General features: G+C 70.6%; 66 protein-coding genes and 4 pseudogenes (1 of these 70 running past the window's edge). 23 read left to right on the plus strand and 47 right to left on the minus strand.

The window, feature by feature from the left end; all coding sequences use genetic code 11:
- Positions 1-84: 84 nt before the first annotated feature.
- A pseudogene (locus tag ACFYXH_RS39555) lies at positions 85-433 on the minus strand (transposase); the annotation flags it as partial.
- Positions 434-627: 194 nt separating this feature from the next.
- Positions 628-888 (minus strand): hypothetical protein, encoded by a 261-nt coding sequence (locus ACFYXH_RS39560; protein ID WP_389573873.1) that lies wholly within the window; start codon positions 886-888, stop codon positions 628-630.
- A 1,010-nt stretch (positions 889-1,898) separates the two neighbouring features.
- On the opposite strand from ACFYXH_RS39560, the gene ACFYXH_RS39565 reads away from it, so the two are divergent.
- Together ACFYXH_RS39565 and ACFYXH_RS39570 are read left to right on the plus strand one after the other, a co-directional pair.
- Positions 1,899-3,305, plus strand: coding sequence for a DDE-type integrase/transposase/recombinase (locus tag ACFYXH_RS39565; RefSeq protein ID WP_389573875.1), 1,407 nt, complete (start codon positions 1,899-1,901; stop codon positions 3,303-3,305).
- A complete protein-coding gene (locus ACFYXH_RS39570; protein ID WP_389573878.1) occupies positions 3,298-4,107 on the plus strand; it encodes an ExeA family protein in 810 nt (269 codons plus the stop codon). The genes ACFYXH_RS39565 and ACFYXH_RS39570 overlap by 8 nt, the downstream gene beginning before the upstream one ends.
- On the opposite strand, the gene ACFYXH_RS39575 is transcribed toward ACFYXH_RS39570, so the two are convergent.
- The 44 genes from ACFYXH_RS39575 to ACFYXH_RS39790 form a co-directional block, all read right to left on the minus strand.
- On the minus strand, positions 4,088-4,897 hold the full coding sequence (locus tag ACFYXH_RS39575; protein WP_389573881.1) for a hypothetical protein: 810 nt from the start codon (positions 4,895-4,897) through the stop codon (positions 4,088-4,090). The two genes, ACFYXH_RS39570 and ACFYXH_RS39575, sit on opposite strands and share 20 nt — an antisense overlap.
- Positions 4,894-5,505, minus strand: coding sequence for a hypothetical protein (locus tag ACFYXH_RS39580; protein ID WP_389573884.1), 612 nt, complete (start codon positions 5,503-5,505; stop codon positions 4,894-4,896). The genes ACFYXH_RS39575 and ACFYXH_RS39580 overlap by 4 nt, the downstream gene beginning before the upstream one ends.
- A gap of 55 nt (positions 5,506-5,560) precedes the next feature.
- Entirely contained in the window at positions 5,561-6,679 is a 1,119-nt protein-coding gene (locus ACFYXH_RS39585) for a DnaB-like helicase N-terminal domain-containing protein (protein WP_389573887.1), read from the minus strand.
- Complete coding sequence (locus tag ACFYXH_RS39590; RefSeq protein ID WP_389573890.1) at positions 6,679-7,950, minus strand: DNA cytosine methyltransferase; 1,272 nt, start codon at positions 7,948-7,950, stop codon at positions 6,679-6,681. The genes ACFYXH_RS39585 and ACFYXH_RS39590 overlap by 1 nt, the downstream gene beginning before the upstream one ends.
- Positions 7,947-8,819 carry a hypothetical protein gene (locus ACFYXH_RS39595; protein ID WP_389573892.1) on the minus strand — a complete coding sequence of 291 codons (873 nt, stop codon included), beginning with the start codon at positions 8,817-8,819 and terminating at the stop codon, positions 7,947-7,949. Before ACFYXH_RS39595 ends, ACFYXH_RS39590 begins: the two co-directional genes overlap by 4 nt.
- A gap of 105 nt (positions 8,820-8,924) precedes the next feature.
- Entirely contained in the window at positions 8,925-9,242 is a 318-nt protein-coding gene (locus tag ACFYXH_RS39600; RefSeq protein WP_389573895.1) for a hypothetical protein, read from the minus strand.
- A gap of 841 nt (positions 9,243-10,083) precedes the next feature.
- A complete protein-coding gene (locus ACFYXH_RS39605; RefSeq protein ID WP_389573897.1) occupies positions 10,084-10,854 on the minus strand; it encodes a hypothetical protein in 771 nt (256 codons plus the stop codon).
- Between the two features lie 104 nt (positions 10,855-10,958).
- Positions 10,959-11,246 carry a hypothetical protein gene (locus ACFYXH_RS39610; protein ID WP_389573900.1) on the minus strand — a complete coding sequence of 96 codons (288 nt, stop codon included), beginning with the start codon at positions 11,244-11,246 and terminating at the stop codon, positions 10,959-10,961.
- Between the two features lie 18 nt (positions 11,247-11,264).
- Positions 11,265-11,723, minus strand: a complete 459-nt coding sequence (locus ACFYXH_RS39615) for a hypothetical protein (RefSeq protein ID WP_389573902.1) — start codon at positions 11,721-11,723, stop codon at positions 11,265-11,267.
- 81 nt (positions 11,724-11,804) lie between these two features.
- A complete protein-coding gene (locus tag ACFYXH_RS39620) occupies positions 11,805-13,595 on the minus strand; it encodes a type IV secretory system conjugative DNA transfer family protein (protein ID WP_389573905.1) in 1,791 nt (596 codons plus the stop codon).
- Between the two features lie 71 nt (positions 13,596-13,666).
- Entirely contained in the window at positions 13,667-14,428 is a 762-nt protein-coding gene (locus ACFYXH_RS39625) for a DUF317 domain-containing protein (RefSeq protein ID WP_389573908.1), read from the minus strand.
- Between the two features lie 5 nt (positions 14,429-14,433).
- Positions 14,434-15,033: a hypothetical protein gene (locus ACFYXH_RS39630; protein ID WP_389573911.1), complete on the minus strand. Its 600-nt coding sequence runs from the start codon at positions 15,031-15,033 to the stop codon at positions 14,434-14,436.
- Positions 15,034-15,100: 67 nt separating this feature from the next.
- The gene (locus ACFYXH_RS39635) at positions 15,101-15,922 is read right to left on the minus strand and encodes a DUF317 domain-containing protein (RefSeq protein WP_389573913.1); all 822 of its coding nucleotides are present in this window, start codon (positions 15,920-15,922) and stop codon (positions 15,101-15,103) included.
- Positions 15,919-16,269 (minus strand): hypothetical protein, encoded by a 351-nt coding sequence (locus ACFYXH_RS39640; RefSeq protein ID WP_389573916.1) that lies wholly within the window; start codon positions 16,267-16,269, stop codon positions 15,919-15,921. Before ACFYXH_RS39640 ends, ACFYXH_RS39635 begins: the two co-directional genes overlap by 4 nt.
- A 49-nt stretch (positions 16,270-16,318) precedes the next feature.
- Positions 16,319-17,128 carry a DUF317 domain-containing protein gene (locus ACFYXH_RS39645; protein ID WP_389573919.1) on the minus strand — a complete coding sequence of 270 codons (810 nt, stop codon included), beginning with the start codon at positions 17,126-17,128 and terminating at the stop codon, positions 16,319-16,321.
- Positions 17,125-17,931, minus strand: coding sequence for a DUF317 domain-containing protein (locus ACFYXH_RS39650; protein ID WP_389573922.1), 807 nt, complete (start codon positions 17,929-17,931; stop codon positions 17,125-17,127). The genes ACFYXH_RS39645 and ACFYXH_RS39650 overlap by 4 nt, the downstream gene beginning before the upstream one ends.
- Positions 17,928-18,329: a hypothetical protein gene (locus tag ACFYXH_RS39655; protein ID WP_389573925.1), complete on the minus strand. Its 402-nt coding sequence runs from the start codon at positions 18,327-18,329 to the stop codon at positions 17,928-17,930. Before ACFYXH_RS39655 ends, ACFYXH_RS39650 begins: the two co-directional genes overlap by 4 nt.
- A gap of 315 nt (positions 18,330-18,644) precedes the next feature.
- Positions 18,645-19,007, minus strand: a complete 363-nt coding sequence (locus ACFYXH_RS39660) for a hypothetical protein (protein ID WP_389573927.1) — start codon at positions 19,005-19,007, stop codon at positions 18,645-18,647.
- On the minus strand, positions 19,004-19,411 hold the full coding sequence (locus ACFYXH_RS39665; RefSeq protein WP_385309948.1) for a hypothetical protein: 408 nt from the start codon (positions 19,409-19,411) through the stop codon (positions 19,004-19,006). The genes ACFYXH_RS39660 and ACFYXH_RS39665 overlap by 4 nt, the downstream gene beginning before the upstream one ends.
- Positions 19,412-19,618: 207 nt before the next feature.
- Entirely contained in the window at positions 19,619-19,978 is a 360-nt protein-coding gene (locus tag ACFYXH_RS39670; RefSeq protein WP_389573930.1) for a hypothetical protein, read from the minus strand.
- A 57-nt stretch (positions 19,979-20,035) separates the two neighbouring features.
- Positions 20,036-20,794 (minus strand): hypothetical protein, encoded by a 759-nt coding sequence (locus ACFYXH_RS39675; RefSeq protein WP_389573933.1) that lies wholly within the window; start codon positions 20,792-20,794, stop codon positions 20,036-20,038.
- A gap of 29 nt (positions 20,795-20,823) precedes the next feature.
- Positions 20,824-21,534, minus strand: a complete 711-nt coding sequence (locus ACFYXH_RS39680; protein ID WP_389573935.1) for a hypothetical protein — start codon at positions 21,532-21,534, stop codon at positions 20,824-20,826.
- 342 nt (positions 21,535-21,876) lie between these two features.
- Positions 21,877-22,470 carry a hypothetical protein gene (locus ACFYXH_RS39685; protein ID WP_389573938.1) on the minus strand — a complete coding sequence of 198 codons (594 nt, stop codon included), beginning with the start codon at positions 22,468-22,470 and terminating at the stop codon, positions 21,877-21,879.
- The gene (locus ACFYXH_RS39690) at positions 22,467-23,243 is read right to left on the minus strand and encodes a hypothetical protein (protein WP_389573941.1); all 777 of its coding nucleotides are present in this window, start codon (positions 23,241-23,243) and stop codon (positions 22,467-22,469) included. Before ACFYXH_RS39690 ends, ACFYXH_RS39685 begins: the two co-directional genes overlap by 4 nt.
- On the minus strand, positions 23,240-23,656 hold the full coding sequence (locus tag ACFYXH_RS39695) for a hypothetical protein (RefSeq protein WP_389573946.1): 417 nt from the start codon (positions 23,654-23,656) through the stop codon (positions 23,240-23,242). The genes ACFYXH_RS39690 and ACFYXH_RS39695 overlap by 4 nt, the downstream gene beginning before the upstream one ends.
- Positions 23,657-23,764: 108 nt before the next feature.
- Entirely contained in the window at positions 23,765-24,262 is a 498-nt protein-coding gene (locus ACFYXH_RS39700; protein ID WP_389573949.1) for a hypothetical protein, read from the minus strand.
- A 56-nt stretch (positions 24,263-24,318) separates the two neighbouring features.
- Positions 24,319-25,575, minus strand: a complete 1,257-nt coding sequence (locus ACFYXH_RS39705; protein ID WP_389573952.1) for an MFS transporter — start codon at positions 25,573-25,575, stop codon at positions 24,319-24,321.
- 23 nt (positions 25,576-25,598) lie between these two features.
- Positions 25,599-26,702, minus strand: a complete 1,104-nt coding sequence (locus ACFYXH_RS39710) for a hypothetical protein (RefSeq protein WP_389573955.1) — start codon at positions 26,700-26,702, stop codon at positions 25,599-25,601.
- A gap of 81 nt (positions 26,703-26,783) precedes the next feature.
- Positions 26,784-27,128, minus strand: coding sequence for a hypothetical protein (locus tag ACFYXH_RS39715; RefSeq protein WP_389573958.1), 345 nt, complete (start codon positions 27,126-27,128; stop codon positions 26,784-26,786).
- Positions 27,125-27,583, minus strand: a complete 459-nt coding sequence (locus tag ACFYXH_RS39720) for a hypothetical protein (RefSeq protein ID WP_389573960.1) — start codon at positions 27,581-27,583, stop codon at positions 27,125-27,127. The genes ACFYXH_RS39715 and ACFYXH_RS39720 overlap by 4 nt, the downstream gene beginning before the upstream one ends.
- 321 nt (positions 27,584-27,904) lie before the next feature.
- Positions 27,905-28,435 carry a hypothetical protein gene (locus tag ACFYXH_RS39725; RefSeq protein WP_389573963.1) on the minus strand — a complete coding sequence of 177 codons (531 nt, stop codon included), beginning with the start codon at positions 28,433-28,435 and terminating at the stop codon, positions 27,905-27,907.
- A gap of 74 nt (positions 28,436-28,509) precedes the next feature.
- Positions 28,510-29,055 carry a hypothetical protein gene (locus tag ACFYXH_RS39730; protein WP_389573966.1) on the minus strand — a complete coding sequence of 182 codons (546 nt, stop codon included), beginning with the start codon at positions 29,053-29,055 and terminating at the stop codon, positions 28,510-28,512.
- Positions 29,056-29,094: 39 nt separating this feature from the next.
- Positions 29,095-30,123 (minus strand): hypothetical protein, encoded by a 1,029-nt coding sequence (locus ACFYXH_RS39735; protein ID WP_389573969.1) that lies wholly within the window; start codon positions 30,121-30,123, stop codon positions 29,095-29,097.
- A 62-nt stretch (positions 30,124-30,185) separates the two neighbouring features.
- The gene (locus ACFYXH_RS39740) at positions 30,186-30,752 is read right to left on the minus strand and encodes a hypothetical protein (protein ID WP_389573972.1); all 567 of its coding nucleotides are present in this window, start codon (positions 30,750-30,752) and stop codon (positions 30,186-30,188) included.
- A gap of 23 nt (positions 30,753-30,775) precedes the next feature.
- Positions 30,776-31,543: a hypothetical protein gene (locus tag ACFYXH_RS39745; RefSeq protein ID WP_389573974.1), complete on the minus strand. Its 768-nt coding sequence runs from the start codon at positions 31,541-31,543 to the stop codon at positions 30,776-30,778.
- Between the two features lie 64 nt (positions 31,544-31,607).
- Complete coding sequence (locus ACFYXH_RS39750; protein ID WP_389573976.1) at positions 31,608-33,125, minus strand: VirB4 family type IV secretion system protein; 1,518 nt, start codon at positions 33,123-33,125, stop codon at positions 31,608-31,610.
- A 46-nt stretch (positions 33,126-33,171) separates the two neighbouring features.
- A complete protein-coding gene (locus ACFYXH_RS39755) occupies positions 33,172-33,711 on the minus strand; it encodes a hypothetical protein (protein WP_389573979.1) in 540 nt (179 codons plus the stop codon).
- A gap of 23 nt (positions 33,712-33,734) precedes the next feature.
- Positions 33,735-34,205 (minus strand): DUF6238 family protein, encoded by a 471-nt coding sequence (locus ACFYXH_RS39760; RefSeq protein WP_389573982.1) that lies wholly within the window; start codon positions 34,203-34,205, stop codon positions 33,735-33,737.
- A 95-nt stretch (positions 34,206-34,300) separates the two neighbouring features.
- Positions 34,301-34,864: a hypothetical protein gene (locus ACFYXH_RS39765; RefSeq protein ID WP_389573984.1), complete on the minus strand. Its 564-nt coding sequence runs from the start codon at positions 34,862-34,864 to the stop codon at positions 34,301-34,303.
- A complete protein-coding gene (locus ACFYXH_RS39770; RefSeq protein WP_389573987.1) occupies positions 34,861-36,333 on the minus strand; it encodes an SCO6880 family protein in 1,473 nt (490 codons plus the stop codon). The genes ACFYXH_RS39765 and ACFYXH_RS39770 overlap by 4 nt, the downstream gene beginning before the upstream one ends.
- An 87-nt stretch (positions 36,334-36,420) precedes the next feature.
- The gene (locus ACFYXH_RS39775) at positions 36,421-37,788 is read right to left on the minus strand and encodes an ATP-binding protein (RefSeq protein ID WP_389573989.1); all 1,368 of its coding nucleotides are present in this window, start codon (positions 37,786-37,788) and stop codon (positions 36,421-36,423) included.
- 33 nt (positions 37,789-37,821) lie between these two features.
- The gene (locus ACFYXH_RS39780; protein WP_389574094.1) at positions 37,822-38,502 is read right to left on the minus strand and encodes a hypothetical protein; all 681 of its coding nucleotides are present in this window, start codon (positions 38,500-38,502) and stop codon (positions 37,822-37,824) included.
- A complete protein-coding gene (locus ACFYXH_RS39785; RefSeq protein WP_385310025.1) occupies positions 38,502-38,816 on the minus strand; it encodes a hypothetical protein in 315 nt (104 codons plus the stop codon). Before ACFYXH_RS39785 ends, ACFYXH_RS39780 begins: the two co-directional genes overlap by 1 nt.
- Before the next feature lie 500 nt (positions 38,817-39,316).
- Positions 39,317-40,435: a C40 family peptidase gene (locus tag ACFYXH_RS39790; RefSeq protein ID WP_389573992.1), complete on the minus strand. Its 1,119-nt coding sequence runs from the start codon at positions 40,433-40,435 to the stop codon at positions 39,317-39,319.
- A 522-nt stretch (positions 40,436-40,957) separates the two neighbouring features.
- On the opposite strand from ACFYXH_RS39790, the gene ACFYXH_RS39795 reads away from it, so the two are divergent.
- The 19 genes and pseudogenes from ACFYXH_RS39795 (at position 40,958) to ACFYXH_RS39885 (ending at position 54,734) form a co-directional block, all read left to right on the plus strand.
- Positions 40,958-41,713, plus strand: a complete 756-nt coding sequence (locus ACFYXH_RS39795; RefSeq protein WP_389573995.1) for a DNA-methyltransferase — start codon at positions 40,958-40,960, stop codon at positions 41,711-41,713.
- 319 nt (positions 41,714-42,032) lie between these two features.
- On the plus strand, positions 42,033-42,593 hold the full coding sequence (locus ACFYXH_RS39800; protein ID WP_389574096.1) for a DUF4913 domain-containing protein: 561 nt from the start codon (positions 42,033-42,035) through the stop codon (positions 42,591-42,593).
- Positions 42,590-43,078, plus strand: a complete 489-nt coding sequence (locus ACFYXH_RS39805) for a hypothetical protein (RefSeq protein WP_389573997.1) — start codon at positions 42,590-42,592, stop codon at positions 43,076-43,078. The genes ACFYXH_RS39800 and ACFYXH_RS39805 overlap by 4 nt, the downstream gene beginning before the upstream one ends.
- Entirely contained in the window at positions 43,075-43,785 is a 711-nt protein-coding gene (locus ACFYXH_RS39810; RefSeq protein ID WP_389574000.1) for a DUF3631 domain-containing protein, read from the plus strand. Before ACFYXH_RS39805 ends, ACFYXH_RS39810 begins: the two co-directional genes overlap by 4 nt.
- Positions 43,786-43,814: 29 nt before the next feature.
- Positions 43,815-44,276: a GNAT family N-acetyltransferase gene (locus tag ACFYXH_RS39815; RefSeq protein WP_385309992.1), complete on the plus strand. Its 462-nt coding sequence runs from the start codon at positions 43,815-43,817 to the stop codon at positions 44,274-44,276.
- Entirely contained in the window at positions 44,273-45,712 is a 1,440-nt protein-coding gene (locus tag ACFYXH_RS39820) for a hypothetical protein (RefSeq protein ID WP_389574004.1), read from the plus strand. The genes ACFYXH_RS39815 and ACFYXH_RS39820 overlap by 4 nt, the downstream gene beginning before the upstream one ends.
- Positions 45,713-45,908: 196 nt before the next feature.
- Positions 45,909-46,256, plus strand: coding sequence for an SH3 domain-containing protein (locus ACFYXH_RS39825; protein ID WP_389574007.1), 348 nt, complete (start codon positions 45,909-45,911; stop codon positions 46,254-46,256).
- Between the two features lie 61 nt (positions 46,257-46,317).
- Positions 46,318-46,776 (plus strand): hypothetical protein, encoded by a 459-nt coding sequence (locus ACFYXH_RS39830; protein WP_389574010.1) that lies wholly within the window; start codon positions 46,318-46,320, stop codon positions 46,774-46,776.
- A 441-nt stretch (positions 46,777-47,217) separates the two neighbouring features.
- On the plus strand, positions 47,218-47,640 hold the full coding sequence (locus tag ACFYXH_RS39835; protein WP_389574013.1) for a hypothetical protein: 423 nt from the start codon (positions 47,218-47,220) through the stop codon (positions 47,638-47,640).
- Positions 47,641-47,670: 30 nt separating this feature from the next.
- Positions 47,671-48,564 carry a winged helix-turn-helix transcriptional regulator gene (locus tag ACFYXH_RS39840; RefSeq protein ID WP_389574016.1) on the plus strand — a complete coding sequence of 298 codons (894 nt, stop codon included), beginning with the start codon at positions 47,671-47,673 and terminating at the stop codon, positions 48,562-48,564.
- The gene (locus ACFYXH_RS39845) at positions 48,561-49,076 is read left to right on the plus strand and encodes a hypothetical protein (RefSeq protein ID WP_389574019.1); all 516 of its coding nucleotides are present in this window, start codon (positions 48,561-48,563) and stop codon (positions 49,074-49,076) included. Before ACFYXH_RS39840 ends, ACFYXH_RS39845 begins: the two co-directional genes overlap by 4 nt.
- Positions 49,073-50,246: pseudogene (locus tag ACFYXH_RS39850) on the plus strand (MFS transporter); the annotation flags it as partial. The gene ACFYXH_RS39845 and the pseudogene ACFYXH_RS39850, both read left to right, overlap by 4 nt.
- A 91-nt stretch (positions 50,247-50,337) precedes the next feature.
- Positions 50,338-50,641, plus strand: a pseudogene (locus ACFYXH_RS39855) (hypothetical protein).
- Between the two features lie 93 nt (positions 50,642-50,734).
- Entirely contained in the window at positions 50,735-51,928 is a 1,194-nt protein-coding gene (locus ACFYXH_RS39860; protein ID WP_389574099.1) for an ATP-grasp domain-containing protein, read from the plus strand.
- 45 nt (positions 51,929-51,973) lie between these two features.
- Positions 51,974-52,852 (plus strand): DUF317 domain-containing protein, encoded by an 879-nt coding sequence (locus ACFYXH_RS39865; RefSeq protein WP_389574022.1) that lies wholly within the window; start codon positions 51,974-51,976, stop codon positions 52,850-52,852.
- A gap of 35 nt (positions 52,853-52,887) precedes the next feature.
- Entirely contained in the window at positions 52,888-53,367 is a 480-nt protein-coding gene (locus tag ACFYXH_RS39870) for a hypothetical protein (RefSeq protein ID WP_389574025.1), read from the plus strand.
- Positions 53,368-53,393: 26 nt separating this feature from the next.
- Positions 53,394-53,606 (plus strand): hypothetical protein, encoded by a 213-nt coding sequence (locus tag ACFYXH_RS39875; protein ID WP_389574028.1) that lies wholly within the window; start codon positions 53,394-53,396, stop codon positions 53,604-53,606.
- A 43-nt stretch (positions 53,607-53,649) separates the two neighbouring features.
- A complete protein-coding gene (locus tag ACFYXH_RS39880; protein ID WP_389574031.1) occupies positions 53,650-54,189 on the plus strand; it encodes a winged helix-turn-helix domain-containing protein in 540 nt (179 codons plus the stop codon).
- Positions 54,186-54,734 (plus strand): annotated as a pseudogene (locus ACFYXH_RS39885) (transposase). The gene ACFYXH_RS39880 and the pseudogene ACFYXH_RS39885 overlap by 4 nt, the downstream one beginning before the upstream one ends.
- Here the strand turns inward: ACFYXH_RS39885 and ACFYXH_RS39890 are convergent.
- Positions 54,728-54,883, minus strand: coding sequence for a hypothetical protein (locus ACFYXH_RS39890; protein ID WP_389574034.1), 156 nt, complete (start codon positions 54,881-54,883; stop codon positions 54,728-54,730). The pseudogene ACFYXH_RS39885 and the gene ACFYXH_RS39890 sit on opposite strands and share 7 nt — an antisense overlap.
- Positions 54,884-54,893: 10 nt before the next feature.
- Between ACFYXH_RS39890 and ACFYXH_RS39895 the strand changes: the two genes are divergently transcribed.
- The gene (locus tag ACFYXH_RS39895) at positions 54,894-55,214 is read left to right on the plus strand and encodes a hypothetical protein (protein WP_389574037.1); all 321 of its coding nucleotides are present in this window, start codon (positions 54,894-54,896) and stop codon (positions 55,212-55,214) included.
- Positions 55,215-55,260: 46 nt separating this feature from the next.
- A protein-coding gene (locus tag ACFYXH_RS39900) for a hypothetical protein (protein ID WP_389574039.1) crosses the window boundary here: on the plus strand, positions 55,261-55,805 show its 5' portion. 139 nt of this gene lie beyond the right edge of the window; only the first 545 of its 684 coding nucleotides appear in the window; the start codon lies at positions 55,261-55,263; its stop codon lies beyond the right edge, outside the window.

Here is a 55,805-nt window from a genome sequence, read left to right on the forward strand (position 1 = left end):
GATGTCCTCTTCGCCATGCTCCGGGACGGCACCTTCTACGAACCGCCCAAGATCGCTACCGCTTGACGAAAGCCATAGGGGCACTTTTTCAGCGCGGACATGAGCAGAGTCGAGGACTGCGCGGGAGAGGTCGACCAGGTCCCGTTCGTCCAGGAGCTGGAGAACCTTCTGATGCAGCCGGCCCCAGACCCCCGCACGGGACCAGATGACAAACCGGCGATGCACGGTCGACTTCGACGCCCCGAAGCACGGAGGTAAGGCCCGCCAGGCGCAGCCGCTGACCAGTACGTAGATGATCGCGGCGAAGACCGCCTCGTCATCGATGTTCGCGACCCCCCCCGCCTTGCGGTCACACGCGAGCCGGCGGCAACAACGGCCTGGCTATCTCCCACAGGCCCTCCGGAACGATCCATCCCCACCGTCCACTCCCCATGCCCAGAACAACTGCCAACTCGCCATGTAGGACACGGTCTTAGTTGTTGCTGGGCTTCCGCGAGCGCACCCTCTGCGTTGGTGAATTCACGGACTGACTGTTCCACCTGGGCCAGGGGCGCGTGCTGGTTGTCCGTATCCATGCCAGTGACTATGCAGCGGGTCGCCGGACGCAGCCCGCGCGCACGGGTGCGCCTACCGGTCGAAGCTCAGGCGTACGAACAGGATGCCGATTAGCACGAAAACCCCGGTGATGAGGATGCCGAAGAGGCTCCGCCGGAGCCCATGATGGTGGCGGTGCGGGCTGGGTTGCTGGGCCGGTATCGCACGGTCACGACGTCGCTGGGCCGGCAGCATGGCGTCCTCTTCGAACTCGATGTACTGCCCGTCGAGCGTGGTGAAGCCGTGAACGTGGTGCCAGTAGGTGTTGCCCTCGCTGCCCTCGGACATCGTCACCTCTTCAGGGTAGGGAGTCACCGGCGCCGTCCGGGATGGAGGGGGGCCGGTGGCGACACCGTCGTACCGGCCTGGGCGGTAGGCAGCGCCGGACCTCCCGAAGGTATCGGCTGGATGGACCGTACGCCTTGTCCTTCGGCGAGTGTTAGACGTCATTGAAAATGCCTACGAGTGCGGCAGTCTGGGCAGCTTCGTGCCGACGTGATCGGTAAGCGTGCCTGCCGACGAAGAGGTGCAGATTTGGGGCGGCACCTTGCCGACGAAGGGCATGTGAAAGGCCCTCCCGGTATCTCTTGGCCGAGCGCCGGGAGGGCCGTGTAGCGCGCGGAGGCGCTGTGCTCACGGTAGAGGCTGACCCGGTGAGGGTTGAAGTTCGTCTGGTGCGGGGCGAGTTGGTATGCCCGGATTGTTCTGGCTCGTTGCGGCCGTGGGGGTGGGCACGTTCGCGCGTACTGCGGGATGCGGCCGGTAGGCGGGTCGGGGTCCGTCCCCGGCGGGCGAGATGTCTGGGCTGTGGCATGTCACATGTGCTCCTACCGGTGTTCGCGCTGGTCAGGCGGGCGGATCTGGCTGAGGTGATCGGGTCGGCCCTTGCTGCGAAGGCAGCGGGGGCGGGGGCTCGGGTGATCGCTGAGAGGCTGGGCCGTCCGGTTGAGACGGTTCGCGGGTGGCTGCGAAGGTTCGCCTCCCGGGCGGAGCGGGTCAGGCGGTTCTTCACGGTGGTGCTGGTGGATGCCGGGGTTGACCCGGCTCCTCCAGAGCCGGCCCGCACGGTCTTCGCGGACGCCGTCAGTGCGGTGGTCGGGGCCTGGTGGTCGGTCATGTCGCGGTGGCCGAGTGTCGGCAAGGTGTCGCCCTGGCTGGTGGCCTGTGCTGTCTCCCGCGGGATACTGCTGGCGCCGTCCTGGCCCTCGGAAACGATCAACACCAGTCGACTCTGACGCCACGCCGACACTGGCAGTCACCGTCACGCGTGTGTGTTCACGCTGCGTGAGAGGGCTGGTGGTCAGATGGCAGGTCAGGAAGACCAGACACGGCTGGAGCGGGCTCAGGCGATCGGCCTGTTCCGCTACATGCTGATCAGAGAAGCGGCAGATCCGACGCTGTCGCGTCGTCAACGCGGAGCGTTGGTACGGGAACTGGCGTCGATGACGCATGTCGACCCGGATGGTCGGGCCGTGCGGATCACGCGGTGGACCCTGGACCGCTGGATCTACGAATGGAAGCGGGCGGGATTCGAGGCCCTGGTCCCCTCACCCCGTCAGTCCCGGCCCCGCACACCGCAGGAGATCCTCGACCTGGCGGCCGCTCTGAAGAAGGAGAATCCGTCACGGTCGGCGGCACAGATCCGCCGGATCATCGGAGCTCAGCGGGGCTGGGCGCCTGACGAGCGCACGATTCAGCGGATGATCGTCCGCGAGGGCCTGGACGCGTTGAAGGCTCCCGCCGCGTCCGCGGTGTTCGCGCGGTTCGAGGCGGACGGCCCGAACGAGTTGTGGACCGGGGACGCCCTGCACGGGCCCATGGTCGCCGGCCGCAAGACGTATCTGTTCGCGTTCGTGGACGATCACTCGAGGGCGGTGATGGGGCATCGGTGGGGGTGCGCGGAGGACACCGTCCGTCTCGCCGCGGCCCTGCGGCCGGCCCTGGCCGCGCGGGGTGTCCCGCGATACATCTACGTTGACAACGGCTCCGCCTTCGTGGACTCCTGGCTGCTCAGGGCTTGCGCGAAGCTTGGGATCAAGCTCGTGCACTCCACTCCCGGACGGCCACAGGGCCGGGGCAAGATCGAGCGGTTCTTCCGCACCGTGAACAGCGAGTTCGTCGTCGAAATCGCCTCCGGCGACGGCAAGGCGGGACGGCAGATCGACAGCCTCCTGGAGATGAACCGGCTGTTCACGGCCTGGACCGAGAACGTCTACCACCGCCGCGTGCACTCCGAGACTGGAGCCGCACCGCTGGCCCGCTGGATGGGCGACCGCCCGCTCCAGGTCCCCAACCCCGCCGACCTCGCGGAAGCTTTCCGCTGGTCAGAACACCGCACCGTGTCCAAGACCGCGCTGGTGTCCCTGCACGGCAACCGCTACCAGGTCGACCCTCTGCTGGTCGGCCAGCGAGTCGAGCTGGTCTTCGACCCCTTCGACCTGTCCTTCCTGCGGGTGAGAGCGAACGGCCAGGACGCCGGGACCGCGCTGCCCTACCAGGTCAGCCGCCACTCCCACCCCAAGGCCCGGCCAGAGACCCCCGCCGAGGAACCCCGGGCGACCACCGGCATCGACTACCTCGGCCTGATCGACACCGCCCACAAGGCCGAGCTCGCCGACAAGGTCAACTACGCGGCCCTGGGCGAGCCGATGCCGCCCACTGTCGACCTCACCGACCTGGTCGCCAACCCCTCGGAGGACCACCGTGATTGAGAAACTCCAGGCTCACTACGGCTTCAACCGCATGCCCTTCGGCCGCGATCTCGCCCCCGGCATGCTGCACCGCCACGCGTCCCACAACGAAGCCGTCGCCCGCATCACCTGGTGCATCTCCGAACGCTCCATCGGAGTGGTTACCGGCGAGGTCGGCGCGGGCAAGACCGTCTCCGTCCGCACCGTCCTGCACGGCATCGACCCGTCGAAACACACCGTGATCTACCTGCCCAACCCCATGATCGGAGTACGTGGCATCCACGAGGCGATCGTCACCGCCTTCGGCCAGCAGCCCTCCCACCTCGGCTCCCGCCTCACCGCCCAGACCGGCCTGGCCCTGGCGGCCGAACGCGAAGAACGCGGCCGCACCCCGGTGCTGGTCCTGGACGAAGCCCATCTGCTGTCCTACGAACAGCTCGAAGCCATCCGGATGCTGACGAACACGGCCATGGACCAGGACTCACCGCTGTCCTGCCTGCTGGTCGGCCAGCCGACCCTGCGGCGAACCATGAAACTTGCCGTCCTTGCCGCCCTCGAACAGCGGACCGCCCTTCGCTACACGATGCCCGGCATGACCTCCGCCGAGACCGCCAGCTACATCAAGCACCACCTCGGCCTCGCCGGCCGCAGCGATCAGTTGTTCACCGACGACGCGGTCACCCTCATCCACACCACATCCCGCGGCTTCCCCCGCGCGGTCAACAACCTCTGCCTGCAGTCCCTCGTCGCCACGTTCGCCGCCGGCAAATCACTCGTCGACGAGAAAGCCGCCCAGTCCGCCGTCACCGAAGTCCTCGACTGAACCAACCGGCACCTTGCCGACCACCGCGACACCTCGCCGACGATCGCCCCGCTGAGACCCCCTCAGCGGGGCGACCCCGTTCACGCTCGTCGGCACCCTCGGTGACGCGGGCATCGGCATTTTCAGCGTCGCCCAACACGGCGAGTTCGAAGGTGATGTCCTGTAGAAGGGGTGTTGGGAAGTGCGCGGAGAGCTCCAGGGCCCAGGTGGGCTGGTGGATGGCGTTGCCGCCCCATACGGTCCAGGTCGGCAGAAGACTGCCGGGCTTCTGGCCGGCGGCGAAGGCGTGGAACTGGATGCCTGCGGCTTCCTCGCCGGGTATATCCCATCGGATGTAGCGGCCTTCGATGGTCTGCTTCCAGCCCGCGTCGGCGAGCGGGCGCGTCGCCTGGGTGATGGTGGTCTCCGTGAGGGCGGCTGGGCCCCATGCTGACTCGCTGGCGGCGGAGTTGAGCATGGTGCGCACGATCTCGGCGGGGGTGGTGGCGGCGGTTGCGTACCAGAGGCGCTCGCTGACCGGCGTCTCGTATGCGGCGAGCGTCCATTTGGTATCGCGCCCCTGGGCCTCGTGGTCGAAGAGCGCCCGCAGGGTGAGCGATTCGTGGTTGGCGACGGTGCTGTCTTCGTCCCAGGTTCTATAGCGCTCCCAGTCACCGTGCGATTCAAGGAAGTTGTCGAGGAGCGCCTCGTGGTCTCCTGGATCGGCGGCGTGGACCGCAACGGTCTCCGTCTTCGGGACGGGCGGCTCGCGTGGGGCTTCCGAGGCGATGACGGGGGCTCCTGTGATCACGGTGGCGGTGGCCTGGGCGGTCTGCGCTCGGTGTCCGTGGCGGGTGCGGGGCCGGTGCGGACGGCCTCGCCGTAGAGGCGCTCGAACTCGGTGATGGCTTCGTTGGGGGTGTCGTAGGAGCCGGAAACGACGCGCAGGTGGTCTTCGCCGTGGAGGTGCACGCTAACGGCGTGCTGGTAGGTGCCGGCGGCGACGATGGTGTGGCCGTCGTCGGCGTGGAGGTGGATCACGAGGCGGCCCGACTGGATCTCGTCGTGGATCTGCTGGGCCTCGGCGGATGCCAGGCGGATCTCGTCGCGGTTGAGCCAGGGCATGGGGTGGCCGGCCCAGGTCCATTCGGTGTCGATTTCCTTTTGCAGTTCGGGCGTGATGTGCACCGTGGCTTGCTCCTGGCGCAGGAGGCTGGCGGCCAGGTTGGCGTAGTACGGCTCCTCGTGGTCGATGCGGGCGAGCAGCATCGTGTGCTCGTCGACCGGGCGGAAGGCGAGCATGCTCAGGAGCGCGCGGGCCGTGTTCGTGCGGGGGCCGGAGACGGTGGCGATGACGGCGCTGGGGTGCTCGGGATGCAGCGCGAGGTGGACGCTCGTGCCGGTCGGGGCGTCGGACAAGGGAACTCGATTCACCGGTCCGGCCAGCGTGGGGCGCTGGCCGGACCGGGGTGTTCTAGCGGGCGGCTCGTGCGGCGGGAGCGGTGACGCGAGGAGGCGGGCCAGCCCGAGGGGCGGATGGGTTGCGTGCGGTGCGCGGTGAGGCCGGCGTGGCGGGCGCGGTGGTGTGCTGCCAACGGGTGCGCAGGGCCGTGAGGTCGGCCAGCGCGCGACGGCTTCCGGTGACCAGTTGGTGGGGCGAGTTGGCCGGGTCGTCGGTGTAGGCGGTGATGCGGGCGGCGACGGCCTGGGCGCGGGCGAGCAGGGCGCGCTGCACGACCTTCTCGCCCCAGTGCTCCGGCGAGCCGACCGGCGTCTCGACCAGGGCGAGCAGACTCGCGGGGGTGACGTCGTGGGCGAGCAGGCCGCGGTGCTGGGCCTCCCAGAGCACGGTGACCGGGTCGATGGGATCGCCTCGGTGCGTGAGCGCGGTCAGGCACTGCCACACGGCGGCGTGCAGGGGAACGGCGAAGTCCTCGGCGACGAGCCAGCGCATGTTCTTGGCCTCGGCGGGGTGCGCGGTCGCGGAGGCGAGCAGGAACCGCTCGTCGTCGAGAGCGTCCTCGCCGACGTCGCGCGGAGGTGCCGGCTGCAGCGGGGTGCGCGGCAGCGAGCCGGGGTGCGGGGCGAACCGTCCGGACAGGTCGTCCAGAAAGCGGGCGAGGGCATCGGCCTGGTGGACGGTGGCGGCGGCCCGGTGAGGCAGGGTGATGTCGCTGGCGGTCTGGGCCAGGCGCTCGGCGTGCATGCGCAGGCTGCGCCGGGCGTGGTCGGCACGGATCATCCGGGCATAGCTGATCGCGTGCTGGGGCCATGGGCAGACTTGGATGACGGTGTGCAGGTAGGAGGCCGTCAGCCCGGGGGCGTTGGGGCGGGCAGCGTCCAGAACCGCGTTCAGCCAAGCCGGGCTGTCACGGTGCTGCTCGGGGTCGGGCGCCGGTGTCTCGAGCATCGCGCGGAACAGCGCGCCGTGGGCGTGGTTGTCGAAGTGATCGGCTTCCAGAGCGCCGATCTCGGACAGGCGGTGAGGATCGAGGAGGAGTGCGCCGAGCAGAGCCTGCTCGGCGTAGTGCACGGCCGGTGGCGGGGGCAGGTCGTCCAGGTCGTCCTCGAACGGGTCGGAGGGATGGGGCATCAGGCGGCCAGGGTGAAGTCGTCGGGAGTGAGGGTCTTGCCGAGGTGCGGGGCCAACAGGTGTGCGGCGAGCCGGGGTGGCACGGCATTGCCGATCTGGGAGAACTGCTGCCCCTTGTTCCCGGCCCACGGGTAGTCAGCAGGGAACGTTTGAAGCAGACCCGCTTCGACGGCGGTGATCCGGATGGACTCCGGTGCCGGCTGCTCCTCGTCGAGGCCGTCGGGGGCCACGGGGTCGGGCACCCAGACGCATTCGTTGGCGCGGTGGCCGAAGAAGAGGGTGGCGGCCGGTTCGTCCGCGCGGCGTACCGTCGCGTTCGCCTGGTTGTTGCTGCGCAGGGACCACGACCATCGGTGCGCCTCGTCGGTGAACGTCGGGGCTGGTGCATGAGCTGACCGGTTCTCCCAGCTTCCGTGACGCTCGGCCGAACCCGCTCCTTCACGACGGGACTTCAGCACCACGGAACGGGGGTGCGGTTTCCACGTGCCGCGGTCACGGGCGTCGGCGAGGGTCTTGCGTGATCCGGAGGGGAATGGCTCGGGGCCGCCCCCGGGCCCGCCGCCGGCGCACACGGTCGGTACGGGCCGGTCGGTGGCGCCCCAGCCGAGAGCTTCGGCCATGGACACCCACTGCGTGCGGCCCGGCCCGAACAGGCTTTCCGGCTCAGCGAGTTTGACGTGTGTGGGCGGCGGGGGCTCGGCGGTGCGGGTGCGGGAGGCGAGCAGGATCGCTCGCCGCCTGGTCTGCGGCACGCCGTAGTCCGCGGCGTTCAGGATGCCCGTCCACACGCTGTAGCCCCAGGTGCGAAGGATCGCCGCGTACTGGCGCCACAATGGCAGCACGTCAGGGACTTCCTCCATGGCCACCCACTCGGGCTGGCCGTGCTGGTTGAGGGCATGCAGGTAGCGAATCGGCTCGGCCGCCAGGAGCGACCGCTCGTCGCGGCAGGAGGCGAGCAGCCTCTCGCGGGTGTCGCGGCCCTGTGCCAGGTCGGCGACGGCCTGGTGGACCAATGGCTGATCGAGAAGCCCGAGGCGCTTGCCGGCCATCGACCATGCCTGGCACGGCGGGCTCGCGATCAGCCCGGTGGTCGTCCCCAGGAACGGCCAGACCGGGTACATCGCCACGTTGGTCCGGATCGTCAGCTGGCCTGCTGCGGCACGCGTCTTGCAGGCCCACTCGTCCCATTCCAGGCCGACGTCCCGTACTCCGAGCACGGTCAGCGCGTGGCTCCAGCCGCCGGGGCCGGCGAATAGATCCAGCACCGTCACGAGGCCAGCCCGAAGTCATCCTGGACTGGTTCGACTTCGCCGCGGCAGGCCCATGGGGAGCAGCCGTCGAGGACGCCCTGCTCCAAGTCGTCCGCGTCGTTTTCGCCTGTACCGAGTTCCTGCTGGAGCGCGGCCCATTCGGCAGCGGTGACGTGGTCGATCGGCGCTTCGCCGAGGGGGACGCGCGAGCGGTGCAGGAATGCCTGACCCAGGAGCCGGTTGCCGGTGGCGTTGGCGCGCGCATTTCCCTTCCGAATAGCTGCGTCGAATTCGACCACGTCCGACCACTCCGACGGTGAGGTGTCCCGGATGTGCCTCCACTGTGCGTTTCCGTGGAAGTGGCAGCCGAGGCAGCTTGATTTCGGGGTGTCTGCCAGTCCGAGTGACGTCAGGTAGCGCACGCAGTCACTGCGTGACCATCCCATATCGATGAGTGGATGTCGGTTGCGCATGTACTTGACGTCGGAGTCCTTCGCGCGATGGAATTCATCGGTCGAAATCCCGACCCGCTGCTCCGCGAACATACCTTTCGGAATGCGTGTGGGGTGGGGAAATCCGAGGAGTTCGCGCACCTTCTTCTTGATCGGCTTTATCTTGTATTCACCTGCGCATTGCCGTCTGGTCATCCCTGCATTTCCGTCCCGATTGAGGATGTAGAGAGGCATGGAAGCGAACCGGTGATCGGGGTCGAGTGCGTCCGCTCTAATGTTTCCGGAGGAGACACGGATGATGGGGATGCCTGCCGGTTCGGCTATTTCTCTTTCCAGGCGGTTGAGGTGATCGTAAACGGCCTGCGGTTCCCATCCTGTGTCGGCAAAGATGGCGTAGTCGACTTTGGGGAGAATTCCTTCAGCGGACAGGGCGAGCATGGCGCTGGATTGAATTCCTGCACCGAGCGAGATGGATCGGAATACGGGGTTGGCGGAAATGGGGCGTCCTTGTGGTGAGCGGGGCGCTGTCCGTGGGCGGGTCGGTCAGCGGCGGGGAGTGGGGGCGCGGTGCGCGGCGGGTGCCGGCGGGGCAGGGGCCGCGGCGGGGGCACAGGGTGATGCGAAGGCGGGGCCTACCTCGTCGAGGCTGTCGGCGAGGTCGCGGGCGGCGTCCGTGGCCGTACGCAGCCATTCCCAGGTGGGGGCGGGCAGTTGACGCCAGTGGGCGTTGTCGCGAGCCCATTCGAGGATCTCGGCGGCGTTGCGCAGCTGCTCGGCGAGCTGGGCCAGCACGGCGTGCTGCTGGTCTCCGTCGCGGGCGGTGGTCACGGACTGGAGGAGTTGGTCGAGGGCGGTGGGCACTGGGCCCGGGTCGTCGGGTAGTCCGTAGAGCCGGGCGTGCAGTGACTGGGCGATGCCGTTCGCGGGGCCGCCGGAGGACCTGTGGTCGTAGCGCGGCGCGGCCGGGCGGCGCAGGGTGAAGTGGACGACGACGTCGCGGGGTGTGGCGTCGGGGTGGACCTGGGCGGCCAGGGCGAGCGCGATGTCGTGCGCCGTGGGGGTGTCGGAGGGCGTGAGGTCTCCCGGGAAGTTGAGGGCGGGTTCAGCGGGAACGGCTGGCAGCGGCCGTCGGTACTGGTGGAGCTGGGCGTGTGGTGGTCAGACCGGTGGGGCGTGGCCGTGCGAACGAGGCGGCGAGGTCGCAGCGCTCCGCTGCGGTGAGATGGAGGCGCTCGTCGCGGAATCAGTCCGGGCAGTCCTCGCGCATCACCAGGCCGCGGCTCTCTGATGCTGACGCGGATGTCCTCGCGGCGCAGGTAGGGCTTGTCGTTGGTGATCGCGCGTCGCCGCGGGCTACCGCGCGCAGCGCGGTGCTCTGAGCGTGGGAGAGGGCAGGCGGCTGGTACTCGGGTACGAAGCCGCGGTGCCGGCGTTCGGCAACGAAGAGTTCGGCGGTTGCGAGAGCGTCCGTGGAGCCCAGGGCGGTGAGGCCGGTGACGAGTGTGAAGCGCCGGCCGGCCTCTTGCCGGGCCTCCTGCGCTACCGTCGGGACTGTCGATCTTGACGTGGCCGGTGGCAGCGCCGTGCTGCGTGGGCCAGCCGAAGAGGTGGATCAGTGGGCCGATCGCGTCGGCGATCCGGTCGCCGGCGCCTGCCATGTACCGCGGGGAGACCATGACCCGGTCGTCGGGCACGTAAGAGGTCACCGGTGGGCTCCCTGCGAGACCGCGGCCTTGGGCGGGGTGGCGACTGCGGGCGACAGCGCGGCGTGGGGTCGCGGCTGGGCAAGTGCCTGCTGCCCCTGCTCGGTGACGGTGATCTTCTGCCCGATGGCCAGGGAAGTGCTGGTGTCGCGGGTGACGAGTCCGCGCTTGGCCAGGGCCCGGTAGGTGGCGATGGAGACGCGGGTGCCGTCCTCGGTGGCGACACGGGTCACGCCCAGCCCGCGGGTCGCGCTCTCATACAGATTGCCTCCGCCGTTCAGGGCGGTGAGGGCGTCGTACTGGGCGGGGGGCAGCGCGGGGCCCGTCGTCTGCCGTACGGCCGCCGACTTGTGCTCCTGCCCGGTGACCAGGTCTTCGGTGATGCCGTGGGCGAGGTAGCGGCAGCCGATCGCGCACAGGTCGAGCTGGTGGACGGCATCGTCGAGGTGCCCGCTCATCTTCGGAATGGCCTCTGCGTGACGGGCGGTGCGCACCGCCTCTTCGTCGGCCGGGTAGCCGGCGAACTGCGCGCCCTCGTACGGGTTGGTGAGCACCACGTGGGCCAGGTCGGTGCCGGCGAGCGACGACGAGGACACGACCGAGGCCAGCAGCTCCAGGCTCGCGCGGCTGCCGGCGATGTGGGTGTACGTGCTGTTGTCGAGCGCGGTCAGGCGCACCAGGGCGGTGGCCGCGAGGTCCTGTGCCGTGAGCAGGAGCGGGCTGATGTGGCGCAGTGCGTCCGTGCCAGGCGTGTAGGAAACGTCGCGCACGCGCGCCTTGGGGGCTTCGAAGTCGCGCGCCAACTGCCGTAGTTGGCGGACTTGTTCGTGGAGGTCGAGTGGGGGCGTGGGGATGGGATGGCTCCTGTGAGGGTTCAGCGGCTTCGGGTGGTGGCCTGCGCGGTGGCGGGGAGGGGGTGGGGCGTGGTCCCGGGCGCGGTGCTCGGCCTTGCTGGAGGTGAGCCGATGAGCGAGGCGAGGGCGGTGATGCCTGCAGAGGTGAGACGCACGCGGTCCAGCGGCGGGCCGCCGACGTAGGCGGCGTGCGCCGAGCGTGGGGTTCTTTCGGCCAGGCCCTTCGTCTCCAGGGCGCGCAGGGTGCTCATCAGCACCTTGGGTTCGCGGGAGCGCAAGAACTCGCGGCCCAGAGAGCTGGTGGACACGACGTGTCCGCAGGCGATCTAGGTCAGGGCCGTGCGTTGAACGGCGCTCAGCCGGTCGTCGGGGTCCGGCGCGGTGGCCCAGCGGCGCCGCCGCGTCTCGGCGGCCAGCGTCACGGCGCAGCTGACGGCAGCTTCCGGGGCCAGCGCGGTCAGCTCGCGAGCGGCCCCGGCGCTGAGGTCGGCCGAGGCGCTGGTGAGAAAGGTGAGCTGCTTCAGCCGCATGACCGTCTCGGTCAACTCGACGCTCTCATAGAGCCGTTCGCCCCGGATCGCCTTGATGGCGGACTGGGTGTCGGTTGCCAGACGCTGCGCGGAGGCGGTGTGGGCATCCGGCGCGGGCGGGTCGGTGGCGCGCAGGAGGAGGTCGAGCGCGTCGATGTGCTGGGTGTACTGGTCGGCCAGGTGGAGCAGCCTTTCGACGGGGGTGGGCGGTGGCGGCACGTCGAAGAGCAGGGTTTCGGCGGGCGGCTCGGTCATGAGCGACGCCGCGCGGTCGTGCAGGGGTGAATGGGGCTCGTCTCCCGTCGGGTTGGGTGCGGCCGCCGGGCTCGGGGGTGCTTAGGCGGCCGGGCCGAAGTCGCTCTGCTTCGGGGCGGCCTTGGCGACGGCACGGGCGGTGATGCCCTTGGAGGCGCGGGCGGAGGCGGCGGAGAGTTCGTCGGCGCCGAGCTCGAGATACCAAGGGCGCAGGTCGAGCATGGCCGCGCGCATGCCGGTGGCGAACGCGAGCGCGGTGCCCTTGGGCAGCGCGCGGATGGCGTCGGCGGCCAGGATGCGTTCCTGTCGCATGGACACGGAGGTGGACTTGCCGGACTCCGAGGTCGAGGTGGAGGTCGTCTCGACGTCGTGGTCGCCGATCAGCCGGGCCAGCTTGTCGGCGAAGTCGGGGTCATCGATGCCGGACCCGATGACCTTGATGGTGGAGGCGGACCACATGGCGTCCATGCCCGCGTCGCCCCAGACTTTCTGGCCCTGCCGGTAGCTCTGCAGGATGGTGATCGGGATGATGCCGCGCGAGCCCAAGTGGCTGTACAGGTCGGGCAAGTCGCTGATCTTGCAGACGTTGGCGGCCTCGTCGAGGATCGCGAGCATCGGCGGGTCGAGGCGCCCGCCGGCACGTTCGGCCTGCGCGGTCGCGGCCCGCATCACGCTGTCCGCGCACGCGGCGATCAGGGCCGAGGCTCCGCCGCCGCCGTCCTTGGAGAGCAGGTAGAGCGTGTCCTTCGAGGTGACGAACGTCCTCGGCGTGAACTCCGGAACGTCCTTCTGCGGGGTCACCCAGGCGGCGATCTCGCTGTTGAGCAGGGCGGCGGCGTACTGGCGGGCCGTCTCGTAGATGCCGTCCCGGGTTTCGGGCGGGCCCTCCACGGTGCCCTTGAGCTGGGCGGCGACTGCGGCGAACTTGTGGTCGCGCAGGATGTCGAGCGGGGTGCGGTCGGCGGGGAAGGCGAGCCAGGCCATCACGTCGGTGATCGGCCGCTCGTCCAGTGCGGCGGCCAGGAACAACTGGGACAGGATGTTGCTGCTGGCCTTGGACCAGAAGTCGCCTTGCTGGCTCGCGTCCATGGAGGCGGCGAGGAAGTGACCGGCCAACCGCCCTGCGCCGTCGAGGGTCTTGGCGTCGGCCAGTGGGTTCCACCACATCGTCCGCTCGGCGTGGGCGATCTGCTGCGGGTCCATCGACCAGGTGCGGCCGACGGCGGCACGCGCGTCGAGTGTCGCGGTGTAGGCGTCGCCCGCGGCTTTGTTGGAAGTGAGCAGGACCGGACCGGGCGCGTTGAGGATCGAGGGGATCGCCAAGCTGGTCGTCTTACCGGATCGGGGCGCCATGATCGCGACGGCGACGTCCTCGTATCCCATGCGCACTTCGTGCTTCGTGCCCTGGAGATTGCCGAGGAGGATGCCGGTGTCGGCCGCGTCGATGTGCTTGGCGTCTTTCAAGCTCGGGCGCAGCGACCGCGCTTTGTCGGTGACGGCCTTGGACATCAGCGGCTCAATGTCTCGCTGCTTGGCCATGCCGGCGACGCGCATCTTGCGCCCGCCACTGCCGCCTCCGTGCCGCTTACAGAGCACCGCGGCGGTGATGCCGAGGGCGACGAGCACGGCGCCGGGCAGGATGCGCGCGCCGAGTAGGAGGGGCGTTTCGCTCAGGTCCGGCCACAGCTGGGCGGGATGCAGGAGGGCCTGAACCGGCTGGTAGGTGGCGGTGCCGGAGGCGGTGGCCCAGGCGGTGAGATTGCCGCCGAGCCAGGCGAGGTTGGACAGAGGCACGGCGACGGCGATGGCACCGAGAAGGATCTTGAAGGCTATGTCGTAGCCGTCGGTGGACTGGGAGGAGGAGTTCGGCAAGAGGGCGGTTCCTGGGGCGGGTGAGGGTGGAGCGCGCGCTCAGCGGCAAGTGCGGGCGGCGGCCGTACGGGTCAGGGCGTGCTGCCGGGAGGCGCACCGGACGGAAGCTGCGCGGGCGGCGTACTTGGCTGCGGATGGCGGCCGGTCAGATGCTTGACGCGGTTCTCCAGCGCGAAGGCCACCGTCGCCACGGGCACGTGCTGCCTGACGTCGTGCCGGTGGCGCACGCCAAGACCGGGCATGCGGTCCGGATCACGGATGACGGGGGTGGCGTCGGTGAGCGCACGGGTCAGGGCGGCGACCAGATGGGGCGGGGTGGTGCCGTCCAGGCACGCGCCCCACAACTCATCGTCGGGGGTGCGGCCGTCGGCGGCTGTGATGAACCAGTGGTCGAGGCCGTGTTCGATGGTGTACTTGACACGGACCACGCCGTCGGGCGACACGAGGCCGCTCTGGCGGGGGTCGTCGCGCCAACCTGCCTGCCGCAGAAGAGCGGTGGGCGGTGTGGCAGCGCGCAGGGCGCGGGGGTTTGTGAGGGCGTCGGTGAAGGCGGCGATGATCTCGACTGGCGTGTGGGCGTCGAAGGTGGCCGTCCACGCCGGCTGGTCGTCGGTGCGGGCGTGGCCGATGGTCCACCACGGCTCGTCCGGGTCCGGGTCGATCCGCAGCGCCGCCTGCTGGTTGGGGCTGGTGAGCAGGACACGGGGCATCAGCGGATCGTGGCCGTAGCTCCAGCCGCTGGCCCGGTGAAGAGGGACGGTACCCCAGCCCGGATCGCCGCGGCCGGCGAGATAGACCGGGGAGACGAGCGTCAGCTCGACGGTGTCGCTCACGCCCGTCACCGCCGGACCGTGGACGATGCGGCGGCGGCCTTGGGCACGGGCGCCGTCGTCGACAGTGTCGGCGCGGATGCCGTCGACTGCTTCTGCGCCAGCGCGTTGACGGCGAAGAGCGCCTGGCCGTGGATCGCCCACTGGTCGAGGTAGGACCAGGCTTCCGCGTAGCTCTCGGCGAGCGGTTCCTCGTACGCCTTCGTGCCGGGCACGGCGCTCTCGGGCAGCGCGTCGCGCACCGCGCGCCAGTCATCGTGGACTGCGTACAGGCGTTCCGTGGCCTCGTGCACTTCCCGGACCTGCCAGGCGTAGCGGCGCGTCCGGTCGGAGGGCGACAGCTGGGCGAGCTGCTGTTCGGCGACGTGCACCAGTTCGTCGGCGTGGCAGTACACCCGGCCGAACGCGGACAGGGTGTCGGCGTCGCGCTTGTGCTGCCGCAGGCCGTACGCGTCCTCGTCGTGGGGCTGGAACGTCTTGGGGTCGGAGCGCTGGTCGGAGTAGAGGTCCCAGGCGGCGAGGATCTGCCGGCTGTGCCGCAGATAAATGGCGAGTTGACTCAGGCAGAGCCGGTGGGACGGGCTCCCGGGTTCGATTGAGATGGTCAACAAGGGCCTTTGGACGACGGATGTGATGGGGGCGTGGTGCGGAGCGGCCGGGACCGCTCCGCACGGTTCAGCGGCTCCGGGCCGCAGATACGGGCGGCTCGGCGGCGAGTGCCGCCGGAACAGGACGCGCGGTGGGCGGGGCACTGCGACGGGCCTTGCGGGCGGCGGACTCGCTGGCTTTCAGCCGCGCCTCATGGGCTGCGGCTAGCTGCTCGCCCCGGGCGCCACGCTCCACCTGAGTGACCAGGTGGGAATGCGGGACGTCGTAGTGGCCACGGGAGACGGGCGCGGGGTCGACGAGGGCAGCGGCGAAGCCGGAGAGCAGGTGGCGGGGAGTGCGGTCGTCGAAGTACGCGTGCCACAGTCGCCGGTGACCGCCGAGGCCGGTGGGCAGCGCTACTTCGGCAGTCCAGCTGAACCAGTTGCTGTCCAGCGTCGCTGAGCGCTCCATGGTGGTGACGCCGTCCGGATGGCGGGCACGTTCGTTGCCCCGTTCGTCGCGCTCGTAGCTCCAGCCGACTGCCTGCAGCGTCGGCCAGATGTCAGGCCCGACCTCCGGTGCGGGCTGCAGGAGGGCGTCGGTGAATCCGGCGATGATCTCGGCGGGCGTGTTGCCGCCGAGGGAGGCGTGCCACTGCTTCGAAGAGATCCGCCACCAGGACGCGAACGAATCCGGCGTGGGCTCCAGGACGAGCGTGTGCCGGTAGTCGGGGCTGGCCAGAACGACGTGGGGGAAGTCGGGGTCGCCGTAGTTCTTCCACCCGGCGGCCCGCAGCGCCTGGGTGACATGGCGCGGGTCGCCGGGACCTGCGAGGTGCCGGGGCGTGGTGTCGAACCAGATGCGGGACCGGGGATCGTCGGCCCTGCTGGCGATGTAGGGACGGGTCACGAGGCCGTCGGCGGGCCGGCGGGCTCAAACGTGTAACCGCTCAGGTGCTGCACGTCCCAGTGCAGGACATGCCAGTCGGTGGCTTCCTGAGCGGCCTCCCGGAGCCCGGTGATGATCAGTCGGATCTCGTCGGTATCTGCACTGGTCTGCTGGGCGATGAGACGCGCGGCGCTGCGCAGGACGTCGCCGAGCAGGATGGGGATGCCGGTGTCCTCGTCGAGGAGGCCGGCGAGCAGCGGCAGTACCTCGGAGGCGGGCGGATCGGTGCGCAGATAGTCCTTGACCTGGGCCAGGGTGGCGGTCGCCTGCGCGACCTGGTCAGAGCTGGGAAGAGAGGGGTGGGGCATCAACATCCTTGCGGAGAGCGGGAATTCGGGAGGTTCTGCGGGTGCCTGTTCAGCGGCGTCTCCTGTGGCGGGCCTCGCCGGGTGGGGGCGCCGGCCCTGCTGAGGAAGGTCCGGGCGGTCCCGGTTGCCGGGCGGCTTCGAGCCGCTGCAGATGCCGCAGGCGGTGCTGTTCCGGTGTGACGACGCTCCGGTGGGAGCCGAGGAAGCCGAAGGTGAGGCCCGGCGTCTGCCCCTTTGTGCGCAGCAGCGGAGTGGGGTCGGCGAGCGCGGCGGCCGGAGCGGCTTCGTCGATGGAGGAGTTCCAGATCCACCGGTGCCGCCCCTCGGAGGGGGGGACGGAGACTTGGACGGCCCAGCGCCATACGGGTGTTTCGGCGAGCGAGGAGACCCAGGACAGGAGCGCGGTTTCATCCGGGGACAGAGCGGCCCGTTCTCTCCCGGTCCGGAGCAGGGACCAGCCCCGGCCGGCTGCGAGGTGCCACAGGTCCGTCTCCGGCGGTGGGGCTGCGCTGTTGAGGGCGTCGGTGAACCCTGCGACCACCTCGACGGGCGTATTGCCGCCGAACTGGGCGGACCACTCGTGGTTCTCGGCCGGGTGGATGCGCCACCAGACGCTGTGTGTGTCGAATTCGGGTTCCAGCGTAAGGCGGAGGTGGTGGTCGGGGCTCTCCAGCAGCACATGCGGAAAGCCGACGACCGAGTGGTTGCTCCAGCCGGACGCGAGCAGGTACTCGGTCACGTGCCGGGGATCGCCCCCGCCGGCGAGGTGCCGCGGCGACACCTCGTCCAGCCGGCGGACGGCGTTGACGCGGTGCAGGGTGGGGCCGTTGACGCGGGAGTAGAAGCGTTCGTGGCTCACCGCATCCGCCCGGCCTTGGCGTACGGGCGTGCACCGGGGCCTTGGGGACGCGCCTTGTTGGTGGCGAAGGTGTTGCTGGCCCAGGTGGCGGCGCGGGCCGCGGTGATCCGGGCCTGCTGCCACGCGCTGAGCTGCGAGGGCAACACGGACACGGAGGTGGTGCGGATCTTCTGGGAGGGCGGGACGTGACCGAGGGGCCGCATCACCGGCTGCGGATCGGCGAGCGCGGTGCTGAACGCCTGCACCAGGTGCATCGGCGTGGTCGGCGTGAACATCGCCTCCCATACCCGGCCGTGTTCATTGCGGGCACCGGCCCACCAGTGCGCCTGTCCCGGAGCGGACTGGTGGAAGCGGACGACGGCGTCGCCGTCCCGGCTGCGGGCGGTGAAGTGCTGTCCCCGTTCGGTCTCCCAGCCCTGTGCCTCAAGCGGCGCCCACACGTTGGGAGCGTGCGCGGAGCGCGGCCGGGTCAGCGCGTCGGTGACTCCGGCCACGATCTCGACGGGGACCTGCCGGCCGAGCGTGGCGTGCCACGCCTCCTGCGTCTTGGTCGGCTTCCCGCTGATGGTCCAGCCGCCGGGCTGGGTGTACGGGTCGTACCCGATGCGCACCGACTTGTCCGGGCTGTCGAACACGACAGGGCCGCCGGTCTTGGACTTGTCCCGCCAGCCCGAGGCGCGCAGGAACTCTGTGACGTAGCGCAGGTCTCCGCCGCCGGCGAGGTGGCGGGGCTCGACGAGGTAGTGCCGCAGGGCCTGTTGGCCGGTGGGGCCCCAGCCGGTCCACTGCTGGTTCTTCTTCACCGGCGCCGCCGGATGACCATCGCCGAGGCGACCGGCACGGCGGCCGGCGCGCCGGCCGGCCTGCTGGACGGGGCGGAGGGCCTGGCCACCTGTTTGATCGTGCCGGTGTGCTCGTTGAGGTCGACGCCCACGCTGTCGAGTTCGTTGGCGGCACGGCCGAGTGCGAGCCAGACCTCGGGCGGCAGGACGCCGTGCTCGGAGTGGACCTTCGCGAATCGCGATCCGGTTTCGACGAGTTGGGTGACCTCGCCGAGGATGCCGGTGTCGTTGTCCAGGACGTCTGCGAGGATCTGGGCCGCCTCGTGTGGCGGCGCCAGGGCGAAGAGACGGCGGAGCTGGCCGATCTGGCCGGCGATGCTGTCAGCCAGTTGTACGGAAGGGAGGTTCGAGTCGGTCATGTGCCTCCTGAACAGGCCGGTGCTGGGTGCTGGTTGTGGTGCTGAGGGATGCGGTAGCTGTCGACGAGGAGGAGCGCGTCGCGGCGGCGGGCTTCGTCGAGGGCTGCCTCGGGGCGTCCGCCCGCCAGCGGGATGGTGCGCTCCCGGCTGCCGACGGTGACGGCGCGCAGGTAGCGGCGGAACAGGGCGGTGACCAGACGGGGTTTGCGGCTGGCGGTGATGGGGGGTGGCGTGCGGTCGGGTTCGTGAGTGACGGCGGGCTCCTGGGGAGGGTGGGGTCGGCCCCGGTGGGCCGGGGCCGGCGTTGTCGGGCGGTTAGCGCGTACGGCGCGGTCGCGCAGAGCGCGATGCCGGTGTCGGTGGCTGTCGGTGTGCCGCCTGTGCGGCGAGTTCGGCGCGGTAGGCCGTGCCGCCGAAGAGGCCCGCGTCGATGTCGACCCGGTATCCGGCACGGGCCAGCAGGGGCGCGGCCCGGTCGGCCATGGCCGTCATGGCGATCTCGTCCATCTGGTCGGGGACTTGATGCCAGACGTTGTCCAGGGCGCTGTGCCGGTCGAGACCGAGGCCGTCGAGCAGGGCCAGGAGACGCTCGGAGGCGCCGGTGCGGGTGTCGACGTAGATCGTTGTGTCGCGGTGGTAGAAGGTGACGTCGATGTTGTATTCATCGGCGAGGCTCACCGGCGGCGTGCCCCTGCCGGACGGTCCGTGGTGCGTACTGCGGCCATGGCGGGCGGCGGCGGGGCTGGGGCGCTTTGGTTGCGCATGGCCGTTGCGGCGTCGGTGTAGGCGGCGGCGTCCCAGATGTCATCGTCGATGTGGACCACGTATCCGGCCTTGTGCAGCCAGGGCACCGCATGGGTGGCGAGCTGCTTCTTCGCGTCCGCGTCGAGGTGGGCGGGTGCTTCGTGCCAGACGTAGACGGGCCCGGGGGTGGGTAGGGTCCGGCGCTCGAAGCCGAGGTTGTCGAGGAGGGCGAGCAGCTGCTCGGGCGCGTCGGTCGGGGTGTCGGCGTGAACGGTATCGGTGAGGGGCTTGAGGTAGATCGTGACGTCGGTGCCTTCGTCGTCGGCACGGTTTCCCACGTGCGGTTGCTCCTGTGCGGGTCGGGGCTATCGCCGTCGCGTGGACGGCGCGGACGAGGTGGCGTGCGGTGCGGCCTGGTCGCGGATCAGCGTGATGCGTCGTGTGTGGTTGGACAGGCTGCTGGTGCTCTCCATCAGCTGTTCCGCCGGTTCTTCATCGAGTCCGGCTTCGCGGAGCCGTTTGCCCCACGTCGCCCATGTGGAGATCTAGGACCGCACCGCCTGCGGGAGCACCCCTTCCTCCGGTGCGGCGATCTCTGTCAGGAGGGCGGCAACGTCGCGGTCGGTCTCGGCGGCGCGGGCGCGCGACTCGAGCTGGGCGAGGTAGCGGCGGGCTGCCTGCCGGTCGCCGTCCGGAGCAGTCAGGGTGTTCGGGGAGGGATCGAGGTGGACGCTGTACCCGGCGAGGAGCAGGGCGTGGGCGGCGGCGGTGGCGCCGTGCCGCTGCTCCTCGACGGGTGCGGCAGACGGTGGTAGTTGCGAGCGGCGCCCGGGGCGGAGTGGAAGTCGCCGGCGGTCTGCGGGATGCCCGCCGCCGATGGCGAGGACCAACTGGGTGCGGGGCACGGGTGATGGTGACGTAGTTGAGGTCGAAGGAGACCAGTTCGTCCTCGCCGCGGGGCGTCATCGGCCCCGGTACGGGGAGGTGACGGGCGGGCCCGGCGGCGCGACCGGGGCGGTGCCCAGGGCGGACCGAGCCTGCGGATGACGCAGCACGGTGCCGATGCCCAGCTCGGACAGACGATCTCCGGTGGCTCGCACGGAGGCGGCCTGGTGGGCGGTGTCGTCCCCGGACAACACGAAAGCGTTCCGGTCTGGCGCGAAGACGAAGCCGTGGTCGGTCAGGGCCTTGGTGACGTCGGCACGGTCGGGCTTGTCGACGACGATGGCTTCACCGGACCAGGTCATCACGACGTGTTCTGGCTCGGTGGGCCGCGGTGCCGCGAGCCAGGCGGCGTTGCTGCGGACCTGGGCGAGGGCTTTGTCGTACCGCGGCAGCAGGTCGTGGGTGATGTCCTCGGCGGCGCTGAACGGATCGGCGACCGCGGCTATGCCGTCGGGCTCGCGCACGCCACGGAATGCCTCGTCCGGTGCGTCGTCGGGGGCCATGGCGGCGATCAGGTAGCCCTTGCCGTGCCCGGGCGGGTCGGCGACGAACAGGCGGGTTCCGTCGTCGCGGGTGAGGACGGCGCAGTGGTCCACGGTGTGCTTGGCCAGAGCGTCGGCGACGTCGTTCATGTCCCATACGCGGTCGGTGAGGGCGCCGTGGTCGTTGTTGCTGCCGCGGTCCGGGTGGTACGTGCTGCTCCAGGCGCCGGGCAGTTCGCCGGCGAGGACGGCAGCGAACGAGCCGAGACTGGTGTCGGGGGTGGGGTCGTGCATGGTCTCCTCGAAAAGGGAAGGGGCGCGGGTCAGCGCCGCGGGCGTGCCGGTGCGGGGGCGACGGGCACGGCGACGGGGCTGGGGGCCAGGCGCGGCGGAGGCGGCGGGCAGGCGCAGACTGCGGAGGTTTCGCGTTCGTCCGGTCCGACCTCGGCGGTGCACGCGCGGCGCTGGGGATGGTCCTGGTGCCGGTCGGCGAGGTCGTCGCGCATGTGCGCGAGATCGGACCACAGGACGGCGAGCCGGTGCTCGGCGAGGTACCGCAACCGCTTCGCGGTGTACGGATCCGGTGCCTGGCCGAGGTCCTGATAGAAGGCCGCGGTGGCCGCGAACACCTCGCCGAGAGCGATGAGCACCCCGTCGTGAGAGGCCGTCAGTTCGGTCAGTATGTCGGCGACCTCGTCGCTGGTGGTGGCTTCGCGGATCCGCTCGGCGAGGTGCGCGACCTGTGATCCAAGCGGCAGATAGTGCGGCTCGCGTGTCTCGGTGTCGAAGGCGTCGTCGGCTTCGACGCCGTACTTGACGGCGCGGAGTCGGGCGACGGCGCGTGTGGCGAGACGTTTCTCCTCGGCTTCGTCGAGGCCGACGGGCAGGCGGTGATAGGTCTCGTGGAGGCGGACGACGGGGACGAAGCCGGTGCGCTGGAGGATGCTGTGGGCTTCGGGATCCCCGCCGCGGGCGAGGACTTCCCCGGAGTGCACGTCGCGCCCCAAGGTCAGGAAACGATCGGCAAGGGCCAAGAAGGTGTTCTTTCAGACGTGTCGGCGGGCAAGCCGGGTGCCGGGCGGGCCGGGCGCAACGGTCACCGTCGGAGCAGGGGGCGTTGGTCGTGCAGGGGCCGTCCGAGCAGCTGCTGGCAAGGCAGCGGCCATGGAATCAAGATCCTGTTGGATGCCGTGCAGGCGGCGAGCGATCAGCTCCAGCTGGTGCGCGCTGTCGGGACCGTACGCGGCCGGCAGGCGGTCGAGACGGTGGGCGGCGTGCTCGACGAGGCCGCGCACGGTGGACAGCGGCCCGGTGCGGTCGTCGGCGAGCTGCCGCAGCAGACCGGCGACCTGCGCAGTGGCATCGGCGGTGTCGGCCTACCGGCTGGGGCGTCCAGCAAACCGGGCTTGCTGGACGGCCTGCTGCGGATCGGGGCCGGTGCGGGGCGAGATGAGGCCCAGCTCGGCCTCCATGCGTCGGCTCTCCGCGGCGAGGGCTTTGTGCAGCTGGTAAGGCTGCGTGGTCCATGAGCCATCGGACCGAATGAGGTTGGCGAGGAGATCGAGGCGGCCGGGCTGCGCCTGAACGGCGATCCAGCGGCAACCGTGATCGTCCCCGGGGCGCTGGATGCCGGCGGTGCGAGCGATCCGGTGGGCGATCTCGGCCCACTCGGGGCCGGTGAGGTCGCGGTCGTCCGGGTGCAGGCGTATGGACACGTGACAGATGGCGCGGCGGTCGCCGTGCGGACTGGCCGCGAAGGGGTGCTGCCAGATCGGGTCGTCCAGATGCTCGGCACAATCGGCCGACGTCCAGGTCCTCTGCTCGTCGTCGAGGGTGTAGTGATCCAGGCCCGGCCAGTGGGCGACCACCGTGTGGTCGGTCAGGCCCTCCCGAGTGCTGACGAGCCGGTCCAGCGCCTCGGCGACCGCTTCGTTGGGATCGATGCCTCGCTCGTGGATGCGAATGATCATGAAGGAGTGATGTTCCGGCTCGTTAGGGCGTGTTGGGTGAGGTCGCGAGCAGTGGTGATCAGCGCATGCTCGCGGACCAGGTCGGCGTGGATTGCCGGATCGCCGGGCGGCAGTAGCTCCAGGGCGTGGCTGATGGCGGTGAGGGCCTCGGGGTAGTGGCCCAGGCTGCGCCGGGCCGAGGCCATGCGGAACAGTGCGATCGGATCGCTCAGTCCGCCCTCGGGGAGCAGCCCCACCAGGGCAAGCAGCATGGGAGCCCGTCCGGGCAGGAGGCTGCCCAGCCACACCCCGTGCAGCAGGACGTGCACCGTCTTGGGGTGAGCGGAGGCGGCTACGAGCACCCGGTCCATGACGGCGAGGCCATCCGGGCGTGATTGACCCAACCGCGAGAAGGCGTAAAGCGCTTCGCTGTACGGGTCCTCGTTCAGCACGCTCACCGGCACCTTGTTCATGAGCGATTCGATGGTGCGGCAGCGGAAGTCGTAGCGCAGCGCACTGAGGTAGAGGTGCCGGTAGGTCCGCCACATCACTGGGTCGGGGCTGGAGTCGGTGACGTGCTCGGGAGTGAGCAGTACCAGCGCGCTGTTCTGGGCGGCGCGGGCGCGCCAGGCGACGTCGGTACATACCTCGGCCGACTCCTGCCAGGTCGCCTCCAGTTCGCGAAGTGCCTCGGCCAGAAGCACCGGCCACTCGCTGTCGGTGATCGCCTCGATGGCATCCGCAGCCGCACGGGTCAGGGCCGCGGCGCGCTCCGGGCCGAGTGCGTGTGTCACCGGCCGCCCCGGGCGTCAGCGACGTGCACCACCTGGTTGAGGTGGGTGACCCAGTACCAGCCGCAGTCGACGTCCTCTTCGGTGTCGGCCAGGCGCGGGACCAGGTAAGTGCGCAGCGCCTGCTGGTAGATGAGGCAGTCCGGGCACCGGCTGGACAGGTGCACGAGGTAGCGCGGGTGCGCGGTGATGTACGTGCGCTCGCCGCCGGCCGGGTCGTACAGGCGCCAGCCGTCCTCGTCGGTCGGGGTGTGCCACGAGGGGGTGACGACCTTGTAAGCGTCGCCCCACAGTTCGCTGCCCGATGTGCCCTTGAGGATGACGACCTGGTCACCGGGCCGGAAGTGGGCGTGGGTGACGTCCCGGTCGGGGGTGACGATGTCACCGGGGGCATGCGGATGGCGGGAAACGGGCACAGCAGGGTTCCTTCCACGAGGTGCGCGGGGAGGCGGTGGGAGGAACAATGATCCGGACGATCCCCGGTTTCGGTAACCGGGGATCGTCGGGTATACAGCCCCCGCGTCCTACCGGAACGGGTTCTCCGTTCCGATGTCGTCTGACGCCGCGGAGTCCAGGAGTTCGGGCAAGTCAGTGCCCTCAGAGTCACGCTGGTCGATCCACCATCCGGCGCGGGCAACGGTGCGGATCTTGTCTTCCAGGACGGCCCAGTCGGCCTCGTCCCAGGTGCCCTCGCTCACCAGCGCGCTGTACGCGGCGGTGACGAGTTGGTGGCGGGAGCGCTCGCCCCAGTCGAGGGCCTTGTCGGGTCCTTCGAGCGGCGGCATGTCGAACCGCTCGGCCCACTCGCGGGCGGCCTGCTGCTCCTCGGCGCGCTTGGCGGCGAGCCACGCCTCCTTGCCGGCACTGTCCTCGTCGCGGGCGGCCTTCCAGCAGTCAGAGCAGTCCCTTCCCGCGAGCCACCGGGCGAATCCGGCCCGGCGGTCGGCGGGGCGGTCGGACAGGTCATGGACGACCTCGTGGCCACACGGGTGTTCGACGGTCCACTTCGTACGGACAGCCATAGATGGATCTCCTTAAAGACGTTTGTAGAACGGAAAGTTGGGGGCAGGGCGCTTGCTCAGGCACGTCCGCGACGGGCCGCACGGGGGCGGCGTTGCCGACCGCGCTCGGCGGGGGTGTGGCCGGGGCAGGCGAAGAGCAGGACGGTGAGGGCGAAGGCGGCGCCGGCAGCGGGGAGCGCGGCGCTGGCGAGGACGTGGTCGGCGACGCGTCCGGCGAGCGCGGTGCCGGCGGCCTGGCCGGCGCCGATCGAGAGGATCAGCCACGCGTACGCCTCGCTGGTGCGACCCGTGGGGGTGAGGGCGTCGGTGGCCTGGTAGGCGCAGGCCACCACGACGGTGAGGAACGCGCCGGGCAGGACGACCGCGGCGATGGCCGCGTGCGGGCCGGGAAGGGCGAGCAGCGGCAGCCACCCGGCCAGGAAGGCGGCTGTGCCGGCCAGGAGTTGGCGCGTGGTGGAGCCGGGCCAGGTGCGGCGCCCGTAGACCAAGCCGCCGAGGAAGCTGCCTGCCGAGAATGAGGCGGGAAGCAAGCCGGACAGCATGTCCCGGCCGTGCAGCTCGGCCATGGCGACGGCCCAGACGTTCAGGGCGCCGATCGCGAAGCCGATGCCGGTGAGGGCGATGAACAGCGACACCAGCTCGGGACTGGCCAGCCGCCGGGCCGGGCCGTCGTCTGCGGATGCTGGGGCGGGTCGCCAGTGGCGAGACGGCGGCGCGGTCGCGACGACGAGGGTGCCGGCCAGACCGAGGGCGGCGGTGGCAGCGAGCGCGAGGGAGGGGCTGTGCGCGGAGGCGAGCGCGGCGACAAGGAGGGGGCCGACGATGTACAGCAGTCCCTGGGCGCCGGTGTCGAGGGCGAGGGCGGCGTGCCGTAGCCGCGGGTCGGGCAGCAGGCTCGGCCACAGGGCGCGGAGCCCGGCTTCGAGAGGCGGCGTGGTCAGACCGGCGGCGACGACGATCGTCGTGGCGAGCGCCGCTCCTGCGTACGGTCCGGCCACAGGGAGGGCGAGTAGCAGGGTGGAGTTGAGCAGGGCGGCCGGAAGGTGCACGGCCCTCTGGCCGTAGCGGTCCATGAGGCGTCCCTTGACCGGCTGGGACAGCCCGGACGCGAGCCCGTAGAGGGCGCTCAGCAGGCCGCCGAAGGCGATGCTGCCACCGGCCGCGAGTGTCCACAGGAGTATGGCCACCGGTGCCATGCCGTTTGGGAGGCGGCCGGTGAGGGTGCCGCCGAGGAGGCGGGCGACGTGCGGGCTGCCCAGCACCGCGCTGTAGGTGATGTGCGGTGCTGGGGCCGTCGAGGCGGTCAGGGACAACGGGAGCTTTCTGTCAGGGGACGTTAGGGGCGGCGCGTGGGGACCGTGGTGCGGGGCGGCGGCGCTGGCGGCGTTGTGTCCAGGGCGGGGCGCGGGCGGATCTGCGGCGGCTTGGGGGCGCGGTGCGGTGGCAGGACGGCGACGGTGGCGCCGAGGTCCTCGGCCGCGTTGTGGACTTCGCGGGTGAGGAAGTCGAGTTGCCGGCCGAGGACCTCGAGCCGGGCGGCGGCCTGTCGGCCCTGCACGGTCTCCAGAGCGCTTGCGAACTGACCGGCCACGTGGAGAAGTTCCTGCATGCGGACCATCGGTCCTGCATCGTGACCGTGCTGCGTGGCGGTGAGCAGCGTCTCGGAGACATCACCGGCCGCACGTGCCTCGAGGACGTCCTGGAGCAGTTCCTGCAGGGACACCTCGGGCGTCGGTGCCGGGCGGTTGAACCGTGAGACGTCCGGCCGCAGGACTCCCGGCGGGACCGCTCGCGGCAGCGCCTGCCCGGCCGCGTACTCGTGGACGTAGTGCCCGATCACTTCCCAGCCCGGCGCGTCCGGGTCGCCGGCCAGGGCGATCACGGTCGAGGTGTCGTCCTCGATCAGGTAGGCGAGCGTGATGCGCCGGCCGTCGGCCGCGTACCACGACTCGATCAGGTCCAGTTCGCCCCGTCGCTGCGCGGCCTGGGCCATCTCGGTCCACATCTGCCGTTCCTCGTCGGTCAGCTCGGGTTCGGGCTGGTGGTGCTGGTCGGCGAGGTCGGCGGCGATGGATCCGTGGTCCGCCCAGACGGCGAGGTGCGGCCACACGGCTGTGTGCTGTTCGCGTTCGGTCGCCGAGCCGGGGGCGGCGGGGCGGTCGAGGATGCGGACGATCTCGGAGTGGGAGGCGGCGAGGGAATCCAGCAGGGCTTGCCAGGCGGCGATGTGCCCGGCGGGCGGCATCTCGTCGAGGGCAAGACGGGCCGCGTCCAGCAGGTGGCCGGCATTCGCAGCGAGGTACGTGGCGTATGCCTCGACGGCCGTTTGATTCCGGCGGGCGCAGGCGGCTGCGGCGGCGTGGTGGTGGTGGACGGTCCGTCCGTAGCGGTCCAGGGTGGGGTCGAGCGCGGTCTCGGTCTCGCGGTCGATGACGGCCATTCGCAGCCGGAAGTCACGTGCTCGATGGGAGAGTTCGGTGGCCGTGGGAATGTCGGTGATCGCTTCTCCTGGTGGTCGGGGTCAGCGGCCGGCCCGGCGCCTGGGCGGAGCCTGAGCGGTCATGGCCGGTGGCTGTGCCGGTCCGGAGGATGTGGCTTTCTCGGCGGCGTCGGCGCGCAGGTCGGGGTCGAGGTGCACCGGGTAGCGGGCGGCGGTGAGCATCCCCGCCGCCCAGGTCGCGTGCTCCGTCTCCCAGTCGCGCCCCATGTCGAACGGGAGCCGGATCCAAGGACCGCGCAGCGTCGGCTCGAACAGGAACCCGGCGCGGCGCAGGACGTCTGCGGCGAGGGAGCCGAGGACGCCTTCGACTTCGACCTCACCGCCTTGACCGCGGGTGATGCGGATCGGCTCGGTTCCGGGCTTCACCGGGACCGCCCGGTCGCGGAGGCGGTGAGGTGGACGGTGGGTGCGGAGGCGGGCTTCGGGGGTATCGGCCGTGCGGATGGTGGTGAGGTGGTGGGCGCCGAACCGCGCTGGGATGAACGGCCGGCGGCGGCCTGTGCGATGCGGCTGCGCCGCTCCAGCAGCCCGTTGGGCCGGACAGGCCGTGGTGGGCTGGCCGAGGCTGCGGGGTCCAGGGCGACGTCGGCCTGCACGGCGTAGCCGTGGCGGCGCAGGTCGTGGACGGCCTGATGGGTGCGGCGCGGACCGTCGCGCTCGGGGTCGGTGAGCCGGAAGAGCCCGGGCTGGTCGGGGACGGGCTCGAACTGCTCCCGCACGAGGAACCAGTGGGCCAGGTGGGCGGGCATGGAGGAGGTGAAGGCGGCGACGAAGCCGTGCTGCTCGTGGGTGCCGAAGACGAAGTGGGTGCCAGAATCCAAAAGGTGAGGTCTCCTTACGGTGGTGGTGCCGCAGGGTTCAGCGGCGGGGGACGGGCCGACCCGGCGGGAGAGCGCGGGGCAGTGCCGAGACGGCCGGGGAGGAGCGCATGTCCAGGGCTGAGGCTCGTACCTGGCGCAGCAACGGTTCGCCGTGGGTGAGCCAGGTGTTGATGGCCGCGCATGTCCGCGTGCTGCGCTCCGGGCGGGTGATTGGGGTGCCCCCGTCCAGGCCCTCGGCGTCAGCGAGCGAGTCGGCCAGCTGTGCGAGAGCATCGGCGTCCTCGGGCGTTCTCCAGGGCGGGGAAGTGAGCGCCGGGCGGGCTAGCGGCGAGCGGCGGACCGCTTGGTGGTGCTTGCGGCCGCCGGCTGCGCCGGCAGAGCATCAGGCTGAGTGGCGCGGGGCGGGACGGTGGCCGGGACGGACTGGCCGGGCTTCCACCGCATGTAGCTGTCGCTGAAGCGCGCTCGCGGGTCGGTGTCCCAGTCCACGACAGGACCGCGGTCCTCCTCAGACAGACTGATGACCTCGATGCCGTGCGGGTGCAGCACGTAACCCCAATCCAGGCCACCGCAGTTCGCCTTGGTGATCAGCTCACGCTCAGCCGGCCTGCCGTCCGAGTTGATGACGCTGCTGTACTTGCGGCGGGAGAACTCCGTGCCGCCGGTCAGCTCCTGGCGCAGGTCGTCGGGAGCACCGTCGAGCAGGTCGGTGCCGAGCCCGGACCAGCCGTAGTCCACCTCGTCGATCAGATGACGGGCCATGGCCTCGATATCGCCGGCGAAGCGATGCTGGTAGGCGGCGAGCAGCAGCGGGAGTCGTCCGCTGGGGTAGCCGTCGAAGTGGACGTACATGCCGGCGAAGCCGGTCGGGGTGGGGCGCGCTATGAGAGAACGGGTGGACAGTAGGGCCTCCAGAGGGGTGCGGGCTACTGGCCGGGGGTCGGGCCGGCGGGCGGGGCGTTCGGCGGAGTCGGGGGAAAGCCGGAAGCAGCGCGGCTCCGGTCGGGGGCCGGGGCCTTCGGTGCCGGCGCGGGGTCGTATTCGGCGCGCAGCGCCGCCAGGTCGGCGTGGTCCGCGATGGCCAGCGCGGACAGGCTGCGGCCGGCTGCTTCCATGAGGAGCTTGGGCGGCGAGCTGTTCGCCGCTCCGCGGTTCTGGCCGCGCCATTGGGCGGCGGCCAGGAGGTAGTCGCTCACCGCGCGGAGCGCGGGTTCGGCCGCGTCCAGGAGATGGTTGGTGACGGCGTGGACCTCGGCGGGTGTCTCGGCAGCGGCGAGTGCGGCGAGGTACGGGGCCAGGTCCGGGCTCGGCAGCGGCTCGTCCGGAAGCGGGTGCTCGGCGAGGAAGGGTTTGGCATCCCGCCTCGCCCACCGGAGCAGGTCGTCGCGGGTGGCAATGCCGTAGCGAGCGGCGGCGATCTGCTCGGCGTCGCGGCCGACGTTGTCGCACAGCTCGAAATCGGGATGGGTCAAGGACACTCCTCGGTGTCGGAGGTGCGGGCGCGGGAGGTCCTACGCGCGGGTCGACGGGCCGGAGGTCACGGGCGGGCCGGAGGCGTCAGTGCGGGCGCACGTGTAGCCGATCAGCTGCGACGGGTCGGCCTTCGCGGGAACGGTGGCGGCGTCGCTGCACACGAACGTGTACTGGATGGAACTGCGCGGCACGCCGTGGAGCCAGGCCCGGTCGTCCTTGCCGGGGTTGATCTGCAGGCCGGAGTGCGCGACGGCGTCGGTCTGGGTGTGGGTGCGGGCGAAGAGGATCAGGGCGCCGCCGTCGGTGGTCTTGAGGGCGTAGGCGTTCTTGTAGCGGTTGGCGGCCCCGGCGAAGACGGTGGTGCCCTTGTCGCCGTACCGGGTGCCCGTCTTGTCGTGGACCTCGATCTGCTGCTTGCTCGCCTTGGTCGGAGCGAAGACCTTCGTTCCGGTGTTCGCGCCGCCGGTGGCGAAGTTGTCGAGGACTGCGGTGCGCAGGAGGTCGGCACCGGCCGCGAGCTGCTTGTTGCCCTTGGCGGCGACGGCGGTGGCGTAGCCGTCCCGGTCGAGGGCGACGTTCGGCAGCTTTTTGCCTTCGAGGTCGACGACGGACACCATCTCCCACCGCTTGTACTCCGGCCGTTCGGCGAAGACAGTAAGTCGGGAGGGGGCCGTGTCCTTCTGACCGGAGAGCGCGGCTGCGAACCAGCGGTCCTGCCCGGGGGTGAAGCGCGGGATGTACAGCTTGGCGCTGGCGGTGTCGTACGACCACGGCTTGTAAGGCTTGCGGTCGGCCTTGGGCAGGCCCTCGGTCTCCGTGTACTCCGAGACGGACATCGCGTACAGCGGGCCGTCCTCGAGGGTGTCGAGGAGGGAGCGGTCGCGCGTGGCGTTGGCCCTGTTGTTGATCTTCGAGTAGTGGGTGATGACGTCCTGGGCCTGCGCGGTGCTGAGTGCGGGCGTCGGCTTCGGCGTGGTGCTGGCGCTGGGGGCCTTCTTGGCGGCGGGGGTGTCGCTGTCGTTGGAGCAGGCGGTCGCGGCGATGGCGAGGCAGGCCATGGAAGCCATCAGCGGCAGGGTGCGGCGGGTGGTGCGGATGGGGGCGCTCCAGAGTCTTTCGGGCGGAGAGATCAGCGGGTGCGGGTGGTCGGCGAGGGCACGGCCGGCAGTGGGGTGACGCGCGCGGTGGCAGCCTGTGGGGTGCGGCGTGTGAGCTGGTCTGCGTCGTGGTGCAGTTGGCGGCCCGCCTCGTTGAGGTGGCGGCGGGCACTGTCGATCCGGACGTCAACTGTCGTGCGCGCGGCTCGTGCGGCATCGGCCCGCTCCGGTGAGCCGGGGAGGCCGCTGAGCTGGCGCAGGAGGCCGGCTTGGGCGACGGCTTCACCAAGGTCGGCCAGGGCGCGTCCGAGGGTGCCCGCCGCGTGCGTGAGCCCGGTGAACTTGCGCCGGGTGACGTCGGTCTCCTGACCGCGGTTGCGGCGAGCCATCCGGTCGGCGAAGGCGGCGGCGGTCGCCAGATGGACGAACAGTCCGGTGATGTCGACGACTCTCTCGTCGAGTTCGTCGAGGTTGTCGCTGCGGGCGTACCGCGAGTTGGTGAGCGGCAGGTCGTCGGCCGCGTTGTGGATGCGCTCGGCCAGTCCGTGCAGATGGCTCATGTCGTCGAAGGCGAAGGACAGGGGAACTCCGTGGAACACGTGGGGTTGGGTGAAAGGGCCCGTCAGCGGTGATGCGCGCGTGCGGTCTTCGGCGGCGTGGGCGGGAGACCGGGGCGGGTGGTCGGCGCGGCGTGGCGCAGGTTCACGCCGATTCCCTGCGCCGCGAGTTGGCGGGCCACGGCCTGGATGCGCAGGGCGCGACCGTCCTCGCCGTACGCGGCGGGCAGGAGGAAGGCGGCCTGGTGGGGGTGGTATTGGAAGCCGTGGATGTACAGCGTCATGCGGGCATCCGCGGGCACGCTCTCGTACGGGGCGCCGAGCGCCCCGTCGTCGTACCACGTCAAGGTGACGACTTTGGACACCTGCGGCGGGGCGAGCCGGTGCGGGGGCTCGGGCTGCTTCTCGGCGTTGCGGCGCACCGTGTGCCGGGCGCGCTCGTAGCGGGGCAGTACCCGGCGGGCGACCTGGGCCGCGGCGCGCACGGGATCGCTTGGGACGGCGATGCCGTTCGGTTCTGCGACGCCGACGAAGTGGTGGGGCTTGACGTCGTTGCCGTCGGGCTCGAGCGGGGCGACGACGAACTGGTGGCGGTATAGGGGCCGGTCGGCGATGTAGAGGTGCTGCTCGCCGGGCCCGTGGAGGACAGCGTCGTGGCCGAGGACGTACTGGCTGACGATGTAGTCGACGTGGCCGGCGTCCCAGAGCCGTTCGACGGTGGGGAATTGGTCCTCGTAGGCTGCGTGGCGGTGGTACTCGCTGGTCCAGGCGCCGGGCAGTCGTGCGGCGAGGCCGGCGGCGAAGGCGGACAGGTCGGTGCGGGATGGGGGCATGGGTTCCCAAGGTGAGCGGTGGTGAAAGCGCAGGTGGGCGGGTGCGCGGGCCGGATTTTGCGGGTTAATGCATCCGGGCGTCGGTGTCGAACAGCGACAGTTCGTGGGGGTGCAGGAGGTGCTGCACGATGAAAGATCGTCCGGCGACCTTCCACAGGCCCCTGCCGCGGTTGAGGTGCGCGATGCCGTCGGCTTCGACGGAGGTGAGGCCCAGGAGCACTGCCGTGGCGTGGAGTTGGTCGGTCTCCTGCTGGTAGATGATGCGGGTGGAGCAGTCGGCGAGCAGGCCCTCGGCGAGCGCTCGTCCGCGAGATCCGGCGTCGCCTGCGGTGAGCAGGTCGGACAGCCGGTGGATGACCATGAGGTTGGCGATGCCCAGGCCGCGGCTCAGCTTCCACTGGGACTGCATGCGCTGCAGGAGGCCCGGGTGGCGCATGAGGCGCCAGGCTTCGTCGTAGACGATCCAGCGTCGGCCGCCGTTCGGGTCGGACAGCGCGGACTCCATCCAGGCCGAGGCGCAGGTCATGGCGAGGACGAGGGCGGTGTCGTCGCCGGAGCCGCCCAGGCGGGACAGGTCGATACTGAGTATCGGGCTGTTCGGATCGAACGCCACGGTGGAGGGCGCGTCGAACATGCCGGCGAGGTCGCCGTGTACCAGGCGGCGCATGGCGTGGGCCAGGTCGCGGGAGGCGTCGCCGAGGCGGCCGGACATCATGCGGCCAGCGGCGTCGAGTTCGTCCGGGCTATTGAGCGTGGCGGCGATGTCGCCGAGCAGCGGGGTGCGTCCGGCCGTAGCGGCGCGGGTGACGACGGCGTCGAGGGCGACGTCGAGGCCGGTGTGCTCCATCGGCAGCAGGTCCCGCCCGAGGACGGTGCGGGCCAGGGAGCCGAGCAGCAGCAGGCGGCGCTTGCGGATCTCGTTCGCCCAGTCGGCCTCCGAGACGCTGTTGGGCCGAGGCGCGGCGTCCAATGGGTTGAGCTTGCCGGGCAGACCGGGCCCGAGAGCGATGGAGGTGCCGCCCAGGGCCCTGGCCACCGGCGTCCATTCGCCCTTGGGGTCACAAGAGACGTAGACCCGGTATCCGAAGGCGATCGAGCGGAGCGCAAAGGACTTGGCGAGCGCGGATTTTCCCTGACCGATCACGCCCGCGAGCAACACGTTGGGGTTGGTGAACCCCTCAACCTTGCCGTACAGCGCGAACGGATCGAAACAGAAGGACGCCTCTGCGTGCACGTCGCGGCCGATGTAGATGCCCTCGGCCCCCAGCCCGCCTTCGGCGAGGAACGGGTACGCCCCGGAGGCGGTGGCGGTGGTCATACGGTGGGCGGGCAGCTTGAGTTTGTTGTTGCGGGCCGAGGCGGGGCCGGAGCGTCCGGCGGGCGGGAAGAGGGGCAGCGGCATTTCCTGCTCCTCCGTGCCGCTGCCGGCCGTGTGGGCGGTGGCGGACTCGACGCGGGCCTTCGCGGCGGCCTCGGCAAGCTGCCGTCGGGCCGCCCTGCGGGCGGCACGATTGGTGCCGTGCGGGGTGAACAGGGGGCTGGCGCTGGCGCGACGCGCTCGGCGCGCGGGCCGGTGGCTCATGACAGGGCGGCTTTCACGTGACGGCGGTCTGGACGCGGTGCGGGGGTCAGACGACCGGTGAGGCGGTGAACAGAATGGGGCTGCGGTAGCTCTTGCCGTCGCCCGACCAGTCCAGCTGGATGTAGCCGTCGGCGAGGTAGCGGCCGGATCCCGCCGTGGACTTGAGGGTTCCGGTCGCGTAGGAGCCGTTGCCGTTGCTGCTGCTGTGTTCGAGCGCGTGCTCCAGGCCGGTGTAGGCGCCGGACTTCACGACCGGGTCCGTGCCGCTGACGCTGCGCTTGGTCTGGAGCTGGAACTTGGCCTTGTTGAAGGTGTAGGTGCTGCGGTTCTTGGCCGTGTAAGGGCCGTCCCAGTACACGGTGGCCGTGGTGTAGATGTAGCCGCCGGACCGCATGGCGCAGAGCGTCACGTCGAAGTCCCAGTTGTCGGAGTCGGGTCCGTTGTACGTCGGGTCATCGACGGTGTGGCTGCTGGTCTTGCAGTGGTAGCTGGCGGCGGAGGCCGGGGTGGCGGTGGCCAGGGCGGCGGTGCCGGCGAGCGCGGCGATGACGACGGCGGTGGAGGTGGAGCGCTTCAAGGGGCGCATGCAGTGCCTTTCGTTGGACGGGGTTACTGGCTGCAGATGGTGGTGTGGCCGTGCAGCGGGGTGTTGAGGTCGCTCGGGGTGGTTTTGCGGCGGACGATGTGGCCTGCGGCGAGGTGGCGCTGGCAGATGGTCAGGACGGGCGGGCCCTCCGGCAGCCGTTCGGGGTGGCATTCCGTGTCCGTGGTGGTCTCGTGCACCGCGGGCAGGAGGTGGAAGGCGTCGTGCACGGCGGCGGCGGACTGCCACAGCCGGGTGTGCGCGGTGGCCAGGTGTCGGCCGGCGGCGGGATGCGGGGGCCGGGTCGTTGTGGCGAGGTGGTCGAGCAGCTGGTGCAGCGCGGTCAGATGGGCGTGCAGCACGTCGAGGTGGACGCGGTCAGCGGGCGTGGGGGTGGTCTGCGCCCGCGTGGTGAGGGCGCGGGTGTGGTGGCGGACGCCGGCGTTGGCGGCCCGCAGGTACGGGTGCGCGTCGCCGACGGGGATGGCAGAGGTCAAAGGCGAAAGGATCCTTCCTGCCGCTACGGCAGGGACAGCGGTGGGTGGTGCGCCGTGGCGCGGGGTCACAGGGCGGCGATGGCCAAGGAGAGTGCTCAGCGGGAGCGGTGCGGTGCCTTCGCGGGCCGGGCCGGGCGCGTGGCGATGCCGAGGGAAGGGGTGCGCTCGGCGAGGATCCGGGCCTGCTCGTGGCGTAGGTCGAGGTATGAGCCGGGGGCTCGGGTCCCCGGGTGACTCTCCTCGGCCACCAGGACCGCTTCGACGCTCGAAGTCTCGGTGTCGTCCAACCACCGTCGGAAGCCGGTGAGTTGAGTGAGGCTGCGGTGCGCTTCGTTGAGGTCGGTGGCATGGACGACGAACAGCCAGGGGCGTTCGCCGTCCTGGAGGCCGGGGCCGGTGAGGGCGACGGTGAAGGCGCGTCGCGCGGGGACAGCGGTCAGCAGTTCCAGTCGCTTGGCGACGGTGTCCAGCGTGTCGCTGGCCTCGATGGCGGTGGTCTCGCGCACCTCTTCGTACGCGGCGCGCTGCTCCTCGATGACCTCGCCGTCCGCGTTCCTGTGAGCGTCCAGTTCCTCTTGGTGGCGGCGGTGCATGGCCTGGAGGGGAGCGAGCAGCGCCCGGATCTCATCGAACAGATGCGATTCGCGCTGGCCGGTCACAGAGCAGTCCGGGCCAGGGGCAGGGCGCCGAGCGTGAAGGCGTCGGGCTGCTGGAAGTTGAGCCTGCGCAGGTCTACTTGGGCGGTGACGGCGGCGGTCTCGATCTGCGCGCACGCGGCGTCGAGCAGGGCGTCGGTCTCGGCGGAGACGGTGAGCAGCCCGGTCAGGGCGACGTCGGCGTGCCCGGCGATCAGCTGGCGTTCGCGGACCTTCACGTCGGCGTACTCGACGGAGTCGGCCTCGGAGTCGACCTGGCCGCGACGTGCCCGTTCGTTGGCGTCGGCGATGATCGCGGCCTTCTTGCGCTGGACGTCGCGCATCGCGGACTCGAGCCCCTGCGGCACGTATATAAGGGAGAGGGCGCGTCGGACACCGGCGGTGAACATCAGGCCGTGCAGGAACCCGGCGCTGGTCTCGGTGCGGGGCCAGTCCTCGACCCAGTAGGTGGCGTGCCGGGCGGAGTCGGTGGCGAGCCGGTCATACTCTTCGACCTGGACGACGGGCCCGGCAGCGGCCGGGTCGGCTTCGGCCCGTCCGGATTCCGACCACTGCTGCAAAGCGGAGAGCGCCTTGGGGTCGTAGGCGGTGCGGATGACGGCGGCGATCTCCCGCGCGCTCAGCCAGCCGGTCACCATCAGCCCCGCACTGCGGGCGGCCTGGGCGATGGCCGAGGTGGTCTGCTCCATCACCGTGAACGCCCCCGGAAGTCCGCCGCCGGCCTGGCTGATGAGGCGCTTGGCGGCCTTGAGGTCCAGGGAGATCGCCAGGTATGCCTCGTGCGGGGCGGCGGCCGGTCCGGCGGCGGCGACCAGTTCGCTGTACACCTGCCCGGCGACCGGGGTCTCGGGGCGGCCCTGCTGGGTCCAGTGGCGGGCGAGGGTGTCGCCCGAGTCGGGGACGGTGCGTTCCAGGACCTGCACGGTGGCGACGTGTCCGGTGCGGGCGATGCCCGCCAGCGCTCGTCCCCAGCCGGCCACGTTGTGGTTCTGGGTGGCCGGGTCGAGCAGGGCGAAGGCGCGGGAGGAGACACGGGCGACGGCGGTCAGGGTCTGCTGGTGCGGGTCGTGCACCGCCGCGGCCTGGTTCGCAGAGTCGCCGGGGGTGACCACGCGGAGCGAGGCGGCGGTGCCGGGCAGGTGAAGGATGCCGTCCTGGCGGGGGCGGGTGAGGGGTCGGGCGAGCCACAGGGTCTGCCCGGTGCGGCGTCGGTGGGAGTAGCGCAGGACGATCGGCGCCCAGTCGATCAGCGAGCGGCCGTGGCGGCGGATCGCGACCAGGGCGGCGACTGCGGCCCACAGTGGGGTCAGGGCGATGGCGCCGAGCAGCCCGGTGGATACCACCGTGAAGAGGAGGAGCGCCAATGCGCAGGAGACGAGGACGAGTTGGGGAAGGGAGAGGCCGAGCAGGATGCCGCGCCTCGACCTGTGCGGGAATTTGACCGTGAGCGGGGTGACGGAAAGTTCAGACAAGGGCCGTTCCGATGAAGCGCGGGGCGGTATGCGGGGCGGCACGTGGCGGGAGCTGCGCGGCGCGTGCCGCCCCGGAGTCGGGCAGGGTCAGATGCCGGTGGGCGGGGGTGGCGGCGTGCCGGTCCCGCTGGCTGTACCGGCGGAGTTCGGGGCCGGCGGAGCCCCCTGCGGCGGTGGCGTCGAGGCGTCCGTCCCGGGCTGGGACATGAAGCCGCCGCCCTGGCCGGAGGGTGATCCCGAACCGGGGCCGTCCTGTCCGGGCGAGCCGCCGAACTGGCCGCTGGTGTCGTCCCGGGGGGTGGTCGGCGGGGGCTGGACGGCCTTCTCCAGACCGTTCTTCAGCGCGTCGCCCCCAGGCGAGACTCCGGAGCCGCCGCCTTCGTTGCCGCTGCCGCCTCCGGTGGGATTGGCGGCGATGTCGCCGGGGAAGCCGCCGCCCACAGCGTCGGGGCCCTGCGGGGCTCCGCCTGCTCCGGCTGCCGCGCCGCCGGTTCCGGCGGTGGCTGCCATGGCGGCGGCCTTGCGTCCGGCCTTCTCTGCGTGCTGCTTGGCGAGCTGGGCACCTGCTCCGCCGGCGCGGTGGATGTCCTCGCCGGACGTTCCTTCTGCGGCCCAGTGCACGAACTTGAACGTCGCGTAGGGGCAGAGCAGCACGAGGACCATGATGACGATGCCGGACATGACGTCGGCGAGTGCGGCGAGCCCGTCCTTGGACTCGGACTTGCCCATGGCGGCGATGCCGAGTACGAAGATCACGGTCATGAGCAGCTTGCTGACGACGAGGGTGGCGGTTGCCTCGATCCAGCCGCGGCGCCACCGGCGGGCGACCTCCCAGCCGCCGCCCGCTCCGGCGAATACGGCGAGGGTGACCATGACGAGGATGCCGACCTTGCGGACCATCATCACGCACCAGTAGAGGAAGGCGCCGACGGCGGCTCCGAGGGCGGTGATGGTGGGGACCATCCAGCCGAGGCCGGACATGGCGCCGATCTGGGAGACCTTGACGATGCGGCGTACGGCGGTCTCGATGTTCAGGTGCGAGGTTTTGAACAGCCCGTTGGACAGGGCGTCGACCACTTCAATGGCCACGGTCGTAAACGCGATGGCGCAGAACGCGAACAGGACGCCGCTCATGGTGCCGGTGAATGCCTGGGCCAGTGCCTGCCCGTCGCGTTTGACGGCTGCCCTGATGAGCTGGGCGCAGAAGGTGCCGACGAGGATGATGAGGCCGATCGGCAGCAGCATCTCGTAGTTGTCGCGGAACCAGCCCGCGGACAGGTCCACCTTGGTGGTGGCGTTGACGGCCTTGGCGGCCAGATCGGCTGCGGCGGCGGCGAGTTCGCCGGAGCTCTTGGCAATCCAGTCGCCGATCGCCTTTCCGGGATCGGAAGCGAAGTCGACCGCGTCACCGACGTCGCACACTTTGTCTGCCAGGGGGAAATCGCAGAAGCCCAAGGGAAGTTGTCCCTCCTTATCGTCGGGGTCGGGTCAGGGCGCGACGCGGGGGGCGATGGCAGCCAGGGAGCAGTCGTGGTTGGGCCGGCACTGCACGGCGAGGGTCACGGCGCGGTCTTCGGCGCCGCCGCCGCCCTTCTTCCACGCGATCTCCTGCTTGCCGTTGACGGTGACGACGTAGATGTACGCCTCGGTGATCGCGGACGGGTCGTCGGCCAGGGCCTGCTTGAACGCGGAGGGGTAGTGGCCCTCGGTGACCGTCGCGGTGGCGTGCTGGTCGTTGTCGGCCATGCGCGACCACAGGAGTGGATCGGGGACCTGGCCGGAGACGGAGGCCCAGTCGGCGTACGTGGTCTCCTTGGTCATCCACGCGCGCATGCCGGCGAGTTGCTGGTCGCGGCTGGTGTCGCGGGTGTCGTAGGACCAGAGCATCGCCGCAGCGGCCTTGGCGTAGGCGACCGGCTCGGCGATCTGCGGGGGCCCCGGCACTGACCCCGACCCCGCCGCCGGCTTCGGCGCGGCCTCGGACGGCGAGGAACTGCTCGCCTGGGACGGGGTGTCGCGGCCCTGGTGCTGCTCGCCGCGCCCGGTGAACCAGGCGACGGCGGCGGCTGCAGCGAGCAGGGCGGCGATAACGAGGGCGACGAGGGCGATGCGGCGGTTGGCCGACCATCCGACGCCGTACCCGGACAAGGAAGGAAATCGTTTCTGTATCACTGGACCTGCGACCCCAGGGCACTGAAGAAGGCCACGATTCCGTTCGCGGCGCCGAGGCCGAGCGCGGCGCCGGCGGCAACCACGGCGCCCTTCTTGCCGTTGGCTTCAGCCTGGTGGCCGCCGCTGTGGTGGCCCCAGGCCCACACGCCGAGCGAGACGGCGAGTGCGCCGACAACGGCGACGATGCCGAACAGGTTGATGCTGTTGACGACGTTCTTCAGGACGGCGAGTCCCGGCAGGCCGCCGCCTGCGGGCGTGATGCCTGGGTCGTAGGCGAGGTAGATGACGCGGTCTGCGAGTGACATGGGTATGGCAGGACTCCTTGCATGCGCAGGCCGGATGAGGGCCGGCGGAAAGCGGAAAGAAGAGAGGGGGAGGTGGCGCTCGGGGCGCAAGAAGGTGCCGCGGCCGGGACCCGCCCGAAGCGGTGTCCGGGCGGTGTGGGTTCCGATGTGACTTGTCGTCCGACGCCGCGATGACCAGCGATTTTTGGCGGCCGTCCAGCCGATTTGTCGGCGGATCTGTCCGGCCGGTCTGTCGCTTCCTGCGTGTCGGCCCCTGATCGGGAGAACTGGCCCGCCGGACCGTCCGACCACTTGTCGGCGTCGGTACGGAAGAGGGGAAACCGATCGGAAGCCGGTGTGTCGGTGTCCGACCAGGGGTAACCTGCCGAAGAGACAGGTCGCCCAGGCGATTGCCAGGCTGGCGGCCGGAGGCAGGAGCCACCAACGGCGGCCTCAAACCGACAAGTTGCCGACAGATTGCTCGGACACTGACAACGTGATTCGGAACCTACAGGCGGGGTGCGGCGTCAAAGGACGCGGCGGGCGGCGAGAATCGTCCAGTCCTTGATCGCAGTGATCCGGACGGGCTTGGATGCGCGCGGCGCCTCGATGACGAGGCCCTCGCCCATGTACATGCCGACGTGTTCGGGCCTGGCGGCACTGCCGCGGCTGAAGATCAGGTCACCGGGCTTCATGTTCTTCGCCGAGACGGCCTTGTCCTCGTTGACCTGCGTGTACGTGGTGCGGGTGAGCTTGACGTCGGCGTGGGCGTACGCCTGCTGTATCAGGCTGGAGCAGTCGCAGCGGCCCATCGGGTCGGGGCCGTGGGCGTCGGTGCAGGATCCGCCCCACTGGTAGAGCGTGCCGAGCTGGTGCATCGCCCACTCGATGGCCTTGCGGGCCTTGGGGTCGGCGTTCTTGGGGATCGTGTAGCCCTTCGGGACGCTGCCCTCGGGGATGCGCCCGTACGAGGCGCCGTCCTTGTCCGGAGTGCACCCGCCGGAGCTGGACTCGGTGTCCTTGTCCTTGGCGGGCTCGTCCTTGTCGGCGTTCGGGAACGTGGCGGCGATGGCTTTCTGCAGCGCGGTGGCGAGGTCCTGCCACTGGGCGTAGGCGTCGGGGTAGCCGGATTTCTGGACGGCCTGGGCGGCTTGAGTGACCTTCATCTGCTGCCAGCCGTCGACCTTCAGCAGGGCCTTGTAGAAGCGCTCGGAGGCGTAGACCGGATCGCGGATCTGCTGCGCGGTTCCCCAGCCCTGGCTGGGGCGCTGCTGGAACAGGCCGAGGCTGTCGCGGTCGCCGGAGTTGAGGTTGCGCAGCCGCGACTCCTGCATCGCGGTGGCGATGGCGATGATCTGCCCCTTCTTGGGGACGTCAAGGCTGATGCCGGTGGCCACGATGGTCTGCGCGTTGGGGATCTGCTCGGCCGGAAGGTCCAGGCCCTGGATGTGGACGTCCTTGCCGGACGCACCGTCGAGGAGCTTGGTGACCTCCTTGGTCACCTCGTCGGTGTCGATGCCGGTCAGGCATCTGCTGAGGGACTTGGTGGTCGTGGCTTCGCTGGAGGACGCCATCATCATGGCGGTGCCCGCGAGCAGGAGCGGAGAGAGGACGACGACGCCGATGCCGGCGGCTATGCCCTTCAATCCGGCCCGCCTCCCGGCAGGCGGTCACGGGCCGGCGGACGGATCGCGGGCAGGGGTGGGTAGAGCGATGTCACAGCGAGGTCCTTGGTGAAGTCCCGGCGGCGCGTGCGTCGTTGAGGAAAGGGCGCGACGGCCGGGTGGTGGGTCATTCGGGTGGCCCGGGTGCACGTGCGAGTTGCCGCTCGCACCGGCACGGGGCGTCGGGTCAGGTGTGCCAGGACATGGGGATACCTCCACGAAGGCAGGGGCGGGGATGTGCCATCGGCGGTGTCCGCCGGGCAGTTCCAAAACAGTAAGGGCGGATCCCCGGTTGCCGAAATCGTGTCTGATCAAGGCTCTGTTTCGGGGTTTTCGGCGGCGGTAGCGCTCAACCGGGGATCGTGCCCTACAGTTTTGGCTCCTCCCCCCGCCCCCCACGTCGCAGACCGCGGAGCCGTCGGCCCGCATTCGGTCCTGTGGGGTCATCCAGGCGAGCTGGGGCGTCTCTCCCTCATCTCACGCGACCCGAATTGGGGTATCTCTTTGCCTTTTTCCCTGCACCAGGGCGACGCGCTCGGCGTTCTCGCCGAGCTTCCGGACAACTGCGTCGACTCCGTCATCACCGATCCGCCGTACAACTCGGGTGGGCGGACGGCGAAGGAGCGAACCTCCCGGTCCGCGAAGCAGAAGTACACCTCGGCCGACGCCGGGCACGAGCTGCCGGACTTCACCGGCGAGAACATGGACCAGCGCAGTTACGGCTTCTGGCTGACCCAGATCATGACCGAGGCCCACCGGCTCACCAAGGTCGGCGGCACCGCGCTCCTGTTCACCGACTGGCGGCAACTCCCGATCACCACGGACGCCATCCAGGCCGCCGGCTGGCTGTGGCGCGGCGTGCTCGCCTGGCACAAGCCGCAGGCCAGGCCGCAGAAGGGCAGGTTCACCCAGAACTGCGAGTTCATCGTCTGGGCGTCCAACGGCCCGATCGATGCCGCCCGCAACCCGGTCTACCTGCCCGGCCTCTACAGCGCCTCGCAGCCCAGCGGCAAGGCGCGCCAGCACATCACGCAGAAGCCGGTCTCCGTCATGCGTGAGCTGGTGCAGATCGCCCCGGAGGGCGGCACGGTGCTCGACTTCACCTGCGGATCCGGCTCGACCGGGGTCGCTGCCCTGCTGGAGGGGCGCGACTTCATCGGCGTCGAGAAGACCAAGCACTACGCCGAGATCGCCGCCGACCGTCTCACCGAAACACTGCAACAGACCCTTTCCCAGGACGACTTGGCCCTCACTGTCTGAGGCTGATCCTGCCGCGCGGCGCGGCTTAACGGCGCGTTCTGTACTTGCCCCCGCCGCGCCGCGCCCGGCGTTATAGCAGCGAAGTCCCGGTTACCGAAACCGGGGATTCTCCGGATGGTTGGAGCCGCAATTCACGCCCTATGGCTGCGGCTCAAGGAGGCCCCTTTTCGTGCCTGAATCCATAAACCCACCGGAGGACGCGGAGACGGAACCGGTCCGGATACCCGACTCCGATCTCCTCCCGGAGGACGGGGAGACGGAACCGGTCCGGATGCCGGACGCCGATCTGGCGAGCGTCAACGCGAACGTCGCCAAACTGATGGCGCGATCCGCAGAGCAGGCCCGCCAGATCGACAGCCTCGCCGCCGCACCACCGCCACCGGACTCGCCGTTCGCCGCCTACGGGCTGCCGGGGTTCGCGGGCCTGCCCCCGCAGACCGCACCGCCCGAGCCGCGCCCGATCCTCGAGCTGGAGGACGAGGAGTACGAGGACGAACTCGACGCACTCAGTGACTGGGTCGACGACTTCCTCGTCCGGGTCTACGGCGCGGAGGTCACGACCGCCGCGCCCTGGTGCGAGCAGTGGCAGGAGCACGCCGACGTCGTCGCCTGGCTTCACGCCCTGTGGCTGGCCTACCAGCAGCACAAGGACGCCGAAGCCGGACTGTCCGGGCTGTTCGTGTGGCACCGGGACTTCCTCACCCACGCCGTGGCCACCGTCCGCGCCGCCGGCGGCCCGCTGTCCGCGTGCATGACCGATCCGGACCGGCCCGCTCACCGCCTGCTGCCCGGCCCTCGTCCCTCGAACCGGACCACCACCGCCACCGAGGAGCACGAGGACCACGAGGAGACCGGCGAGCCCGTCCAGGCCGACGGATGACCGGCCACGAGGACCGGCCGGCGTTCGGCCTGTCCTTCGACCCCCGCGCCCTGACCGACCTCCTCCAAGCCCCCGGCGACATCCGCGACCTGGCACTCTCCCAGCTCCAGGACATCGTCAACGCCCGCCTGTTCGGCGCCAGACTCACCCGCGACCTCGCCGGGTGCCGCAAGGTCTACGTCGATCACCGCAACGCCTGGCGCATCGTCTACGCCCAGCGGCCGGCGCCCGCGAACTCCACGCACACCACCGAGATCCACGTCGTGGCTGTACGACCGCGCGCAGCGCACGACGTGTACGACACCGCCCGCGCCCGCCTCGGCATCCGCCGGCGCCCCATGGGCGAGCGCACTCACGCCGCCCGCACCCGCTCGTCGCAGCTGGGCACGCGCCCGCCCGTCCCCAAGCCGGGACCACCGCCCTATGCGATACCCGGCCTTCCCCGACCCGCACTGCCCCCGACCCTGAAGGGCCCTCTTCGTTGACGCAGTTCCCCACCCTGATCGACCAGGTCGCCGCCGCCGTACTGGCGCCGGCCCAGGTCACCGAGAACTCGCACCACCGCGCCATCCTCGACGCGTTCGTCGGGATCCAGGAACTCGACCGGCAGCTCGCCGAGCTGGCCGCCGCCGAGCTTCCCGGGGTCAGCCCCACTGAGCAGCTGAACACGCTGACCGACATGCTGGTCGAACGGATGGCAGCCGGTGCTGAGTTGAACACGCTCCTGTCCACCTCCTGCTGCTGCGCCGCCGCGTACGAGCCCGCGGCCCCAGTCGAGTACGAACCGGTTGACGACGAGGAGCCCGACTTCGACCCGGACTTCGAGGGATTCGACGACTTCGCAGACCTGGAGGGGCTGGACGACTTCGACGACCTCCACGAGGACGCGTGCGAGGAATTCCTGTCCTGCCCCAGCCGCCCGCAGACGATCGTCCACGCCTGCCTCACCGTCTTCGACGACGAGGGTGCCCCGGAGTACGTGAGCACCGCGGAGCTGGTCGAGCGCCTGCGCGATCTGCCCGGTCAGGCCGATGGACGCTGGCGCTACGCCGACCTCACCCCGCTGCGGCTGTCCCTGCTCCTGCGCGCCTACGGAGTCCAGTCCCGCAAGCCGCGGGCCGCTGACGGCAGCCGCTACCGGGCCTACCGGCGCGCCGACCTCCTGGCTGCCCGCCCGAACTGCTCCTGCTGACGCATCCCGCCCTCGCGCGGACCCGGCGGGTGACGGAGGCGGACTGGGATCTGGTCGCCGCCTTGCACGCGCAGTGCTCCGAGCAGAACCTGTTGCGCCGCTGGGGCCGCGCCCGCCTTACGCCCCGCGACCTGTCCCGGCTGCTTGCCCACGCGCAGTGCTGGATCGGGATCGGCGCAGACGAGCGGCCTCTGGCCCTCGTCTGCGCCGGGCCCGTCAGCCGGGAGCCGGGTGTCTTCGACCTCGGACTGCAGGTCGTCGACCACCGTCACCGTCAGGGCATCGGCACGGCTCTGGCCCAGCAGGCCGCCCGCCTCGCCCGCGCGCGAGGAGCGCACACCCTCTCCGCGTTCACGCAGGCGTCCAATGCGCCCATGCTCCGGCTCCTCGACCGTCTGGGCACGACCCGGCACACCCGCGACGGCCCGTACGTCGAGGTCCGCGTCGCCCTGGACGCGCTCGCCCCGGACCCAGAAACCGCTCCGCCATGACCGCACCCCCTTCCGGCCGACAGATGCCCACCGTCCTCGACCAGCGGATCGAGACCGCCGTGGGCTACAGCCTCGAAGAGCTACGCCGGCACCGCGACGGCGGACTCCTCGACGCACCGCACGCAGCCTTGGCCGACGCGCACCGCGACCTCGTGGCGGGCGAGCGGGACGTCACCTTCTACCGCGTCCGCCTCGCTCGCCTCGCCTCCAGTGAACTGCCCGTGGACCAGGCACTGTTCGCCCGGATCGACCGCACACTCGATCAGCTGGCGAAGGCCGCCGACGTACGCGATGCGAAGCAGACCACGGCAGCCGCGGCGCTGGAGGCAATCGAGGCCGCCGCTCCTCGGCAGGCGCCACGCCAGGTTGCGACCCAGGACGTCGCGGCCCTGCTCGCCATCGCCCAGGGCGCCAAGCTGCACGAGCACCTCGTCACCCATCGTCTCGCGGTGGCGACTCCCTCGCGCACCCGCATCTCCTACGCCCAGCTGCAGCGCCTGGAGGCGATGGGCCTGGTGGAGCGCGACACCGCGCACCCGGTGCAGGGCGGTCAGCCCGTCACCCTCACCGACGCTGGCCGAGCCGCGCTGACCGCACCCCGCCGCGCCGGACCGCCCGGGACCACGCCGTGCCCCTGCCGCCGGCCTTCCCCGCTGTCTCCCGTACACGCCGCTGAACGGCGCGTCCGTGCCGCGCGCACGGCGCCGCAGGCGTCACGACCGAAAGCACCGATGCCCAGCTACGAACCCGATTTCCGCCTCGATGGATACGAAGCCGTCAACGACCACGTCGCCGATCAGTTCTGGGGGCACATCGGCATCGAGCAGGACATGATGACCGTGCTCGCCGAGCACCACAGCGACGACGCCGAGCACAGCTTCTACCTGATGCACAACGGAGCCGTCACCTGGGGCATCCCCGGGGAACCACAGATCGTCGCCCTGCACCTCAAACGCGATCCGGCAACGCGCACCTACCGCTTCGCCCACGAGGAGCTGCCGCTGCCGTCCATGGCCCAGTCCTGGCTGATCGCCCGCGGCTGCCCCGAGGAGAAGATCCTCCTGCCCGGCGGCATGGGCACCACCCTCGCGAACGAGGCCACCCGCGCCCTGGAGCAGCGGCTGCGCAGCGACGGCGACCACTTCGCCCTGCTCACCAGCTACACCCACGACAGCGACCCGATCCGGACGACCGTGATGCTGCGCGCCCTCGACGAGAAGGCGGCACTGCCCTTCCGCGTGCTGCTCGAAGAGGTCGACAGCACCGCGTGGACGCACACCCTGCGCGAAGGCGGCTTTGAGACCTTCGAGGCCGCCACCCAGTGGTGGGAAGCGCACTGGAACGGCGAAAGGCCCCCGCTGCCGGCGACCCGGCTCGCCACCGCCGTCCCCGGCCTGCCGGCACGCCCCGCGCTTCCGCGCGGGCCGAGCCGCTGAACTCCCGCTAACCCGCACGCTTCCCTCGCCGACCCCGGCGGAATGCCATCTGTCGCATGCGAGGCGCCGCGGAACGTAGCACGCAATCCCCGGTTACCGAAACCGGGGATTCTCCGGACTCTTGTTCTCAGCCCGCACGGCACCCGCCGGGGGCTGCTTCCGTATTCCCTCTCCGCACCATGGAGGTCAATTCCGTATGCGCACTGCCCGATTTACTGCCTCGCTAGCCGTTCTCGGCGCGCTGGCGCTCCCGGTCATTTCCGCTCCGGGCGCGATGGCCGCACCCTCCAACGCGCTGGTCTCGGCTCCGGCCAGCCGCCCGTGCGACCGGCTTGGACCGTGGGTGATCGGCACGAAGGCCGTGACGATCCGCTCCGAGGCGACCAGCAGGTCCACCGCCCGCGGCGTGCTCTACCGGGGCCACAAGTTCACCGTCCACAAGACCCACGGCAACTGGCACTACATCACCGACAAGACCACCGGCGTAAAGGGCTGGGTGTCCGGAACGTACGTCTACCGCGAGGTCTACATGTGTCTGGACTAGCCGCCCGGCACCCAATTCCCCATTTCCACACCGGAATTCCCGAAGAGAAGGGAGATGTTCTGTGATCGACGCCAGCGAAGACGTGATGGGTGTCATCACCGAGCGAATCGAGGACCGATTCCAGATGCCGCTCGCCGACCTGCGCCGGGCGGTGCAGGCGGCACCGCAGGCCAACCCCGAGGCCGCCACCGTCGTGCACTGGTACGGCCTGCTCACCGAAACGCAGCAGGCCCTCGACTCCGCGGCGGACGCGCTCGTCGAGGCGCTGGGCACCCAGCCGCGCGACGTACTCGACGATCCCGTCATGGAGCTGGCCCACCAGGTCAACGCCGCTGTCGCCTCCCGCGACGGCCGGGCCATGGTCGTGAACTACCTCCTCGACCCCAACGCTCCCGGGAAGCGCGGCCCCGGCGTGTGGAGTGGCGCGTCCCCCGCCGCCCGCCGCGCTCCGGCCCTGCCCACCTCCCCGCCCACGCTGCCCAGCGCGCGGAACAGCACGGCGCGCGGGGCTGCACGGTGAGCGTCATTGACAAGTCCACCAGCCGCGATGCGGCAGTGCAGGAAGCGTTCGGCGCCGAAGTGGCCGAGCTGTACGCGCAGGCAGCCCGCGGCGAGGCCAATGCCGCACTCCAGCACGCACTGGAACTGCGGAGCTTCCTCGCGGTCGCCGAGGAGCAGGTGGCCCGCGTCCGTGATCGTGTCCATGCCGCGACGGCCGCCGACGGGGACATGGGCGAACTGTCCGCCGACGATCTGCGGTGGGACGCGGACTGGCTGGAGGCGGCACTGGCCGGCCGAGACGGCTACACCGCCGCCCTCGACGAGCTGCTGCGCACCATGCCCGCTCCGACTCAACCGGCAGCCCCACGCGCCGACGTGAGCCCCAAGATCCCCGGCCGCCCGCCCCGGCCGCACCGCGCGCCGGGGCGGTGCGGATACACCGCCCCTGAAAGCCCACCGATTGCCCCAGCCCGACACACCGTCCCACGCCGTTTCCCAGCTCGTCGCCGAACGCATCGAGGCGCTGTACGGACAGCCGCTCGCCGAACTCGAAGCCATCGCCGACGCCACCCCCGACGCCAGCCTCCTCGCCGCCCTGACCGGCACCCACGGCGACCTGGCCCTCGCCGAACGCAACATCGCCTTCCAGCTTCAGCGGCTACGCGAACTCACCGCCCCGGAACGGGAGATCGGCAAGTCCGCTGCCGGCCACATCCTCGACTGCGCCCGCCGCATCGCCGAGTCCGTCGCCACCCGCGACGCCTACGCCAAGAGCACCAGCGCGGTCCTCGGCGGCCTGCGCCGCGTGTCCGCCCCGGACACCCACCCCCCGGCTCCGCCGGTACCCGCCGCCCCGACGGCGACCACCTCCCGCACCCGCTGATCCACCCGCACCGCTTGAGGAGCCCCTTCCTTGGCCACGACCGCGCCGCCCCCCTCCACACCGAACGATCTCTTGGGCGTCACCAAGACCCTGGACCTGCTCGCCCCGCGCTGGAGCGTGTGGGTGCTGATGACCATCTCCTCCCAGCCGCTGCGCTACGCCGAGTTCAAGCCCAGGCTTCCGTGGCTGGCGGACGGCCAGCTCCACCCCCGGCTGCGTCACCTCACGAACGCTGGCGTCATCGAGCGCACGGAGTACGCCCCGCGCCACGTCACCTACGGCCTCACCAGCCGCGGTGCCGCGCTGCTGCCCGTCTTCACGGTGATCGCGGCCTGGGGCGACACGTATCTGGAGAAGGACCTGGTCGCCAACAAGAGCACCGGCGAGATGGAGCCCGAGCGGATCGCGCCGGCTCAGAACATTGACGACGCCGTCGCTCTGCTCGCGCCGCGGCACGCCACCCCGATCCTGTGGTCCCTGCAGGCCCGCGGCACCGCGACCGCCAAGACCCTGGCCACCGAGGCCATGCCGGGCTACGGGCTGACCGCCGTCTACAAGCCGCTGGAGCGCCTGGTCGCCGACGGTCTCGTCACGTCCAGTGGAACCGGCGGCTACCAGCTGACCGCCGGCGGACGGGCGCTCGCCCCCGTCTTCCAGGCGATCTCCGCCTGGGCCACCGCCCCGACGGTCGAGGCCGATGCCCGTCGGCCTCGGGGGTGGGGCGCCGCCCCGTCGCAGAACCGTTCCGGCCCGTGGGCGACCACCCCGACTCGCCTTCCGGCGCCTGCAGTTCCGGCCGCACCGACTTCTCGCCCCGCCCTGGCCACCACGCCCCCGGATGGTCCGGCGTGGCAGCCCGGCGACCTCTTCTCCCACCAGACGCCCGCCCGCCCGATCTCCCCGGCAGGAGGCCCGCGCCGATGAACCGCTCCCTGCCCGACCACCTCCTGCAAGAACGCCGCGCGATCAGGACCCTGACCCTGCCGGGCCTGATACGCCTGGTCACCGAGATCGACGACAACGGCCCGATCAGCCACCGGCGCGGCTCCTTGCAGGGCGCCTTCGGCGACCTCACCCCCGGGCAACTGCGCCACGCGATCGATATCGCACGCGACCTCGGCCTCGTCCACGCCGACGAACAGGCTCCTGACCGCTACCGGCTCACCGAGAGCGGCGAGGCCCTCGCCGAGGTGTACGACACCGCGGCCCGCTGGGCACGCGCACGCCATTTCCCCGACACCACCGTCGACTTCGTCACCCGCGTACAGCACGCCCTTCAGCTGCACAGCCGCAGCCCGCAGGCGCCCGGCTCGACGCTGGAGCCGTCAGCGCCGCACGAGGTCCTGAGCGAGTTTCTGCAAGCGAACTTCCGCGTCCTGAACCACGCCGGCGCCCGCTCCTCGCAGGAGGCGGCGGAAGCGGGGCGCGCTGCGTGAGATCCCGTGTCGGATCGCGGCATGCCCGCCGCCCGGTCCCCACTGTGCTGCGCGGCATCTACCTGCCGCGCAGCACGGGCGCCGCCGCGTTCGCCATGGCTACGTACGGCATCCCGCTGCTCGTACTGGCCACCACCAATTCCGCGGCCCTGACCGGCCTGGCATTCGCGCTGGAATGGGTTCCGAGACTGGGTGCGTTCGCCTTCGCCGGGGCCCTGGTCGTCCTGGCCGCCGCGTTCCTCCTGCCCAAGCAGGAGGCGGGTCTCGGGGCGACCGTGACCGTCATGGTGCTCGCCGCGTCCACCGGGATCCTCACCGAGTGCTCGTACATCGCGGTCGAGACCGCGGGCGGGGTGGCCAGCCGCGAGGCAGGCGAACCGCGCGCACCGGGTGCAGTCGGTGCTGCTCGGCATCGACCAGGTCGCCACCCTCACCGGCCCCGCCCTGGCCGGCCTCCTGCTCCAGTGGACCGGCGCCAGCGGAATGCTGACGGTGATCGCCGTCTTCTCGCTGCTCACCAGCGTCCTGGCCCCGCGCCAGTACCTCCGCCCGGAGCCCGCCGCGGCGCAGCCCGTCGTGAAGGGACTGCGCACGGGATGGTCGACCCTGCGGGCGCTGCCGGCTCTCGGCTGGCTGGTGGCCGGACTGACCGTGTCCAACCTGACCGTCGGTCTGCTGCAGGCCGCCGCCCCAGTAATCATCATCAAGCAGCTCGGCCACTCCACGGCCGACGTCGGCCTCATCTGGTCGGCCGCGGCCGTCGCCTCGCTCGGCGCGGTCCTCCTGTGCCGGCGGGCGATTGACCGCTTCGGCCTGTGGCCGGTCGGCGTCGTGTCCGCCACGATCGCCGCCACTGCATGCCTGGCCGTCTCCTTCGCCGGTACGTACCACGCCTATCTCGCCCTGATCGCCGTCCTCATGGCCGGCGAGGGCGGCATGACCGTCGTGCTGCGCACCCTGCGCTCCCGCCTCATCCCCGCGGACGTGTTCGGCGCCACCCTCTCCTTGACGATCTTGGTGCTGTTGCTGCCCTTCCCGGTGGCCGGCGTCCTCGTCGCCACGGTGCCGTCCGCCCAGCTCGGCCACGTCATCACCCTCTGCGCCGTGCTCCAGGCCGCAGGCCTGTTCACCGCCTTCGCCCGGCTGCGCGCCACCCCCGCCCTGCGCACCTCCTTCGCCCGACCGTCCCGGTCGCCTCCCTGCTCACCTCACGGAGACCGCCCCCATACCCACGTCCCACGCACCGGCCGACCAGCTGGGCCTGCCGATATCCCGACCGTTGTTTCGAGCAGGGGCGCGGCCCACGCTGACCGACCGGTTCCTGGCCTTCGACGCCGAGCACCCGTACGACTACCGCGCGTTGGAGCGCCTGACTGCCGACCGGCTCGCCGCAGGGGCCCACCAAGGTCGGGCTGAAAGCGCTGTTCGAGGATCTGCGATGGCAGCTCCCCGCGGGAATGCGCGGGCTGAACAACAACTTCACCGCCCTCTACGCCCGAAAGCTGATCGAGGACCACCCCCACTGGGCGGGCGCCTTCGAGCTGCGCCGCCGCCGCACCCCCTGACCCCCGCTACGTACCTCAACTCCCCTTGTCCTGACACCGTTTGGAGCCTTGTTGTCCTCCCGCCCCGTCGTCCTGGCCGTTGCAGCCGCCGACATGGAGGCGCACGCCTATCGCGGCTACTGCCTTGAGAACGTCCGCGCCCACTACGACGTCGTCCTGATCTCCGGCGCCGAGCCGACCTGGGAGAAGGAGTTCCTCCTCGACTACCGGGTCGCCGACCCCACCGACCAGGGGGCACTGGCCGAGGCCGGGCGCGCGCTCGCCGAGCGGCACGAGCTGGCCGGCGTGCTGACCTGGACCGAGTGGTACCTCGTCCCCGTCGCCCGTCTCGCCCGCCAGCTCGGCCTGCCCACCACGGCTCCCGAGGTCCTCCAGGGCTGCCGCAACAAGCACACCTCGCGCACGCTGTTCGCCCGCCACGGGGTGCCCTCCGCCGTGTCCCTGAACGTGCGCACCCAGCGCGAAGCGGCCGATGCCGCCGCGCTGATCGGCTATCCCGTCGTCCTCAAGCCCGCCGCGCACGCCGCGAGCATGGGCGTCATCCGCGTCGATACCGCCGACGAACTGCCAACCGCGTATGCCTTCGCCGCGCAGACCGCCGGCCACGGAGTCGAAAGCACCCAGGTCCTGGTCGAGGAGTACCTCGACGGCCCGGAGGTGAGCGTCGAGTGCGTCACCTACCAGGGGCAGACCACCGTGGTCGCCATCACCCGCAGGACCGTCGGGATGGCCCCGTACTTCGAGGAGCTGGCGCACGTGGTCGACGCGAACGACCCGCTGCTCGCCGCCGTGGCTCCGGTCGCCGTCGCAGCCCTCGACGCCGTCGGCGTTACCGACGGCGTCAGCCACGTCGAGATCCGCATCGTCGACGACCGCCCGCGCCTGATCGAGGTCAACGCGCGCATCGCCGGCGACATGATCGGCCACCTCGTCCACCTGGCCACCGGCGTCGACCTGGCCCGCGCCGCCGCCGACATCGCCTGCGGAGTGCTGCCCGACCTCACCCCAACGCGCAGTCAGGCAGCAGCAATCCGGCTGATCTACCCCGCCTACTCCGGCACCCTCACCGAGCGGCGCCTCGACGCCGAGTTCACCGACAGCACCGACTGGCTCGAGCGCGTCACCTTCCACCGCGCCTCCGGCGATCACCTCGTGCTGCCGCCAGCCGGCGACATGTTCAGCGCCCGCATCGGCTACCTGATCACCACCGGACCCAGCGCAAAGGTCGCGCAGACCCGCTCCACCGAGGCATACCGGCACCTGTCCATCCAGGTCACCCCCGCCTAGACCGCCTGCCGCGCTCACGCGCCCCGACTCTTCCCGGATGCCCCCTTGACCGGCCCTGACGCCGAAATCGACGGCGACGTCTACGTCTTCCCCCGCTATCTCGCCGGCAGCACCTACACCGGCGACCCGGCCCTTGAGCCCCTGATGGCGCTCGGCTGGGAGCTGACCCACGACGACCTCGCCAACGCCTACCTCACCGCACCCGACCGCAAAGTCCGTCTCGGCTTCCTGCCCGAAGGAGACGACGACGGACTCTGGCGGATCAACGCCTATGAGGACCGCTTCGGCCCGCCCGCCTGGGGCGTCAGCTTCAACGACACCTGCCCCACCGAGTTCGTCACCGCGTTCACCACAACGCTGGCCCAGGCGTACCAGGACGGCCCCGAGCACTACCTCGCCCAGCCCGACCCCGCCGACCCCGAACTCGACGCCTTCAACGCCGTCGTCCCGCTCATCAACCGCGGCTGGAAGATCCAGCACCCTCGCTGGGGCGTCCTGGAACTGCAGACCCCGGACGGCATGGCCGGGCTCGAATACACCCAGGGCCGCCTCGACCCGGGGAAGGAACTCACCACGCTTCAGGCCCGCTGGTACATGTGGGGCGGCCCGAAAAGCGGATATGCCCGCTGGCACGCCACCGCTTCCACGAACACCCCGATCCCGCTGGTGAAGGCCATCACCGAGAGCGTGTCCGACCCCGCGCCCCTGCCGCGCTGGAAGGACCAGATAATGCGCGGCCTGCGTGAACATTCCCAGCTCGTGCCCGTCACGCCTCCGCCGCCCCCAGTTCCCACGCCCCTCGATGTTCGGCGCACCGCCCCCCGCCGTGCGCCAGGGCTGACCACGCGCAGCGTCCCGCGCTGGAGCACCACCACAACTCCGTCGGCGACCCTGCCTGCCCGTCGCTCCGGCCCTCGCCGCTGATCCTCCCGATACCCCCTTTGCCCGAGAGAGGCCACGTGGCCCTGCACGCACAGCAGTTCTTCGACGACGTCCTCGAACTGAACCTCCACCAGTACGCCATCGTCGGCGACACCTGTTACGCAGCTCCGCAGCCGAACTCGGCACTGCGGCTGCGGATCGACTTCGCCCCCACCATCCGCCACGGCGAGTACGACGGACTTCGCCTGCGCGTCGTTCACCCCGAGCAGGGCGTCCTGGACACCGCGATCCTCCGCTTCGCCGACCACGGCACCTTCGCCCGCCGCGACACTGCCCGCGACCTCGTGGCCGGCAAAGACGGCTACGCCGTCATCCGTGACTGGCACGCCCACAGCAGCCAGTCGCCGTGGCACTGCGCGGACGGCACGGGCCTGCGCACGGCGATTGAGCAGTACGCCCACTTCTGGTTCCCGCCCCCGCTGGCCATGTCCCGACCGGCAGCCCGATCTGTCGCCCAGCCGACACCCACCACCGGGGCTTCGCCCCGCAGCCGCTGACCACCCACCTCGCCACGGAGTTCCGGATGTCCACGCCTCGCTGGTTCCCGTCCCATCGACGACCACCGCCACCAACTACCACAGCGGTCGCCGGACCGCCCCCGCCGTCGGGCCCGAACGGTTTCTGGATTGCCGACCCGGACTTCCGCGACCGCCTGCCCAGCGCGACGCTGTCCCTGCTCGACATCGTCGAGGACTGCCTGAACGACGACATCCCGCTACTGACCTTGTTGGCGTGATGTCGCGGCTGACAAGCGGTGGTTGGGGCGGTAGGACGTTTCTATGAGGTATCCGCAAGGGGGCGGCTTGACCGCGGAGCGACGAGTGTTCCGCGAGCACATCCGGATGCAGGCGGCCGAGTTATTCGCCCTGGGACACGACAATGCCGCCATCGCCAAGCAGTTACGTGTCAGCGTGCGGTCTGTACAGCGGTGGCACCAGGCATGGGAGCACGGCGGAACACCGGCCCTGGAGTCGAAGGGGCAGGCGTCCAGGCCCAAGCTGCGTGAGGCACTGTTCGCGGTGCTCGAGCAGGAGTTGGCCACGGGGCCGGTAGCGCACGGCTGGCCGGACCAGACCTGGACACTGGCGCGGATCAAGACGCTGATCGGACGCAGGTTCCACAAGAACATGACACTGTCGGCCATCGCGCAGATGCTCCACCGGCACGGCTTCAGCCACCAGGTCCCTGCCCGCCGCGCGACCGAGCGCAACGAGGAAGCCGTCACCGGGTGGGTGAAGGAGACATGGCCCCAGGTGGAAACACCGTGGCGGCGCTCGGGGCCTGGCTGTGCTTCGAAGACGAGGCCGGCTTCTCGATGACGCCGCCCACCTCCCGCACGTGGGCCAGGCGCGGACACACACCCGTCATCCGGGTGCGGGGACGCTCCCAGCGCCGCTTCTCCATCGCCGCTCTGGCCTGCTACAAGCAGGGCGAACGCTCACGACTGATCTACCGGCCCAAACGGCACGTCGATCACAAGCGGGGCGGCAGACGCAGTTTCACCTGGACCGAATACCGCGACCTGCTCATCGCCGCCCACCACCAGCTCGGCGCACCGATCGTGCTCGTGTAGGACAACCTGAACGTCCACAGAGACCGCCGGTTGTGGGAGTTCATCAACACCCACGACTGGATCACCTGCCACTTCCTGCCTGCCTATGCACCCGACCTCAACCCCGTCGAGGGCATCTGGTCACTGCTGCGACGCAGCAGCCAGGCCAACACCGCCTTCACCGATCCCGACCACCTCATGAGCACGCTTCGGCACGGTCTCCGCCAGATCCAGTACCGCAGCAACCTCATCGACGGATGTCTCGCCGAAACCGGCCTCACCTTGACGACATCACGCCAACAAGGTCAGTAACCCACATCCTCGACGGCGCCCGCGACCACGCCGAGCACATGCTCGGCGTTCCCAGCACCTACGGCATCCTCGTTGAAGCCGAGGCCGCCGCGCAGATCGTCCAGGCCGCCGGATCCCCCTTCGGCCTTGCTATCGCCCAGGGCCCTCACGCGGGTCATCATGTCCCTGGCCGACGACAACGGCATCGATCCGGACCGGGTCTCGTTCGTCAAAGTTCTCAAGCACACACGCCGCAGCGTGGTCCGCCAGTGCGCGGACACACCCAAGAAGATCAAGAAGTTCCTGGCCGTACTGGCGGGGAAGGTCCATCGCAAGCTCGACAACGGCACCCGGCGTCTACGCGAGGCGGACCGGCACCTCAAACGGCCGGACTCGAAGTACTCCTCCAAGCTCTCCTACCGGATCAACACCCGGGACCGGCAACCCACACGACGGGTCGCACCCAAGACCATCACGCTGCACCCCGCGATAGTTCACTAACTCAAGCAACGGCATTGCCTCGCCGATGGGCAAGGACGTCGCCGGCATGGAAGATCGGTTCCGTCTCCTGCCCACCATGGCGGACGTCGTGGCCCAGTTCGCCACCGAGAGGACGACCGACGAAGCTGCTGTGCGTGCCCTCCTGGCGGAGAAGCGGATCCTGAGTCAACTGCTAAACGCTGCCACGGACGGCGGCTGGCTGCCGATGGACGGCTCGTTCGACTGCACGGCCGCGATCGGCCCCAGACGGGACCCGGTGGTTGTGCCAGCCGACGGATGGGTTACGGCCGGGCAGACCATCGTCGCCGACATCGAGGCCATGCAGTCGTACAGCATCGGCGAGCAGGAGTGGTGCTTGGCAGTCGTGCAGTGCCGGCTGATCGGCCTGATCGTCTGGGAAGGCGCAACAGCGTGGGCGAGCTGCCAGTTCACGGCGTCCGTGCTGCTGTCGCTCGGCGAGGACGAACCGCAGTTGACGCTTCTGCGGACCGAGCGGCCTCGGCCAGTCAGCGCTGACGTATACCGGTCGCTGCCTCTGCCGCCAAAGCCGATGACTGCGAAGGAAGAGGCCATGATGCAGACCATCCGCGA

Origin of the sequence: Streptomyces sp. NPDC002730 (assembly GCF_042888805.1) — a bacterium.
Classification (GTDB): domain Bacteria; phylum Actinomycetota; class Actinomycetes; order Streptomycetales; family Streptomycetaceae; genus Streptomyces.

Bases quoted from the DNA above. Each gene is read 5' to 3' on its own strand.
- ACFYXH_RS39565 (WP_389573875.1), top strand. From the start codon at position 1,899: ATGGCAGGTCAGGAAGACCAGACACGGCTGGAGCGGGCTCAGGCGATC.
- ACFYXH_RS39585 (WP_389573887.1), bottom strand. From the start codon at position 6,679: ATGCCCCATCCCTCCGACCCGTTCGAGGACGACCTGGACGACCTGCCC.
- ACFYXH_RS39595 (WP_389573892.1), bottom strand. From the start codon at position 8,819: ATGCTCGCCCTGTCCGCTGAAGGAATTCTCCCCAAAGTCGACTACGCC.
- ACFYXH_RS39615 (WP_389573902.1), bottom strand. From the start codon at position 11,723: ATGACCGAGCCGCCCGCCGAAACCCTGCTCTTCGACGTGCCGCCACCG.
- ACFYXH_RS39640 (WP_389573916.1), bottom strand. From the start codon at position 16,269: ATGCCCCACCCCTCTCTTCCCAGCTCTGACCAGGTCGCGCAGGCGACC.
- ACFYXH_RS39655 (WP_389573925.1), bottom strand. From the start codon at position 18,329: ATGACCGACTCGAACCTCCCTTCCGTACAACTGGCTGACAGCATCGCC.
- ACFYXH_RS39675 (WP_389573933.1), bottom strand. From the start codon at position 20,794: ATGCACGACCCCACCCCCGACACCAGTCTCGGCTCGTTCGCTGCCGTC.
- ACFYXH_RS39685 (WP_389573938.1), bottom strand. From the start codon at position 22,470: ATGATCATTCGCATCCACGAGCGAGGCATCGATCCCAACGAAGCGGTC.
- ACFYXH_RS39700 (WP_389573949.1), bottom strand. From the start codon at position 24,262: ATGGCTGTCCGTACGAAGTGGACCGTCGAACACCCGTGTGGCCACGAG.
- ACFYXH_RS39710 (WP_389573955.1), bottom strand. From the start codon at position 26,702: ATGGCCGTCATCGACCGCGAGACCGAGACCGCGCTCGACCCCACCCTG.
- ACFYXH_RS39725 (WP_389573963.1), bottom strand. From the start codon at position 28,435: ATGTACGTCCACTTCGACGGCTACCCCAGCGGACGACTCCCGCTGCTG.
- ACFYXH_RS39735 (WP_389573969.1), bottom strand. From the start codon at position 30,123: ATGGCTTCCATGGCCTGCCTCGCCATCGCCGCGACCGCCTGCTCCAAC.
- ACFYXH_RS39745 (WP_389573974.1), bottom strand. From the start codon at position 31,543: ATGCCCCCATCCCGCACCGACCTGTCCGCCTTCGCCGCCGGCCTCGCC.
- ACFYXH_RS39750 (WP_389573976.1), bottom strand. From the start codon at position 33,125: ATGAGCCACCGGCCCGCGCGCCGAGCGCGTCGCGCCAGCGCCAGCCCC.
- ACFYXH_RS39755 (WP_389573979.1), bottom strand. From the start codon at position 33,711: ATGCGCCCCTTGAAGCGCTCCACCTCCACCGCCGTCGTCATCGCCGCG.
- ACFYXH_RS39800 (WP_389574096.1), top strand. From the start codon at position 42,033: ATGGCGCGATCCGCAGAGCAGGCCCGCCAGATCGACAGCCTCGCCGCC.
- ACFYXH_RS39805 (WP_389573997.1), top strand. From the start codon at position 42,590: ATGACCGGCCACGAGGACCGGCCGGCGTTCGGCCTGTCCTTCGACCCC.
- ACFYXH_RS39820 (WP_389574004.1), top strand. From the start codon at position 44,273: ATGACCGCACCCCCTTCCGGCCGACAGATGCCCACCGTCCTCGACCAG.
- ACFYXH_RS39825 (WP_389574007.1), top strand. From the start codon at position 45,909: ATGCGCACTGCCCGATTTACTGCCTCGCTAGCCGTTCTCGGCGCGCTG.
- ACFYXH_RS39845 (WP_389574019.1), top strand. From the start codon at position 48,561: ATGAACCGCTCCCTGCCCGACCACCTCCTGCAAGAACGCCGCGCGATC.
- ACFYXH_RS39860 (WP_389574099.1), top strand. From the start codon at position 50,735: ATGGAGGCGCACGCCTATCGCGGCTACTGCCTTGAGAACGTCCGCGCC.
- ACFYXH_RS39875 (WP_389574028.1), top strand. From the start codon at position 53,394: ATGTCCACGCCTCGCTGGTTCCCGTCCCATCGACGACCACCGCCACCA.
- ACFYXH_RS39880 (WP_389574031.1), top strand. From the start codon at position 53,650: ATGAGGTATCCGCAAGGGGGCGGCTTGACCGCGGAGCGACGAGTGTTC.
- ACFYXH_RS39895 (WP_389574037.1), top strand. From the start codon at position 54,894: ATGTCCCTGGCCGACGACAACGGCATCGATCCGGACCGGGTCTCGTTC.